Genomic DNA, 55178 nt, shown 5'->3' on the forward strand with positions numbered 1-55178 from the left:
CAGCGGCAGCGGCGACAGCGCCCGCGTCTCGTCAAAGCAGAAATGCCCGCCGAGCGAGGTGATCGCGGCGCAATCGCAGCCAGCGTCCGCCAGCCGCCCCAGCAGCCGCGCATAGCTGTGTGCCTGCGCAGCGCGATCGTCGGCGAGATTGTTGCGGATCAGTTCCGACACATCCGCATGCACGATGGTCAATTCCAGCGGCTCGCCCATAGCGGCGACGGCGGCGGTCAGCCGCTGATAATAGACCAGCGTGGCGGCCACGCCGATGCCGCCGATCAGCCCGATATGCAGAGGTTTCCCCATGTTCTCCTCCCCTCGTCAAAAGGGCGCGGACCGAGATCGATCCGCGCCCCTGAAACTTCCTCTTGGCTCAAATATCCCGGGGGAGTCCGCGCAGCGGACGGGGGCAGAGCCCCCGCTCTCCGGGATCGTCGCCCGGCCTTACGCCAGCGACAGCGAGGCGGCGCTTTCCGGCAGTTCCTCGTCAAAGCAGCGCTGGTAGAACTCGGCCACGGTCTGGCGCTCGAGCTCGTCGCATTTGTTGAGGAACGACAGGCGGAAGGCATAGCCCACGTCGCGGAAGATCTCGGCGTTGGCGGCCCATGCGATTACCGTCCGCGGCGACATCACGGTCGACAGCTCGCCGTTCATGAAGGCGCGGCGGGTGAAATCGGCCACGGTGACCATCTGGCGGATGGTCTTGCGGCCCTTCTCGTTGTTGTAATGCGGCGCCTTGCTCAGCACGATGTTCACCTCGGCGTCGATGCTGAGGTAGTTCAGCGTCGCCACAAGGCTCCAGCGGTCCATCTGGCCTTGGTTGATCTGCTGGGTGCCGTGGTAAAGGCCGGTGGTGTCGCCAAGGCCAACGGTGTTGGCGGTGGCGAAGATGCGGAAATATTTGTGCGGCGTGATCACCTGGTTCTGGTCCAGAAGGGTGAGCTTGCCGTCGGTCTCCAGCACGCGCTGGATCACGAACATCACGTCGGCGCGGCCCGCGTCATATTCGTCGAAGACGATGGCGGTGGGGTTGCGCAGCGCCCACGGAAGGATGCCTTCCTGGAACTGGGTGACCTGCTTGCCGTCCACCAGCTTGATCGCGTCCTTGCCGATGAGGTCGATCCGGGAGATGTGGCTGTCGAGGTTGACGCGCACGCAGGGCCAGTTGAGGCGGGCGGCGACCTGTTCGATGTGGGTCGACTTGCCGGTGCCGTGGTAGCCCTGAATCATCACGCGGCGGTTGTTGCGGAAACCCGCGAGGATCGCCAGCGTGGTGTCGGGGTCGAACTTATAGGTGCTGTCGACGTCGGGAACGCGGTCGCTGTTCTCGGGGAAGCCGTGCACCACCATGTCCGTGTCGATGCCGAACACCTCGCGGACCGAAATCTCCTCGGTGGGTTTCGCATTGATGTCGATCGTGCCATCCGCCATGGTTCTGCCCTTGTCCGGTCGTTAAGAAAACTTGCGCACCGTCGTGCCCCATATCGATGGCAAGGGCAAGGGGGCTGCGCGGGCTTTGCGCACCGCCATGAAAATGCCCTGCGATAGTGTTTGCGTGGGCGGCATTCGGCGCATTAGGCTGCCGAAGATAGCAAAAGCAGACAGGCATATTTCTTGGCGAGTTCTCCGCATCCTGACATCGAGGATCTGATTGCGCGCGTGGCGATGGCCGACCGGGCCGCCTTTGCGACGCTCTACGAGCGGACCTCGGCGAAACTCTTCGGCGTCTGTCTGCGTGTCTTGCAGGACAGGGCGCAAGCTGAAGAGGCGCTGCAGGACACCTACGTGAAGATCTGGACACATGCCGGCAAGTATCGGGTCAACGGCTATTCTCCGATGACTTGGCTGATCACCCTGGCGCGCAATGCTGCTGTCGACCGTCGCCGCCGCCGCGATGCGGGCAAGCCGGTCGAGCCCATCGAGATAGACGAACGTCTGGCCGATCCCGGTCCTGGTCCGGCCCAGCAGGCCGAGGCGCGGGGCGAGGCGCAGGCGCTGGCCCTATGCATGGGAGAGCTGCCGCCGGATCGCGCCGAGATGGTGCGCCGCGCCTATCTCGAAGGCGCAACCTATGCCGAGCTTTCCGAAGCCACCGGAGTGAAGCTCAACACCGTAAGAACATGGCTGCGCCGCAGCCTGATGAGCCTGAGGGAGTGCCTGAGCCGATGACCGGGCCGCAGCAACAGGATCTGCCGGGAGGCGCCGAAGCCTCTGCGGCGGAATACGTCCTCGGGCTTTTGCCCGAGGCCGAGCTGCGCGCGTTCGAAACTCAGCTGGCGCGGGACCCGGACCTGCAACAAGATGTGGCCACATGGCGCGAATATTTCGTTGCGCTCACCGATCCGATCACCGAAGAGACGCCGCGGGCGGAGATTTTCCGCCTGATCGAGGCGCGGCTCTATGGCGCGGCCAAGCCCGCGCCGCGCGGGCTCTGGCGACAGCTGATGCCCTATGTGCTGGGCGCGGTGGCCGCCGCGGCGATTGCATGGGCGGCGATGGTCTCGGGTCTGCTGACCATCGGCGAGCCCGAGCCGCATCTTTATGCCGATCTGGTGGCGGGCGAGCAGGGGCTTCAGCTTCTGGCGCATTACGCGCCCGACAGCGGCACCTTCATGGTGCGGCGCGACGCAGGCGATTACCCGGCGGACCGCAGCCTCGAGGTCTGGCTGCTGTCCGATGCCGAGCAGGCGCCGGTGTCGATCGGTCTGGTGGATCGCGAGGGGCTGACCGAGATCCCGCTCGCCTCCGAGATCGCGGTGCAGCTTGCCGGAGCCACCATCGCCCTGTCCGAAGAGCCCGCGGGCGGCTCTCCGACCGGGCTGCCAACCGGGCCGGTGATCGCGCTGGGGCAATTGGCGCCGCGCGGCTGACAGGGCAGCTTTCTGGGCGGCTCACAGCGGCGTTATCTTAACTTTTGAAACTCTTGCGCGCATTGCTGCGTGGCTTCTTCCGACCCCGACATTCAGGGGCTTGAGGAGGAGAAAAGAGATGACGAGTAAAATTTTTGCAGCCGCACTGATTGCCCTGCCGCTGGCGGGGGCTGCGGTCGCCGCCGAGAACCCGATGGTCGGCGGCGCCGCCATGTATCCCGACAAGACGATTGTCGAGAACGCGGTCAACTCGGCGGATCATGAAACGCTGGTGGCCGCGGTGAAACAGGCCGGACTGGTCGACACGCTTAATTCCGCGGGGCCGTTCACCGTCTTCGCGCCGACCGACGCGGCTTTCGACAAGATCTCGGACGAGAGCCTGTCGCAGCTGATGATGGATCAGCACAAAGAGCAACTGGCGAAGATCCTGACGTGCCATGTGGTCGCCACCAACGCTCTGTCCGACGCGATCGCCGGGATGATCGCCGATGACGGCGGCATGCATCCGGTGCCCACAGTGGGCGGCTGCACGCTGCAGGCCAAGATGGAGGGCGGCACGATCACCCTGACCGACGAGCAGGGCCGGACCGCCAATGTCACAATCGCGGATGTGCGCCAGTCCAACGGCGTCATCCACGTCATCGACCGGGTGCTTCTGCCGGCGATGTAAAGAGATCCCGTTCGGTTGCCAGCCCCACCGCGAAAGCGGGGCGGCCGGGCGGGGGCCGCGCTGCCGCGGAGCGGAATTGTGTGAGTATCTACGTTTCCGTATCCGCCTCCCCGGCGGCGCGTTGCTCCCGGCTTGACCCTGGTCAGGCCGGGAGCGCATGTTTCGGGGCAGGAGGAGAAGGAGGAGGAGACCTATGCGACGCAGGGGATTTCTGGCTGTGCTCGCCGCCGTCTTGGGCGTCGGGCAGGCGGGGCGCGCTGGCGCGGGCTTTGAGGTGTCGCGCAGCGCGGAGGCTTGGCGCGCGCGGCTCAGCGATGCGGAATACCGGGTCATGCGCGAGGCCGGGACCGAGCGGGCCTATAGCTCGCCGCTGAACAACGAACGGCGGGCGGGCACCTATCTGTGCAAGGGCTGCGATCTGCCGCTCTACAGTTCCACGACCAAATTCAACAGCGGCACCGGCTGGCCCAGCTTCTATGAGGCGCTGCCCGGAGCGATCGGCACCCAGCGCGACCGCTCGCTTTTCATGACGCGCACCGAATGCCACTGCAGTCGCTGCGGCTCGCATCTGGGCCATGTGTTCGATGACGGGCCGCCGCCGACGGGCAAGCGCCACTGCATCAACGGCATCGCGCTGCGCTTCCGCGCTGGTTGAAGGGATCGCGAGAGAGGAGTGGGCCTGCACGACCGGGGGAGGGGCATGCAGGCCCTTTGGTGGTACGTGTGTGCCCACGACAGGGAGCTCGGGCCACATGTGCCAGCGTCGCAATTCCGCTGACACCTGAAACGTGACACAACTCTAAGATTATTGTCAAATGAAACACACCAATAAGTTGTTAAAACTTTCCGCTACGGCAATCTGCATGTTCTGAAGGCGCCTAGACCAAAGAAAAACACCCCCCGAAGCAGGCTTCGAAGGGTGTTGTTCTGGGAAACTGCCGCGGCCTTACTTGAAGTTGCGGCTTTCCTTGATCTGGTCCCACGCCCAGACGACTTCCTGCAGCTGCTCTTCCTGAGAGCGGTCGCCGCCGTTCATGTCGGGGTGCAGCACTTTGATCAGCTTCTTGTACGCCTTGCGCACTTCGGCCTTGGTCTCGGCGGTCTCAACCTCGAGGATCTCCAGCGCGCGCTTCTCGGTCGGGGGCAGACGGCGGCCACCGCCCGGAGCCTTGCGGCCGGGGTTGCGGGTGGCGTTGTCGCCCAGCACCTGATGCGCGTCCTCAATGCCAAGCCGCGCCCATGCGCGTTGCTCGGGGTCGCGGTAATCCTTGGTCCTGCGCTCCCACACCTTGTCGGCGCTCTGCTGCGCGTTCATCTCGGCTTCGGTCTTGCCGTCGAAGAACGACCATTTCTGATTGTACTCGCGCACGTGGTCCTTGCAGAACCAGTAGAATTCATCAAGCACGTCCGGTGCCTTCGGAGCGCGGAACTTGCCCGGCTCCTGACAGCCCTCGTGTTCGCACACGCGGGTGGAGGTTTCCTGTTCGCCGGTCATGCCACGCCGGCCACGCGGGTTCTTCTTCTTGGCCGACTTAATCGACATGTCGAAACCGAAGGGGTCGGGTCTGCTCATGGTCTCACCTTTTCGACTCGGACGAGGGAGTTTAGACAATCCTGACCGAACTTGAAGAGGCAGGAGCCAAAAATGTCGCGAGCGAAACTGATCGAGAGCCGGTTGCAGGATGCGTTCGATCCGGCCGAGCTGGAGGTCCTGGACGAAAGCCAGAAACACGTGGGTCATAGTGGCTATCAAGAGGGCGGTGAAAGCCATTTCCACGTGCGGATGCGGGCTGCCGAACTCGGCGGAATGACGCGCATCCAGCGCCACCGCGCCGTGCATGCCGCGCTTGGCGAGGACCTCGTGGCGGCGATCCATGCGCTGTCGCTGGATCTGCAGGGCTGACGCGGCTTTAGCTGGCGCGGTCGGGGTCGCGGTCGTCGTTGCCGGGCACCGGCGTCAGCTTCTCGACTGCCGTAGCGGGGGGCGTGATGGGGGTCACCACCGGGCCGCCACTCCCAGCAACCGGCGCAGCATCTGGCGCAGCCTCGTGCTGAACGGCGACGCTTTGCGGCGCTGCCGGAACCGGGCGTGAGAACACCAGCACTGTGCGCCAGACGGTCTGGCTTGACGTCAGGCCGCTGCGCTCTTCGCTCGGCAGGGTGTCGGCGCGGATGTAGTCCCAGCCCTGCTCGGCCATCTCGTTGAGCAGCCGGCTCATGGCCGCGGCAAACTTCGCCTCGGCGCCCTTGATGGCCTTGGCTTTCTCACCCTTGGTGGGGGCCGGGATCACCTTGTATTCGTGGGTCTTCATCTCGGCTCGATCCCTCTGAACAAACGTTAACCAATGTCACTCAAGGGGTAAGGCGCGCGGGCCTGCAAGTAAAGGCCAGTGGGATTTGTTCGAGGCGGCGTTGGGGGCCGGGGGCTTGCCGCGGCGGCGGCAAAAAAATTGCCGGGAGCAGGTTGCCCTGCATCCCGGCGGCGTCATGAAACTCGGGTTGAAAAAGCCCGAAACGAATAATTTGATCCCGCAACCCCGATAAATGCTGGGAACGGAGAAGGCGGCTCACGGACCACCAACATCCAATCCAGCTAGAGCGGCCAAACGCCCTGACCAGAGGGAAAAGTCATTTGCAACTCAGGGCTGTAGCTGGCTCTCGCAGGCATCCTGTTAGCGCCGTTTCGGCAGGCGAACCGCCAGCACGATGCCGCCCAGCACTAGCCCCCAGACCGCCGCGCCAAGCCCCCAGAGGGTGATCCCCGATGCGGTGGCAAGGAAGGTCACTGCGGCGGCCTCGCGGCTTTCCTCGGCCTGCAGCGCGCCTTGCGCCGAGGCGGCAAAGACCGGCAGCAGCGCGACGCCCGCCAGCACCTGCAGCGTCATGGCGGGGGCAAGCGCGGCCACGGCGGTGACCGCCACCGCGAAGAGGCCGAAGATGGCATAGAACACGCCCGCCATCACCGCCGACCAGTAGCGCCGCGCGGGGTCGGGGTGGCTGTCGGCGTTCGAGCACATGCTGGCGGTGATCGCCGCGAGGCAGGTGGCGGGGTTGCCGAAAGGCGCAGTCAGCAGCGAGATGCCACCAACGCCCGCCAGCAGCGGACCCGGCGGCGGCGTGTAGCCAAAGCTGCGTAGCACCGCGACTGCCGGAATGTTCTGCGTGGCCATGGTGACGATGAAAAGCGGCAGGCCAAGGCCGAGCACCGCCTCGAGCGAGAACACCGGGGTGACCCAGACCGGATGGCTCAGCCACGGCCCGCTCATCGGCAGCGAGAAGTCATGCGCCCAAAGGGTCACGCCAAGCGCGGCCAGCACGGCGGCAGGCACGGCAAGGATGCGCTTGATGCGACCGACGAGGAACCAGCTGAGCAAGATCGGCAGCGCCACCTCGGGCGCATCCACCAGCGCGCGGAAGGGGGCCATACAGAGCCCCGCCAGAACACCGGCAAGCATCGCCTGCGCCAGCGCGGTGGGAACCGAGGTCACCAGCCGCGCCAGCGCGGGCCAGAGCCCGGCGAGCGCGATCAGCCCGCCCGCGACGACGAAGGCGGCCACGGCCCCCGGAAACCCGTCGGCCAGCGGCTGCGATGCCGCCAAAAGCGCCACGGCAGGCGTCGACCATGCGCAAGAGACCGGCTCGCGCCGCCACCACGCCAGCACGATGCCCGCGATGGCCATGGAGAGCGCGGCTGCGGCGAGGCCAGCGCCTGCCTGATCGGGGGTGGCTCCCACAGCCGACAGCCCCTGCAGCACGATGGGGAAGGAACTGAACACCCCGACGATCGCCACCATTGCTCCGGTCGTCACGTTCTGCAGGTCGGGTCCGGGTCGGCGCATGAGGGGATCCTTACGTTGGGGCGTCATTCGCCCATAGGCAGAGCGCCGAGGAAGTGCAAGTCGCGGCGGCTTGCAAGGGCATACGGTCATGTATTAGGTAACGTTATAACGTATCGAAATGAGGTTTGTGCATGGCACGTCAGCATTTAGGAAATCTCGGTGCCCCGGCCAATCGCCGCCGCGAGGGCGATCCGATGTCGGCCTTTGACCGTCTGCCGCCGGATCTGCGCGCGTGGCTCTGCACGGCGGCGCTGCCATGGTCGCCGCGTTCGGCGCTGCGGGCGTGGCGCAGAGCGCTGCAGGACACGGGCTGCGCCGAGGCGGCGGCGGCACGGCTCACCGCCATCGAGGCCGGGCAATTGGCACGGCAGGCACCGCGCGTATGGGGCGCCTTGTAGGGACAGGCTTGGGGAGCCCCTTGGGGTCTTGGGGCAGGGACAAAGAGATCGGGCGCGCCAAGCTGGCGCGCCCGCTTGCTTGCGCCGAAGGAAGGCTCAGGCCGCCGCCTCTGCCTTTTTCTCCCACGCGAATTTCTGCATCACCGCGTCCACCGGCGTCTCGGCGAGGTGGTTGGTGTAATTCGACATCACCTTCTGCGCCACGCCAAGGATCACTTCGAGGATGTGCTGGCGGGTGAAGCCTGCCTGCAGGAACGCCTCGACCTGCGCCGCGCTCAGATCGCCGCGCTGGCGCACCACTTGCAGCGTGAAGCTCCGCAGCGCTTCGAGCCGTGCATTGGGCAGGGGCGTCTCGTCGCGCAGCGCCTCGGTGATCGCGTCATCCACCTTCATCATCTTGGCGATGCCGGTGTGGGCGGGCACGCAGTAGTGGCACTCATGCTCGACGTTGATCGTCTGCCAGACCACGGTGATCTCATCCTTGTCGAAGCTGGTGGCCTCGCCAAAGAGCCGGTGCAGATGCTTGTAGCCGTCGAGCAGCGCCGGGGCCTCGGCCATCACCGCGTGCAGACCGGGCAGCCGGCCAAAGCTGCGGTTCGAATCCTCGAGCAGGGGGCGGCTGGCCTCGGGGGCGCTTTCGAGCGTGTGGATGGTGAAGTCGGTCATGGGGATCCTCCGATTCTTGAGCGATTGCTCAAATTCATGCGGAAGGCTTAGCTTTACCTGAGCGATCACTCAAGATATATTTTGAGCAATCACTCAAGTGAGCGGAAAGGAGCGCGCCCGCGCAATGGCAAGACAGGCACGGCATGACCGGCAAGAGGTGCTGGAGAAGGCGCTCGCGCTGTTCTGGGCAAAGGGGTATCACGCCACCTCCCTGAAGGATCTCGAAGCGGCGCTCGACATGCGACCGGGCTCGATCTACGCGGCTTTCGGGTCGAAAGAGGCGCTCTTTGCCGAGGCCTTGCGGCTGTATGCGCAAAGCTCGAAGGCGCAGTTTCAGGACATGATGGCGCGCGGCCCGACGCCGCTTGCCGCGCTGGCGGGGCATGTGCGCAGCCTCGGCTGTCCCGAGGCGCGGCAGGCTCCGTCGCGCGCTTGCATGCTGGTCAAAACGCTGCTGGAAACGCCCGACGATGATCCGGGGCTGCGGGCCGAGACCGAGGAACTGATGCGCCGCATGGAGGCAGCTTTCGCCGAGGTTTACCGTGATGCGCAGCGGGTGGGGCAACTGCCCGCCGGGGCCGATCCCGAGCGGCTGGCGAGCCGCCTGCAGGCCGAGATTTTTGGCCTGCGTGCCTATGCGCAGCGCACCGACTCGCAGGCGCGTGTGGCGCAGCTGGCCGAGGACATCGCCGGAGATATCGAGGCGTTGGCAACGGGCTGAACAATCGGGCAAAATGGCGGCGCCATCGGCGAAGCCTCGCCCATCTTGACGCTGGGTAATTGCTGCCGCGCAGAAAAGTGCCAAATAAGCGGTCAAAGACATGCAGTTTCCGGAGCCTCCTATGTCCGATGACACTCTTGATCGCCGCGCTTTCCTCGCATCCGCCCTCGGTGCAGGGGCCTTTTGCCTCCTGCCGGAACTGGCCCGCGCACAGGGCGGCGCCATCGCATCGGGCATCCCGCTGGGGCCGCCCGAGAGCTTCAGCTTCGAGCGGCTGAAGGAACTGGCGGGCAATCTGGCGAAAGAGAATTTCACCCCGATGGCAGTGCCCGACCGCGAGATCCTGCAGCAGATCGACTATGACGCCCACGGCGCGATCAGCTTCCGCAAGGAAAAGGCGCTTTGGGCCGATCAGGGCAACGCGCAGCCGGTGCGCTTCTTCTTTCCGGGCCGCTATTTCCCCGAGCCGGTGCATGTGTATGCGCTTGAAAACGGCACCGCGCGCGAGGTGCCATTCTCGCGCGATCTCTTCGACATTCCCGTCGGCAACCCGGCCAACCGGCTGGAAAAGACCGAAGGTTTTGCCGGTTTCGCGGTGCAGGATCCCAAAGAGCGGCTCGATTGGATGGCCTTTCTCGGCGCGTCCTACTGGCGCACGGCGGGCTATTCGGGGCAGTTCGGCCTGTCGGTGCGCGGGCTGGCCATGGATACGGCGATCCCCGATGGCCCCGAAGAATTCCCGCGCTTCACCCGCTTCTGGCTGGAGCAGGGCGAGGGCGGCGCGCTGACCACCTATGCGCTGCTTGAAAGCCCGCGCGCCACCGGCGCCTATCGCATCGCCTCGCGCCGCGACAACGGGGTAATCCAAGACGTCTCTGCCGAGGTTTTCCTGCGCGGCGATGTAGAGCGGCTGGGGCTGGCGCCGCTGACCTCGATGTATTGGTATGGCAAGCCTGACCGCCATATCGCCGCCGACTGGCGCCCCGAGGTACATGACAGCGACGGGCTGGAGATTCATTTGGGCAATGGCGAGCGTATTTGGCGCCCCTTGGGCAACCCGCCGCGGGTGATGGCCAACAGCTTTGGTACCACCGATCCCGCGGGCTTTGGCCTGATGCAGCGCGAGCGGGAGTTCGAGCAATATCAGGATGATGGCGTGTTCTACGAGCGCCGCGCCTCGGCATGGGTGGCGCCCAAGGCCGGATGGGGCGAGGGCGCGGTGACGCTCATTGAGTTGCCCACCGACGACGAGATCCACGACAATATCGTCGCCTTCTGGACCCCCTCCGAGGCGGCGGTGGCGGGCGGCTCGTTCAGCTTCGAGTACCAGCTGACATGGCTCGAGGATTGCCCGGTGCCGCCGCGCAGCGCGCGCTTCCGCGCCGTGCGGATCGGTCGCGGCGGCATTCCCGGCCAGCCGCGTCCGGCGGACACGGTCAAGATCGTCTGCGATTTCGAGCCCATGGGCATGGAGGGGATTGAGCGCGGCCCCGAAACCCTGCCGGTGGTCAGTGCCTCGCGCGGCGAGATCTCGGGCGAGGCGGCCTATCAGGTGGTCGATGCCGAGAACTGGCGCGCGATGTTCGACCTCGATTTCTCGGCGCTGGAAGAGGGCGACGACGAGCCCATCGACATGCGGGTCTATGTGGCGCATGAGGGCGAGGCGAAGACCGAGACGATGATCATGCAACTCTTCCCCAGCCAGTTGCGCGCGCTTCTCGCTGCAACCGGCTGAGGCGAGCTTGCGATGCGCCTGACCCGCGCTAGGTGACTGCGTAAGGAGGGCGAAGCGATGGATGCGTTTTGGATCACCGCGCAGGGCTCTGGCAGCGAGGGCGTGCCGGAGCGCGTGTTTCCTTACTGGAGCTTCACCAAGACCGTTCTGGCGATCTGCGCCCTGAGGCTGGCCGAGGATGGCGAGCTCGATCTCGACGCGCAAGTCAGCGACGCGCCCTGTACCCTGCGGCAGCTTCTGGATCACAGCGGCGGGCTGCCCGATTACGGCCCGCTGCCCGCCTACCGCCACGCGGTCGCGGCGGACGAAGAACCTTGGCCGACCGAGACGCTGTTTCGCCGCACCATGGCGCAGGGCGTGCGCTTCGCGCCGGGGCAGGGCTGGGCCTATTCCAACCTCGGCTACATGCTGGCCCGGCAGCACATCGAGACGGTTTCGGGGCAGCGGTTCGGGGCGCTCATCCGAGACATGATTGCCGCGCCGCTCGGGTTGCGGGGCTGCAGGCTGGCCGAAAGCCGCGAGGATTTTGCGCAGGTGCATTGGCCCGCCGCGCGGCGCTATCATCCGGGCTGGGTCTACCACGGTTGCCTCATCGGGACCGCCGAGGATGCCGCGCTGATCCTGCATGCGCTGTTCGACGGGCGGCTTGTGTCAGCGCATAGCCTGACGCAGATGCTCGACCGGCACGAGCTTGGCGGTGCGCTGGAGGGGCGACCATGGACGCTTTGCGGCTATGGCCTTGGGCTGATGACCGGAGAGGTGGGCGCGGCAGGGCGCGCTTCGGGGCATTCGGGGGCCGGACCGTTCAGCGTCAACGCCGTGTATCACTTCCCCGATCTGCCGCGCCCCGTCACCGTGGCGAGCTTCACCGATGGCCATGAAGAGGGCGTTGCCGAGTTTGACGCGCTGCGCATCGCGCTGCGCGAGGGCGGGGCCTGAAAGGCTCAAGGAGCGCACCAAAGAAAAAGGCCGCCCGATCGGGCGGCCCTTCTTGTCTCGAAGAGCGGGTCTGTCAGAGGCCCAGCTTCGCGGCGACGATCTCGTTCACCGCCTTGGGGTTGGCCTTGCCGCCGGTGGATTTCATCACCTGACCAACGAACCAGCCCGCGAGCTTGGGGTTCTGCTTGGCCTTTTCGACCTGCGCCGGGTTGGCCGCGATCACCTCGTCCACCGCGGTCTCGATCGCGCCGGTGTCGGTGACCTGCTTGAGGCCCTTTGCCTCGACGATCTGCGCCGGGTCGCCGCCTTCGGTGTAGAGGATCTCGAAGACGTCCTTGCCGATCTTGCCCGAGATGTCGCCCTTTTTGATCAGCGCGATGATCCCCGCAAGCTGCGCCGGCGAGACCGGGCTCTCGGTGATGTCATGGCCCTCTTTCTTGAGGCGGCCAAACAGCTCGTTGATCACCCAGTTGGCGGCCAGCTTGCCGTCGTTGCAGGCGGTGACCACCTCTTCGAAATAGGCCGAGTTCACCACTTCCGCGGTCAGCACGCCCGCGTCGTATTCCGACAGGCCGAAGTCCTTGACGAAACGAGCCTTCTTTTCGTCGGGCAGTTCCGGCAGCGAGGCGGCGATATCGTCCACCCAGCCCTGCTCGATCTCGAGCGGCAGCAGGTCGGGGTCGGGGAAGTAGCGGTAGTCATGCGCCTCTTCCTTCGAGCGCATCGAACGGGTCTCGCCCTTGTCCGGATCGTAAAGACGGGTCTCCTGATCCACCGAGCCGCCGTTTTCGAGGATCGCGATCTGGCGCTTCGCCTCGTAGTCGATGGCCTGCTGGATAAAGCGCATGGAGTTCATGTTCTTGATTTCGCAGCGCGTGCCGAGGTGGCTGAAGTCCTGCGTCTCCTGATACTTCTCGTACTGGCCGGGACGGCAGACCGAGACGTTCACGTCAGCGCGCAGGTTGCCGTTTTGCATGTTGCCGTCGCAGGTGCCGAGGTAGCGCAGGATCTGGCGCAGCTTCACCACATAGGCCGCCGCTTCCTCGGGGCCGCGGATGTCGGGGCGGCTGACGATCTCCATCAGCGCCACGCCGGTGCGGTTGAGGTCGACGAAGGACATCGACGGGTCCATGTCGTGGATCGACTTGCCCGCGTCCTGCTCGACATGGATGCGCTCGATGCGCACCTTGCGGGCGATGCCCGGCTCCATGTCGACGATGACTTCGCCTTCGCCCACCAGCGGGTGGTAGAGCTGCGAAATCTGATAGCCCTGCGGCAGGTCGGGGTAGAAGTAGTTCTTGCGGTCGAAGGCGGATTTCAGGTTGATCTCGGCCTTCAGACCCAGCCCGGTGCGCACGGCCTGCTCGATGCAATACTCGTTGATCACCGGCAGCATGCCGGGCATCGCCGCGTCCACGAAGGCCACGTTCGAGTTCGGCTCGGCACCGAATTGGGTGGAGGCGCCGGAGAACAGCTTTGCCTCGGTGGAAATCTGGGCGTGAATCTCCATCCCGATCACCAGCTCCCAATCGTATTTGGCGCCGGCAATGACCTTGGGTTTGGGGGGCTCGAAGCTCAGGTCAAGCATGGGGGGTCCTCGTCTCTCAGGTTGCGACGGGGATACGCCAGAGCGGGACAGGGGGCAAGGGTGCAGGCGCCGCCCGGTGCGGGCTGCAGGTGGATGCCGGTTTCGGTGAAGATCACGCTGCGCCCGCGCGCCACCTCATCGGCGAAATATTCGGCCAAAGCCGAACGGGCGCGGCTGGTGCCAAGCCGTAGGGCGGCGGCCGGATCGGCGCAGCCAGGCAGGCGGCGGGCGGCGGTCCAGATCTCGGGGTGCACTTCGCGCAGGTGGTCCTGCACGATCCAGTCGAAACAGCCGGTGATCCGGGCGCGCGCCGAGGCGGGCGGCGCGTCCCCGGAAAGCGCGAGGCCGCAGTAGGCGGCAAGCTTGTTGGCCATGTGCTGGCCCGGGCGCGCCTCGAGGATGTCGTGAAGCGCGGCGACGAAATACTCGGCCTCCACATGCGCAAAGCCCGCGGGCTGCTGTGCAAGCACATCCCACCACATCCACGCATAAGCGCCGCTGCCCCAATGCGCGGCGGTCAGCATGGCCATGCGCCGCGCCGCCCGGTCGAGCGCGGGCCAAGAGCCGAAACGGGCCGGAGACAGGTCGACCCCATAGGCGCGCAGATGCGCCGGGCAGTCTGGTTCGGCGGCGACGAGCGCCTCATATTCGGCGGCGAGCCGCGCCTCGGGGCAGGGCATGAGTTCGATCACGCGGCAGCGCGCCGCCGCCAGCGCCGCCGAGCCCAGCCTGCGCGGGTCATGCGGGCGCAGGGTCATGAGCGCGGCCTCTAGGTGCTCCAGCGCGGCGGCGGACCGTGCGGCATCGGGATCCGCCGTGCCCGGCGCCCCGCGGAAAAGCGCCGCGACCTCTAGCTGCGCGCTGGCGAGCAGCAGCGCGCGCCACGGCGCCTCGACCGTCGGGCCAAGGGCAGTGGCCCAGTCGCGCAGCACCTGATGCGCCGCCCCGCTGTCGCCAGAGCCGGTGGCGCGCCGGGCACAGGACATCCTGTCGGCAAAGGCCCCCTCGCAGAGCAGCCGCGCCACGGGCATGCCAGCGGGGGTGCGCTCGTGCCCGAGGTCGGCGGCGCGCAGCATCTCTGTGAGGTCGTCCCAGCGCTCCTGCCGGGCGAGGCGGCTGGCCTGCTGGCGGTAGGTGTCCCGCGCCTGCGTCTCGGGCGCGGGGCTGCGCAGGGGGAAATCAATCGCCAGCGGCGGAGTCGCGGCATTCTCCTCAGAGGCTGATTGGCCACCCGTCGTATCTGCCTCCCGCTGCGGCGCGCGCCCTGCCAAACTGCCCAGCCGTGCGAGCATCCGGGGCGGCGGGAGAGGGTGTTTGGGGCGAGAAGGATCATGGCGCATGACCCAAAAACTGCCGAGGGATTCGGGCGGAACGGCGGCGGACCTCCGCTGACGCAATGGCGAATTGTTCGAAATTTAAGGAGTGTTGCGGGGCCGCTGTAGACAAGAATCCTTCGGAGATTCAACCATTTCCCGGCGCGATCGGCGATCCGCCGCCCATAGTTGGCGCAAAGGGTTGTCGGAAATGTCCGGGATGGGCAAGTTTCGCCTCATGCTGAACCGTTTCATTCCAGCCCTTGCGGCGCTCATGATTGTGCCATCGATCGGATCGGTGGCGCAGGCCAACACGGGCCCTTCGTCCGTCGCTCAGGCCGCGCTCGCGGTCGCGGCGCCCACGATGCCCCGGGTCTCGCCCCATGCGATGCCCGACGCTCCGGAATCGCTGCAGGCGGTGTCTGTGTCGCGGCGCCCGCTGGCGCGTCGCGTGGCCATCCCGAAGGCCCGCTGGGGAACCTCCGGCGGGCGCAGCACCTGGTCGCTGGCGGTGCTTTCGTCGCTGCGCGGCCCGGCCAATGCGCTTCCCGACGTGGTGCCCGCGGATATCGACACGTGGTGCCCGGCCTATGAAAGCGGCTCGCGCGAGCAGCGCGAGGCATTCTGGCTGGGTCTCGTCTCGTCGCTGGTCAAGCACGAGAGCACCTTCCGTCCCACCGCAGTTGGCGGCGGCGGCAAGTGGATCGGCCTGATGCAAATCCTGCCGTCGACCGCGCGCCTCTATGGCTGTCAGGCCACCAATGTCGAGGCGCTGAAGAACCCGCGGGCCAACCTCGCGTGCGGGTTGCGCATCATGGCGCGCACCGTGGCGCGAGACGGCGTGGTCAGCCAGAACATGCGCGGCGTGGCCGCCGACTGGGGTCCGTTCCACTCGCGCAAGAAGCGCGAGGACATGATCGCATGGACCCGCGCACAATCCTATTGCACCGGCATGGGCCGCTCGCTGCGTCCGGTCGAGCGTCCGGTCAGCCTGCTGCCCGGCATCATGGCGTCGAACGAGCCGGGTCCGGCCACCAGCCCGCTGGAGCATTCGCGCTCGCTCGATGCAAGCTATGCACATGCGTTCTTCTCGACGCAGGGCCGCCTGCTGGAAGACGACAAGTGATCTGCTGAAGATCGTTTCAGAGTAAAAACGGGCGGAGCCAGAAATGGTTCCGCCCGTTTTACATTTGCAGCCCACCGCACTGTTGAGGTGCAGCTGGGCTTGACCGCGCGCAACGGGCGCACGCCACTGAGCGGGTATCCTTCTTCGGACCAGTCTAAGCGACAGGGCAAGAGGAGGAGACCCCATGTGCAACTTCATACGCAACGCGTTCGTGATGGCGGGCGCGGCATTTGCCAGCCTGACGATGGCTGCCGGTCCGGGGCAGAGCGCGGGCATGAGCCTTGGTGAGTTCGAATATATGAACAGCTGCGCCGCCTGCCATGGCGCCAAAGGCCAAGGTGACGGCCCGATTGCCAAATTTCTCGAGACGCAGACCTTGCCCGTTCTGACAACGCTGCAGCAGAACAATGGCGGCGTCTTCCCGGTGCAGCAGATCTACCAGATCATAGAGGGCAGCGAGGATGTGAGCGTCCACGGTGCGCGCGACATGCCGGTCTGGGGGCAGCGGTACCGGGCACGGGTGAACGACTCGGGCGAAGATTTCGATTTCGGTCCCGCCGAGACGGAGGCCTACGTTCGGACCCGCATCCTTGCGCTGATCGAGTATCTCTCGACCATGCAAGAGGAGTGAGGGGCGGGCGCTCGGCTGAGAGCGTGGCAACGCGTTACCGGCGGCAGAGCCCGCCGCCGGTGGTGTCTGAAGCGCTCAGCGCCCGCCGCCCACGTCGAGGATGCTGCGCGTGACATAGCCCGCGCGGTCCGACAGCAGCCACAGGATGCTCTCTGCGACTTCCGTGGCGGTGCCGGCGCGACCCAGCGGCGGGGTATGGCCGATGCGCGCAAGCCGGTCGGGCTCGCCGCCCTTGGCGTGGATGTCGGTCTCGATCAGGCCCGGACGCACGGCGTTCACCCGGATGCCCTCGGGGGCCAGCTCATCCGCCAGCCCCAGCGTGAACGTGTCGATGGCGCCCTTGCTGGCGGCATAGTCCATATATTGCCGCGCAGACCCCAGACGCGCGGCCACCGAGCTGACGTTGACGACGCCGCCGCCCGCGTGGGCGCGCATGTAGGCCACCGCCTGCCGCGCTACCTCGAAGGCCCCAAAGACATTCACCTCGAAGACCCGGCGTACCCGGTCCGGTGTCAGATCGGCGAGCGCCCCGGTGGGCGCGACGATCCCGGCGTTGTTGACCAGATCGAGCGGCCCAGGCGTCAGCGCGGTCAACTCGGCGAACAGCTTCGCCACCTGCGCAGGGTCCGAGACATCGGCGCCGACCACATGCGCCTCTGCACCTTGCGCGCGCACCTCCTCGGCGACGCGCTCGGCACCGGCCTTGTCGCGCCCATAGTGCACCACGACGCGCTCCCAGCCGCGGGCGGGAGCGAGGCGGCAGCAGGCCGCCCCGATGCCGGCGCTGCCGCCGGTGACCAGCAGCAGGCGGCTCATGACAGCAGCCGCGTGACCATTTCGGTCACGTCCCGCGACAGGCCCGGCTTGGCGGCGATGCGCTCGAGCTGCGCCTTCATCAGCCCGCGGCGCGTCTCGTCATAGCGCTTCCACGTCTGGAAGGCCGAGCACATGCGCGCCGTGGTCTGTGGGTTCTTCTCGTCGAGCTTGATCAGCCAGTCGGCGAGCAGTTGGTAGCCCGCGCCGTCGATGCGGTGGAACCCGGCGTGGTTCATCGCCAGCGCGCCCATCACCGCGCGGAAGCGGTTGGGGTTCTTCATGTCGAAGTCGGGATCCTCGGTCAGCGCCTTGGCGCGGTCGGCGGTCTCCGAGGGGCCAGAGGCCGCGACCTGCAGGCCGAACCATTTGTCCATCACCAGCCGGTCGCCGTTCCACTGGGCGCGGAACTTCGCAAGCGCGTCCTCGCCCGCGCCCGCCTGCACGAGGCAGGCCAGCGCCGAAAGCTGCAGCGTCATATTGTCGGCGGTCTCGAACTGCGCCTTGGCAGCCTCGCCACCGTCGAGGCGGGAGGTCAGTGCCAGCACGGCGGAGCCAAGCGCACGCTTGCCGGATTGCTCGGCGTCGGGCTGGTAGGGCTCGGTGACCTTGGCCTCTTCGGCAAGCTGCGGCAGCAGTTTCGACCAGCGCTCGGCGCGGGTTTTCTTCAGCGTCTCGGTGGCGGTCCAGATCGCATCGGGATCGGGGGTGACGCCGCGCTGGTGCAGCACCTGCGCCAGTTCGGACTGCGTCGGCAGCCCCAGCATCAGCGCGCGATAGGCCGGGTCGAGCGCGCTGTCGCGGATCACTGCTTCGAGCCCGTCGAGCCATGCGGTGTCGGGCTCTGCGCCCTCGGTGATCATCGCCACGAGGCATTCGCGCGCCAGATCGCGGCTCGCCTCCCAGCGGTTGAACGTGTCGGTGTCATGCGCCAGCAGGAAGGCGCGCTCTTCCTTGGAGGTCTCACGCTCCAGCACCACGGGGGCCGAAAAGCTGCGCAGGATCGAGGGCACGGGCTTGGCCGAAAGCCCCTCGAAGGTGAAGCTCTGCTCCGCCTCGGTCAGTTCCAGCACCTTGGTCGGTGCCACCTCGTCGCCATTGGGCGAGAGCAGGCCCACGGCCACCGGGATCACCTGCGGCGCCTTGTCGGGCTGGCCGGGGGTGGGGGGCGTGTGCTGCTTGAGGGTCAGCGTGTAGGTGCCATTCTCGAACGCCTCCGAGACCGCCACATGCGGCGTGCCTGCCTGTGAATACCAGCGCTTGAACTGAGTCAGATCGCGCCCGGTGGCATCCTCGAAGACCTTCAGCCAGTCCTCGATGGTGGCGGCATCCCCGTCGTGCCGCTCGAAGTAGAGATCGAGCGCCTTGGCATAGGCCTCGTCGCCGACCAGCGTCTTGAGCATGCCGATCACCTCGGCGCCCTTTTCGTAGACGGTGGCGGTGTAGAAGTTGTTGATCTCCTGAAAGCTCTCGGGGCGCACCGGGTGCGAGAGCGGGCCCTGATCCTCTGGGAACTGGCGGCCGCGCAGGTCGATCACGTCAGAGATGCGCTTGACCTCGGCGCTGCGCATATCGGAGGTGAACTGCGCGTCGCGGAACACCGTCAGACCTTCTTTCAGGCACAGTTGGAACCAGTCGCGGCAGGTGATGCGGTTGCCGGTCCAGTTGTGGAAATACTCATGCGCGATGATCGCCTCGATGCGCTCGAAGTTGGCGTCGGTGGAGGTTTCGGGCGAGGCGAGCACGGCGGAGGAGTTGAAGATGTTCAGCCCCTTGTTCTCCATCGCGCCCATGTTGAAATCATCCACGGCGACGATGTTGAAGATGTCGAGGTCATACTCGCGGCCATAGACCTCCTCGTCCCATTTCATCGACTTCTTCAGGGCCTCCATGCCGAAGGCGCATTTGCCCTCGTCGCCGGGGCGCACCCAGAGGTTCAGTTCGACCTCGCGGCCCGACATGGTGGTGAAGGCGCCGGGGTGGTTGACCAGATCACCGGCCACCAGCGCGAACAGATAGGCGGGCTTCGGCCACGGATCGTGCCATTCGGCCCAGTCGTCGCCCTGACCCTGCGGGTTGCCGTTCGACAGTTTGACCGTCTCATCGCCTTCGATGCGCACGGTGAAGACCGACATCACGTCGGGGCGGTCAGGGTAGAAGGTGATCTTGCGAAAGCCCTCGGCCTCGCATTGGGTGCAATACATGCCGTTCGACATATAGAGCCCTTCGAGGGCGAAATTCTCCACCGGGGCGATCTCGACCTCGGCTTCCCAGATGAACGCGCCCTCGGGCACGGCGCAGGTGAGGCCGGTCTCGGTGATCTCGGGGCTCACCGGCGCGCCGTCGATGGCAAAGGAGATCGGCTTGAGCTGCTCGCCATGCAGAAAGAAATCCTGCTGTGGCGCGTCGGGGTTGGGCGCAAAGCGGATGCGCGAGCGGACGCGGGTCGCCGAGGGCGCAAGCACGAAGGTCAGATGCACCTCTTCGGCGGTCCAGCCGAACGGGGTGTAATCCTTGAGGTAGATGGTCTGGGGGCTTGCGTCCTTCATGGGCGTCTCCTGGCCTATTGGGGTGGAGGGCTTTGGCCGCGCCGGAACCGGCGCGTCAGCGGGACGTTATGCCCATGAGAGAGGCGCGGCAACCGCCCGCCTCGCGGAAAGTCCGGATGGCACGCCGGATCTCGGTCGGCCCTGTTCCCTCGGGCCGACCGGGCCGCTCCGGAGGAACCACAGGAGGAAGACCATGTCCGCCCCCGATACCAATACCGAGACACAGGAACGTCAGCACCGTGGGCCGCTCTGGGGTATATGGGGCGCCTTGGCCGTCGTCGCGATCCTGCTGGTCTGGTGGCTGGCTTCTGCGCTCAGCGGCGAGGAACCCGATCCGGGGCAGGCGGCTGCACCGGCAGAGGCAGCAGAGCAAGCGGAAACGCCGCCCGCCAGCGACTGACCGAGGTTCGTGACGAGTGATCGCCGCCGTGGGTCCCACCCTTCGGCGGCTTTTTCATGCCTGTCGGTCTGGTGTTGGGCCGTGGCCGTGGCGTTCGCCGGTCACTCGCAGCGGGTGATGCCGTTGGCGTCAGTGGTGCAGGTCTGATTGCCGCGGCGCATGGTGCTGGGCGGGCGCTTGTTGCTGATCGTGCCGCCCCGGTCGACGGTGGGATCGCCGGGGACGATGAAATAGCCGCCGCCGGTGTTGTCGCGCACGATGCCGTTCTTGTCGGTGGTCTGCGGCGCCGTGCGGTGCTCGCGGGTGATGCCCAGATGATCGGTCGAAAAGGTCGACGGTCCGGGGCAGCGGGTGATGCCGTTCTTGTCGGCAACGCAGCCCTTGATCTGCGCGGCAAGCGGCGCAGGCAGGGCGGCGCCCGCGATCAGGGCGAGGGCAATCAGCGACGGCTTCACAATGCGGCTCCCGGTGATGGGCGGGCGCTCAGGCGCGCCCGTCCTCTTTATATAGGGACGTCGGCTCTCGGTACCATGGCGGGCGTCATTCCGCCGCGCGCATGGAACTGGTCGCGCCGGGGCTGCTGCCAGCCGCGTCGGGGTCGTCCCAGAGGATCAGCGGCGCCTTCACCTTGCGCGCCTCGCGCTGCAACGCCCAGTCCCGTGCGGCCCGACTGCCGCGCCCGAAGGAGGCGATCGCGAGCAGCCGCGCCAGCCAATGCGCGTAGGTCGAGAGCCACACCCGCAGCGCTAGCATGGCGGGGGTGAAGACCAGCGTCAGCACCGTCGCCACCGACAGGCCGAAGACCACCGCCGAGGCCAGCGGCTTCCACCACAGCGAGGTCGGCGCGTTGAGCGTGTAGCCGCCGCCGAAGAAGTCGAGGCTGAGGCCGATCATCATCGGGAAAAGGCCCGCGATGGTGGTGATCGTGGTCAGCAGCACCGGGCGGATGCGGTCCTCGGCGGTGCGCACGATGGCCTCGAGCCGGGGCATGTAGCGCGAATAGTCCTGAAAGGTGTCGATCAGCACGATGTTGTTGTTCACCACGATGCCCGCCAGCGCCACCACACCGGTGCCCGACATGATGATCGAGAAGGTCTGGTCGAGCACGATCATCCCAAGGAACACCCCGGCGGTCGACAGGATCACCGCCAGCAGCACCAGCACCGAATTGTAGAAGCTGTTGAACTGCGCCAGCAGGATGATGAACATCAGACCCAGTGCCGCGGCGAAGGCCTGCGTGAGGAAGGCTTGGCTTTCGGCTTCCTCTTCTTGATCCCCGGTCCATTCCCAACTGATGCCATCCGGCAACGGGGCGTCTTGCAGCCATTCGGTCAGCGTGGCGATGCGCTCGTTGGCGGTCACGGGCACAGAGGCGAGCGTGCCCGCCTGCGCCGCGTCGGTGATGGCGCTGGCCGCCACGCCCGCCTCGGTGCTGGTGATGTCATAGCCGGTGCCGCGCAGGCTCACCGCGCCGTCCGTGGCCTCGCGGCCATAGCCAAGCACCGCGCCATCAGAGGTGAATTTCACCAGCCCCTCGGCCACGCCCGCCTTCAGGTCGAAATGGCGCTTGCGGCCTTCGCGGTTGATCTCGGCAAGCTTCGGCACCGGCGTGCGGGTGATGAAATGCGACAGGGGGATCAGCCCCTCGGTGGTGCGCACCCGCAGGTTGTCGAGCGTCGAGAGCACCCGGTTCTCCTCGGGCAGGCGGACGCGGATGTCGATCTCTTCGTCTGAGCTGTCCACCGGCATGGTGTCGAGCGTCACGCCGCGCGTCACAAGCTGCACCATGGCACCCACGGTGGCCACATCGGCGCCGTAGCGTCCGGCCTCTTCCACGTCGACGTCGATCTGCCAGTCGATGCCGGGCAGGGGACGGGTGTCTTCGATGAGCCGCAGCCCGGCGGTGCCGTCGAACTGCTGCCGCGCGGTGCCCGCGGCCGCCAGCAGATCGTCCCAATTGTCGCCCTTGAGCCGCAAGTGCACCGGCTTGGCCGAGGCGGGGCCCATGGCGAGGTTGAGGATCTCGGTCTCGACGCCGGGGATGGTCGACAGGTCCTCGGTCAGTTCGGCCAGAACGATATCGCCGTCCAGCTCGGGCTGGTTGCGGCGATCTTCCCACGGCACCACCTCAAGCTGGATCTGCCCGATGGTGTCGGTGGGCGGCTGCGCGCCGCCGGTGTTCGACTCCAGCCCGCCGTCGCCAGCAAAGGAGAAGGCAGTCTCGATGCCGGGGTGCGCCAAAACGATCTGCTCGGCCCGTTTGACCAGCGCGTCCTTCTCGGCCAGCGAGAGGTTGCCGCGGGCGCGGACATAGACAATGGCCTGCTCCGGCTCGCTTTCGGTGAAGAACTCGGTGCCGTTGTTGTTCTGCCCGTAATAGCCGAAGACCGAGATCACGAAGAAGATCACCGCGCCGATGGTCACCAGCGGCATCACCGGGTTCCCGGTGACCAGCTGGATCACCCGGCCAAAAATCGTGCGGCGGTAGGTCTTGCGCACCTTGGTGCGCTTGCGCTCGATCTGCGCGGCGTCGAGCGTGATCGAAGCCATGACCGCCGAGATCAGAAAGATCACGATGCCCGGTGCCCGTGCGCCGCGTCCTTCGATGAGGGTGAAGCCAAGCAGCGAGGGGTTCAGCACCAGCAGCGCCCCCAGCAGCATGCCCCCCAGCGCCAAGGGCACCAGCGCCGCGCGCATGGGCCATGTCTTCACTAGCTTGCGCAGGCCAAGCGAGGCATTGTGCAGCAGGCGCGAGAACCGCCCCGAGACGCCGCCCATCACCGGCAGATAGACCAGAGCGACGATCAGTGAGGCCGAGAGCACAAAGATCAGCGTCACCGGCAGCATGCCCATGAATTCGCCCGCCACCCCCGGCCAGAACAGCATCGGCAGGAAGGCACAAAGCGTGGTGGCGGTGGAGCTGACCACCGGCCAGAACATCCGTTTGGCCGCCTCCACATAGGCGTGCATCGGCCCGACGCCTTCCGAGATGCGCTTGTCGGCGTATTCCACCACGACGATCGCGCCATCGACCAGCATGCCCACCGCAAGGATCAGCCCGAACATCACGATGTTCGAGATGGTGATGCCCATGACCGCCAGCAGCACGAAGCACAGCAGGAACGAGGTGGGGATGGCAAAGCCCACCAGCAGCGCCGCGCGGGTGCCGAGCGAGCCCAGCACCACGATCATCACCAGCGCGATGGCGGTCAGCACCGCGCCTTCAAGCTGGCTGACCATGGAATCCACGATCCGCGACTGGTCGTTGCTTTCCTCGACCACCACCGTGGCGCGCAGCTCTTGCGGCCAGCCGTCCTGCGCCTCGGCAACGGTCTCGCGCACCGCCGCCGCGGTGTCGATGAGGTTGTAGCCCTTGCGCTTGACCACCTGCAGCGCCACCGCCGTATCGCCGTTGAAGCGCGCGGTGCCGGTGCGGTCCTCGAAGGTAAGGCGAATGTCGGCAAGATCGCCCAGCGTCACCACCCGGTCGCCGTTCACCTTGATCGGCAGATCGAAAATGTCCTGCGGCTCGCGGAAGCTCGATGGGATTTTCACCGAGAAGGTGCCGCGCTCGCTGCGGACTTCACCCGCGGCGATGAGCTGATTGTTGTTCTGAACGGTCTGGATCAGCTCGTTGGCGGTGACGTTGTAGCTTTCCAGCTTCAGCGGGTCGATCACCACCTCCAGCATCTCGTCGCGGTTGCCCGCGATGCCCGCCTCCAGCACCGAGTCGAGCGCCTCGACCCGGTCCTGCAGATCCTTGGCGACACGCGCCATGGTGCGCTCGGGCAGGGGGCCGGTCAGCGAGACAATGATGATCGGAAACTCCGAGAAGTTGATCTCGGAGATCGTGTATTGCTCGGCTCCTTCGGGGAATTTCGCCTCGGCCTTGGTCATCGCGTCGCGCACTTCGGCCATGGTCTCGGTGCGGTTCCAGCCGAACTCGAACTCCATGGCGACACCGGCGTAGCCTTCGGAGGCGACGCCGCTGATCTTGTCGAGACCGTCGATGTCGGAAAGCTCGGTTTCCATCGGCTTGACCAGCAGCGTCTCGGAATCCTCTGCCGAGATGCCGGGGAAGGGCACCGAGACGAAAAGCGCGGGGATCTCGATGTCGGGCTCACCCTCTTTGGGCAGAGTGGCATAGGCAAAGGCCCCGGCGACGATCGACAGCACGATGAAGGCCAGCACCATGCGGGCGCGTTGCGCGGCCCAGTCGACGATGCCGGTCATTGGCTCATCTCCTCCGGGATGATCTCTTGATAGCTCGGAGCCACCGGCACGCCATCGGTGACATATTCCTGCCCCAGCGTGATCACGTCCACTTCATCGGGCAGCCCAGCCACCCAGACCCCCTCGGGCGTGTCGCGGAGGATGCTGACGGGCACGAATTGCGCGGTCAGCTCGGCGCTTACAATGCGCAGCCCCATGCGGCCATCGTCGTTCAGCGTGAGCGCGCTTTGCGGCAGCAGATGCGCCATGGCACCGGCGGCTTCGATCAGGATGCGCGCGGTCTGCCCGGCGCGCAGTTTCAGATCGGGGTTGGCCAAAGTCACCTCGACGCGGAAGGTGCGGGTGGTCTCATCGGCCTGACGCGACACAAAGGTCACCTCGCCCTGCCACATCTCGCCCGCGATCGGCGCCCCGGCGCGCGCGCCCAGCGTGACGCGGGTGATGTCGGCCTCGGGGGCGTAGCCCACCAGCCGGATCGGATCGAGCTTCAGCACATGCGCGCAGCTGGCGTTGCCGGTGGTGCTCATCAGCAGGCCAAGCTCGGCGGTGTCGCTTTCCAGCACGCCCGCGAAGGGCGCGGTGATGGTGAGATTGTCCACCGCCTTGCGGGCGCTGGCGACGGCGGCTTCGGCGCTCTGGATCGACGCTTCGAGGCTGTCGGTGCCGGCGCGTGCGGCTTCGAGCCCGGCCTCGGCGCTGCGGACGCTGGCCTCGGCGGCGCGCATCTTGGCCTCGGCAGAAGCGACGGTGGTGCGCGAGGAATAGCCGCCCTGCGACAGCTCGCGCGCGGCGGTGAGGTTGATCTCGGCCTCGGCCACGGCGGCCTGAGCCTGCGCCAGCACCGCCTCGGCCTCGGGCAGGGCGGCCTCGGTTTGCGGGCGCTGCGCGCGGGCCTCGGCAAGCCGGGCTTCGGCCTCGGTGAGCGCCGCGCCGGTGGTGCCGGGGTCGAGCTTGCACAGAACTTCGCCCGCGTCGACCATCGTGCCCTTGGGCAGCGGTTCGGAAATCACCCGGCCACCTGCCTCGGCCAGCACCTCGACCTCGCGCGAGGCCTGCGTCTCGCCGCGCAGCAGCACGGCATCGTCGATCTCCTGCGCTTTGGAGTGGCGCGCCATGACCGCCACCGCCCCGGGCTCGGGGGGCGTCGCCTGCGGCTCTTGCGGCGCATCGGTGGCTGCGGTGCTGTCGGAGGTTTGCGCAGCACTGCCTTCCGGCGCGCCGCCGCGCGCCCAGCCCATCAGCCGCTCGCGGTCGAGCACCACCGCGTAGAGCACGGCGGCAACCACAAGTGCGGTGAGAATAGAGATGAGTTTCATGCTGGGCTTCCCGTGTTCGCTGCCGCGCCAAGGCGTGGCAGGGCGGTTGCCCCAGTTGCGCGGGGCCGCGCGGAGATGTGACTGAACTGACCAGTTCAGAATACGGTATTTTGGAAACCGTTCAAGCGGCGTTCTGCCACGCCTGCCCAGTCTTCGGCGGAGCTGGGGATGTGGCAATGGCTGCGCGGGCTTGGCCTTGGCAGCCTGCGCCAGCCGCGTTAAGAGAGGGCAACATTCGAAAGACGAGGCAGCCCGTGAGCAATACCGACAGTTTCATCGATGAGGTGACCGAGGAGGTCCGTCGCGACCGGCTCTTCGCGCTGCTCAAGCGCTATGGCTGGGTTGGCGTCGTGGTGGTTCTGGCCATCGTCGGCGGCGCGGCATGGCGCGAATACAGCGCGGTGCAGCGGCAAGCGCAGGCGCAAGCCTTTGGGGACGCGCTGCGTAGCGCCATCGACACCGACGCACCGGCGGATCGCGCCGAGGCGCTGCAGGCGGTGACCGCACCAAGCCCGGAAGGCGCCGCCGTGACCGACATGCTGGCCGCCAGCGAGCTGGTCAACGCTGAGGACCCCGCAGCCGCCGCCGCGCTGCTGGAGCAGGCGGCCTCGGAAGAGGGGCTTCCCGAGATTTACCGCGAGATCGCAGCCTTCAAGGCGGTCAGCCGCACGGATTCGGGCCTGTCGGACGATGAGCGCCGCGTGCGTCTCGAAGCGCTGGCCGTGCCCGGCAAGCCGCTGCGTCTGCTGGCCGAGGAACAGCTTGCGCTGCTCGACATCAAGGCGGGCGACAGCGACGCGGCCCTCGAAAAACTGCAGCGTATCCTGCAGGATGCCGAGATCACCGCGGGCTTGCGCCAGCGCGCAACGCAGTTGATTGTGGCGCTCGGTGGCGAGCCCGATGCGGGCTGAACCGGACCGCGACGCGGCAGTGACAAAGTTTGACGGGAGCAGTGTTTTGCGCATCACCACGATTTCCGCGGCGCTTTTGGGGCTGACGGCGCTGAGCGCCTGCGAGCGTCCCGAAGCGGTGCTCACCGGCGAACGGCTGGGTGTCCATGAGGTGCTTGAGGGCGGCTCGGCAGAGGCCACGCCCACCAACCGCGCGGCCCCGGTCTCGGTCGGCGCGGCCACCGGCGGGCTTGCGGCGCAAAGCCCGGTCTCGCCCTTCGCGCGCAGCAACCACGCGGCGCTGTCGCTGCCGCTGCAGCAGGTTTTCGCCACGTCGATCGGGTCGGGCGATGGTAAGCGGGCGCGGCTCAACGTCGATCCCGTGGCCGCAGGCGGGCGCATCTTCACAATGGACTCGGGCCACACGGTCAGCGCCGTGGGAACCAACGGCAGCGTGCTGTGGCAAAAGAGCATGGTGCCGAGCCGCGATCAGGCGAAACAGGCGCAGGGCGGCGGTCTCGCGGTCGAGGGCAATCGGCTCTACGTGGCCTCGGGCTTTGGCAAGGTGAGCGCGCTTGATGTCGCCACCGGCGCCGAGGTCTGGACGCAGCAACTGGGCGGCACGGCCACCGGTGCGCCGACAGTGCGGGGCGGGCTGGTCTATCTGACCTCCGGCGATTCCGTCGGCTGGGCAATCGAGGCCGACACGGGCCGCGTGCGCTGGCGCATCGACTACCCCGAGGATTACAACAATGTCGCCGGGGCCCCGGCGCCTGCGCTCGACGGCGAGATCGTCGTTTTTGCCTTCGGATCGGGCGCGGTTCAGGCGGCCTTCCGCCAGGGCGGGCTGCGGCGTTGGAGCGCCGATGTGGCGGGCAGCCGCACCGGCAGCGCGCTGGCGACGATCACCGATATCACCGGCGATCCGCTGATCTCGAACGGCAAGGTCTATGTGGGCAACCACTCGGGCCGTGTTGTGGCGCTGAGCCTTGCCAGCGGCGAGCGGCTGTGGACGGCGCGCATGGGCGCGCTCGACCCGGTCTGGCCGGTGGGCGATTCCGTCTATCTGGTCTCGGATCAGAACCAGTTGGTGCGGCTTAACGCGGACACTGGCGCGCAAATCTGGGCGGTTGACCTGCCGGGCTACGAGCCGGTGCGGCGTCCGCAGAAGCGCCGCGACAGCGCCTTTGTGCACCACGGCCCGATCCTTGCGGGTGGGCGGCTGATCGTCGCCTCTTCGGACGGGGTGCTGCGGGCCTTTGATCCGGCCTCTGGCCAGCTTGTGGGCACCACGCCGATCGAAGGCGGCGCGACCACGCGCCCGATTGTTTCGGGCGGCACGCTCTATGTGGTCTCGGGCGACGGCACGCTGCATGGCTATCGCTGAGCGTCGACCGCATACGGCAAGAGATAAGAAAAGGGCGTTCCCAGCGATGGGGACGCCCTTTTTCTATAATGGCGGGTGGCCGCCGCAGTCTGGGTGTCAGCCCCGCGCGGGCCTCTGGCGGCAGCGCTCCAGCATCGGCAACAGTTCTTCGCGAAGCTCGGCACTGTCGGGGCTGTGGCGGTATTCGAAGGCGCTTTGTCCGGGCTGCAAATGCGCCGCCATCTGCTCTGCGCCCGTGGAATAGACCAGCACGTCGGCGCTCGTGATCTTGGCGCGCGCCGCCTCGCTTTCGTCGCCGCGCACCACCATGTCGAGCCGTGCCAGATGCGGGGCGTAGCGCAAAAGATTGGCTTTCATCATCGACACATAGGTGGGGAAATAGGAATAGCCCACCACCGCCGCAGTGGGCGGGATCGCCGCAAGCGCGACGCGCGTCGCCTCATTCGGCAGGACGGTCAGCCCCAGAACTTCGATGTCCGGAAACAGCGCGCGCGCCTGCGGCAGCAGGGTGCGCGGCGTCAGGACCAGATCGTAGCCCTGCGGCGGGTCTTCGGAAATATCGTCGAGGATCGCTGTCTCGATGCTGTCGCCAAGCGGCAGATGAGGGCGCACATCGGCGGCATAATCCCGCGTCGCGGCGGTGAAATTGCCCAGCATGAGCAGACGCAGCGGGCGCTCGCCGCTGGTGCGGTCCATGCCGATGCGGGTCGCCAGATCGTCGCGGCTGATGCCGCAGTCCCGCGCGAGGGCGATAAGCTCGCTGATCGCCTTTTCCAGCGCGTGGAATTTCTCGGGGTCGGCCACCGGTGCGTTGCGACTGACAAATGTGCCAGAGCCCACGCGCCCCTCCAGATGGCCCGCGCCTTGCAGCGCCGCGTAGACGTTGCTGACCGTCACCGGCGAGAGGCTGAGCTTGCGCGCCATGCTGCGCACCGAGGGCAGGCGGGCCCCAATGGGAAGCTGGCCGGAGGCGATGCCAAACTCCAGTGCACCGCGCAACTGCTGCGGAACGGGAACGCTGGACTCAAGATCGATGGCGGCGGCGATGCGGGTCAGCGCTTCGTCAAGTTGGGCCTGTTTACTGGTCATCGGAGTGCATTGGTCAAAGCGAGGAAAATGGGCAAGCGATGCATAGAGATATATTTTTTATTTTGAATGCGAAAGATCTGTAAAGCTGAAGTTTAACACGTCCGGTGTCGAAATATTGTCGCAATACCGGTCAGATGGGCCCGACAAAAGGCTTGGCGGCACAGGAATTGCAGGAAAAAGGGCGCCGCGAGGGCGCCCTCGAAACTATCTGCAGATTCGTAGCGGTCAGACCAGACCTTCGGCCTGCACCCATTCCCAGCCACGGTCGAGCGCCTTGCCGAGCCGCGCGAGGATCTTGTCGATGTCTTCCTCGGTGACGATCAGCGGCGGGCAGAGCGCGACTGTCTCATAGACCGCGCGCAGGATGAGGCCCTCTTCGGCGCAGAATTTCACCACCTGCGGGGCGACCTTGCCGCCGGGCTCGAAGCTCTGGCGCTTTGCCTTGTCCTTGGCCAGTTCGATGCCGCCGATCAGGCCGACGCCGCGCACTTCGCCCACCAGCGGGTGATCGGCAAACTTGCGCAGACCTTCCTGGAACTTGGCTTCGAGACGGGCGGCGTTGCCCATCAGGTCCTGCTCTTCGATGATCTTGAGGTTCTCAAGACCCACGGCGCAGGCGACGGGGTGGCCCGAGCCGGTGAAACCGTGGCCGAAGGTGCCCAGCTTGGCGGTGTGATCGGCGATGGTGTTGTAGACCTTGTCGTTCACGATGATCGCGGCGAGCGGCATGTAGGACGAGGTCAGCTGCTTCGAGGTGACCATGATGTCGGGGGTGAAGCCATACTTCTCGCAGCCGAAGGGGGTGCCGCAGCGACCGAAGCCGTTGATCACCTCGTCCGAGACCAGCAGGATGTCATACTTGTCGCAGAGCGCGCGGATGCCCGGCCAGTAGCCCTCGGGCGGGGTCATCACGCCGCCAGCGCCCATCACCGGCTCGCCGATGAAACCGGCGATGGTCTCGGGACCTTCCGCAAGGATGGTGTCCTCGGCCTCTTTCAGCAGGCGCGCGGTGAAGTCGGCCTCGGTCTCGCCTTCCTCGGCCCACTTCCAGTAGTGCGGGCAGGTGAGGTGGGTCACCGGGATTGCCGGCAGGTCGAAATCCTTGTGGTTCGCCGGCAGGCCGGTGAGCGAGCCCGAGGCGATGGTGATGCCGTGGTAGGCCTTGTTGCGGGCGAGGAACTTCTTCTTCTCGGGGCGGCCAAGGGCGTTGTTGTAGAACCAGACCATCTTGATGACGGTGTCGTTCGCCTCGGAGCCCGAGTTGGTGAAGAACACGCGGTCCATGCCCTCGGGGGTCATCTCGGCCAGCTTCTCGGCGAGGCGGATCGAGGGCTCATGCGCCTTGTGGGCGAAGGTATGGTAATAGGGCAGCTCGGCCATCTGCTTGGCCGCCGCTTCGGTCAGGCGCGGCTGCGAGAAGCCCACGGCGACCGACCACAGGCCCGCGAGCCCTTCGATGTATTCCTTGCCTTCGGAATCGTAGACGTGGACACCCTCGCCACGCGTGATGATCATCGGCCCCTGTTCCTCATGCAGACGCATGTTGGTGTAGGGGTGCATGCTGTGCGCGATGTCCGAGGCGTGCAGCGAGTTGGGGATCTTGTTCATGTCATATGTCTCCGAATTCCAGATGCGCGCCGTCAGGCCGCGCGCGGGTCCTTGCCGAGGAAACCGCCCATGAAGGCGGCGAGGGATGTGGGCAGATCGGGCGAGAGATACCCGCCTTCCTGTACGATCACCGTGGGGAGCCCCGCCGCGGCAATCCGGCGTCCGGCTTCGGCGAAACCATCGAAGCTGACCTTCATGCCGTCAAGGGGGTCATTTTCATGCGCGTCGAGCCCGAGGCTGAGCACCAGCGCGCCCGGCGCATAGGCCTTGATCCGCTCCAGCCCCTGATCGACCGCGGCAAGCCATGCCTCCGAGGTGGTGCTGCGCGGCAGCGGCAGGTTGAGGTTGAACCCCTGACCGGCTCCGGCGCCGGTTTCGTGGGCATAGCCGGTGTAGAACGGGTAGTAGTCATGGGTCTCGGCGTGGACCGAGACCATCAGCACATCGGCGCGGTCATAAAAGATCGCCTGCGTGCCATTGCCGTGGTGCACGTCGATATCCAGCACCGCCACATGTTCATGCGCGGTGCGCAGCTGTTGCGCGGCGATGGCGGTGACATTCATCAGGCAGTGACCGCCCGCCACATCGGCGGTGGTGTGGTGCCCGGGCGGACGGCACAACGCATAGGCGGCGGGGGCGCCGTCGATCACCGCGTTGGCCGCGGCCACGGCGCAATCTGCCGAGCGGCGCGTCGCCTCCCAGCTTTTCGCGCCGATCGGGGCAGAGGTGTCGGACATGTGCCAGCCCGCACGGGCGATGATCGTCTCGGGGTAGGTGGTCACTTCGCCGCGCGGAAAGACGTTAGGCACAACCTCGGGCCCGGCGTTCGGCAGCTTCTGCCATTCTTCCCAGCCGGTTTCGAGAAAGCGGACGAACTCGGGCGTATGCACCGCCTCATAGGCGGCGCGCGGCGCTTCGGGCGGGGTCTCGGCGGTCAGATCGAGGCGCGACAGCCCTTCGAGCAGCAGCTTGGCACGTTCGGCGCGCTCGGCGTTGCGCACGACGGTGCCATGGGTGAGGCGGAACTGCGGATCATGACCTTCGGTTTCGGGAGCGTAGAAACATCTCATGGGCAGTCGGGACCTCCGGTCTTGCAGTGGCATTCTGTCCCACGTGGTAGCGAGTCGAATGTGGATTGTCGACAATTCTACGGAGGTGCCACCCCGAAAGCACACCCGCTGCCTGCTTCGCGGGCAACGGCAAAGCTCTGGACGCTCAGACCTTTCCTTGGGGTGCGGGGAACTCTAGATTGGGCGCATGAGCCTCGCCGATGTGGTTGCTGAAGAACTCCCGCCGGAGATCAATCCGGTCCTGCCGCCGCCCGCCTTCACCGCGGAGCAGGCCGAGCGTCTTATTGCCTGCCCCTTGTGTGACACGCTGCATGAAGAGCGCGACATCGCCCCCGGCGAGACCGCGCGCTGCGTGCGCTGCCACGAGGTGCTGGAGGCGCCGCGCACCTCGGCGATGACGCGGATCATCATGCTGGCGCTGTCGGCGCTGGTGCTGATGGTGGCGGCGATCTTCTTTCCGTTCCTTGAACTTTCGGTGGCGGGGAGGGTGCAGCGCAGTTCGCTGCTCGACACGATCCTCGCCTTCTCGAACGGGATGACCGCGCCGCTGACCATCGTCATGGCGGCGCTGATCGTGATCCTGCCGTCGATCCGCTTTCTGTCGCTGGTCTACGTGATGGCGCCCATGGCCTTTGGCCACCGTCCGGCGCGCCATGCCGAGTTCTTTTTCCGTCTCGCCGATCACCTGCGGCCCTGGGCCATGGCCGAGGTGTTCATCGTCGGCGTCGCCGTGGCGCTTGTGAAAGTGGCGGGGCTGGCGCATCTGTCGATCGGACCGGCGTTCTGGGCCTTCGTGGCATTGGTCCTCGTGACCGTGCTCAAAGATACATTCATGTGCAGGGTAACCCTATGGAAGACGCTGGAAGCGCGCCGCGAGTCCTGACCGCGCGCGCCGCGGGCATGATCGCCTGCACCGAATGCGGCAAGGTCCATGTGCCGGGCCCCGAGCGCTGCGAGCGCTGCGGCTCGCATCTGTCGAGCCGCGACGATACCTCGCTGCAGCGGGTCTGGGCGTGGCTGGGCGCAGGGCTGGTGGTCTATGTGCCCGCCAATGTCTATCCCATGCTGAAGACCACCATGCTGGGCAAGACCACCAACAGCACGATCTTCGGCGGGGTGGTCGACCTTATCCACCATGGCAGCTACGGCATCGCGGGGATCGTGTTCTTTGCCTCGATCATGATCCCCGTCGCCAAGTTCATCGCCATCGCCTATCTGGCGCTGAGCGTGACGCATCGGGTGAAACTCTCTCCGGGCAAACGCCAGCATCTCTACGAGGTAGTGGAATTCGTCGGCCGCTGGTCGATGATCGACGTTTTTGTGGTGGCGATCCTGACGGCCCTTGTGCAGATGGATTTCGCCGCCGCCATCAACCCCGGGATTGCAGCCATCAGCTTTGCGCTTTCCGTTGCATTTACAATGCTTTCGGCGCAGAGCTTCGACCCAAGGCTGATCTGGGACGCGAGTGAAAGTGACAAAGAATGAGTGATCCGAAACCGGCGCAGATGTCGGTCGAGCCCAAGCGCCGGTCTGTCTGGCGCAACCTCTCGCTGGTCTGGCTGGTGCCGCTGGCGGCCATCGCGGTGACGCTGTTCATCGCGTGGCAGAGCTTTGCCGAACGCGGCGCGCTGATCGAGATCACCTTTGAGAACGCGGCGGGTATCACCGCCGAGGAAACAACCATCCGCTACCGCGACGTGATCATCGGCACGGTCGAGGAGGTGGAATTCGCGGGCGATCTGGCCACCGTCGAGATCAAGGCGCGCATTGATCGCAATGTCGTCGACTCGCTGCCCTCGGATGCCGAGTTCTGGGTGGTCCGCCCCGAGGTCTCCGCCTCGGGCATCTCGGGCCTGTCGACCGTGCTGTCGGGCGTCTACATCGAGGCGGGCTTCACTCCGCAAGAGGGCGCTGGCGGCACCACAAAGTTCCGCGGCCTCGACGAGACACCACTGGTGCGTCCGGGCGTGAAGGGCACGCGCATCACCATCCGCGCCGAGGACGGCACCCAGCTGTCGCCCGGTGCGCCGATCTTCTATCAGGGCATCGAAGTGGGCCGGATCGAAACGCCGCGTCTGCTCGAGCGCGGCAATGGCGTCGCCGTGGATGCCTTTATCGAGGCGCCCAACGATCGCCGCATCACCACCGCGACGCGCTTTTGGGACACCTCGGGGTTCTCGGTGAACTTCGGTCCCAGCGGGCTCAACCTGTCGGTGGGCTCGGTCGCGGCGCTGATCCGTGGCGGCCTCGCCTTCGACACGGTGGTGTCGGGCGGCAACCCGGTGCCCGCAGGCTATGCCTTCGACCTTTATGACGACGAGGAGTCGGCCCGCGACAGCCTGTTCTCCGAGACCATCTCCAACGCCGTGGAGCTCACCGCAGAGTTCGACGAGTCGGTGCGCGGACTCGAGGTCGGTTCGGCCGTCACCTACCGCGGCCTGCGCATTGGCCGGGTGACCGAGATCGGTGCCTTCATCGACGGCGAGGGCGAAGAACAATCGGTCCGCCTGCGCACAACGCTCTCGATCGACCCGCGCGCGCTGGGTCTGGATGAGGAAGCGCCGCAAGCGGAGACCATCGCCTTCTTGTCGAACGCGGTGAAGAACGGGCTGCGCGCACGGCTGGCCTCGCAGAACCTGTTCAGCCAGTCGCTGGTGGTCGAGCTTGCAGAGATCCCCGACGCCGCGCCCGCCACTTTCGGCATCTTCGCGCAGGACGCGCCGCTTATTCCGTCGGTGCCGTCGGATCTGCCCGATGTCACCGCCACTGCCGAGGGCCTGTTCCAACGCATCAACGATCTGCCGGTCGAAGACCTGATGGATCAGGCCATCGACACGCTGTCGTCGATCGAAAGCTTCGCCGCGAACCCGCGCCTGCGCGACGCGCCTGACGCTGTGATCGGCCTTGTCGAAGACGCGCGGGGCCTGCTTGGCAGCGATGAGACCCAAGCCATTCCGGGCGAGCTTCGCGGCGCCGTGGCCGATCTGCGCGGGGTGATCGAAGACATGCGCAACGCCGGGGCGATCACCCAGCTGGTGTCGGCGCTGGAAGCCGCCGAGGCCGCTGCCGAAGAGGTCACCTCGGTGGCCGGTTCGGTCGAGGAAAGCGCCGCCGGTGTGCCCGGTCTGATCGAAGACCTGCGCGCGCTGACGCAGAAGGCCACTGCGCTGGACCTCGAGAGCTTCGTGGCCGAGGCCGGGGAGTTCCTCGATGGTGCAGGCAAATTCGTCGATCAGGACAGCACGCGGCAGCTGCCGTCCGACCTTTCTGCGATGCTGCAGGAGGCGCAGGGCGCGCTGGCCGAATTGCGCGCTGGCGGGGTGGTCGAGAACACCAACGCCACGCTGGCCTCTGCTCGTGACGCCGCCGCGGCGGTGGAAGAGGCGGTCGCCACGCTGCCCGAGCTTTCGGCCCGCATCCAGCGGCTGGTGGCCGAGGCGGAGTCGGTGATCTCTGGCTATGATGGCCAGTCCGCCTTCAACCGCCAGACCGTCTCGGCGCTGCGCGAGGTGCAGAGCGCTGCAGAGGCGCTCAACAAGCTCGCCCGCTCGATCGAACGCAATCCCAACTCGCTGCTCTTCGGGCGCTGAGAGGAAAGATGACCATGACTATGAAATTCCTGCCGCTTCTCCTGCTCCCGCTGCTTGCCGCTTGCGGCACCGAGCCGCGCTATCGGATCGACAGCGCCGCGCCGGTGACCGCACAGCGCCTCGCCGTGTCGACGCTGGAGGTGCGCGAGGTCTCGCTGCCCGCGTATGCCGAGGCCTCGGAGATCCTGATCGAGGATGCCAGCGGCGCGCTCACCCAAGTGGAAAGCGCGCTCTGGGCCGACGATCCGCGCCGCGCCATGACCCAAAGCCTCGCTGAGCGGCTGGGCCTGATCAGCAGCGCCACCGTCGCCGCCGAGCCTTGGCCGCTGGAAGAGCCGTCGCAGGCGGCGGTGCATGTGCGCGTCTCCTCGATGGTGGCGCGGGCGAACGGCACCTTCGAGCTTTCGGGCCAATATGCGCTCTCGTCCTACGACCGGATCATCCGCGAGCGGGTGACGCGGTTCGACATCCGTACGCAGCTGCCCTCCACCGGGGCCGCAGGCATCGCGGCGGCGGCGGGCGCGGCCACCGATCAGCTTGCCGACCGGATCGCCAGCGACCTGTCGCGCTGAACTGGCACCAAGGCAAATCTCGCATATGCTCATTTGAAGCGCCGTGCCCGGCTCCGGGCGCGGCGTTTTTCGTTGCGGAGGCCGCGTCAGAACTCTCCTCAGGGCTGCAAAGACCCGCATCACACTGTGGCAAAGTTGCTTGGGTCTTGCGGAAACGCGCAGCGTGCGCTTCGAGATGAGCTTGAGAGAAAGTTAACAAATAGTTACCGAATTGACCCTAGGTAGAGATTTGGTGGGGCAAGCTGCCGAGAGGAACCATCGCGGCGCGGTCCGTGGTGTCAGCCACTCGGGCGAATGCCTCTCCCCGCGGGCCGGACTCGTCTCACCCCAACGCATAGCCCGAAGAAACGGGTTCCACAGGCTGGCCGCGCGACAGGCCGAGACAAGGGCAGAAGCAGCATGCAACGAGACAAGAGGAAGTACCTGCGGGAGGTTCCCGACACGTGGGTCGAAGTTCCGTCCGACTACACGAGCTCTGCGAAATGGTCGCCGCGGATCGGCGAGTTCTTCCCCAATTTCGCGGCCCAGTCGACCATGGGGCAACTGACCTTCCACCCGTATATCAGCGGCAGCTGGGCGATCTTTTTCAGCATCGCCGATCCGTTTTCGATGACCTGCACCAGGGAACTGGCCCGCATCGCGGCGATCCAGCCGAGCCTGCGCAACGCGGGCGTCAAGACCGTGGGTGTCGCGCGCAATACGGTGCCCGAGCTGCAGCGCTGGTGCGACAAGGTCGCAGAGCGCAGCGGCAAGGAGATCAGCTTTCCGATCCTCTCTGACCCTGACGGGATGCTGTCGAACACCTTCGGCATGATCCACCCGCAGGAGGATGCCGACACGACGATCCGCAAGACGATCATCATCAACCCGAATTTGCGGGTCAGCATGTTGTTCGAATATCCGCTCTATATCACCCGCTCCACCAAAGAGCTGCTGCGGACGCTGGAAAGCGCGCGCCGGTATTTCAGCGATCTGGATGCGCAGGGCGCGATGGCCTGATCGGCGCTACTCCGGTGGGGCGTCTGTGTGTTCGCGTGCCATTGCACGTCTCACGGGCTTGGGCTTATGTCCGGACATGAGTCTCTCAACGCTTTCCCTCCGGATGATCTTTACCACCGGCTGCCTGCTCATCGCGGGCGGCATCGGTGGCTGGCTGGCGCAGCTGGCGCATCTGCCAATGCCCTTCATGCTGGGCTCGCTGTTCACCTCGGGCCTAGCGGTGGCGCTGTTCCAGAAGAGCGCGCTGGCCGACTACGGCTTCCCGATGAAGTTCCGCACGGTGTTCATCGGCCTCATCGGGGTGATGATCGGCACGCAGGTGACGCCGCAGATCCTCGCGCTGCTGCCGGAATTGCCGCTGACCCTCGGCGCGCTGGCGGTGTTTGTGGTGCTCTGCCACAGCGGCAATTTCCTGATCTTCCGGCGGCTTGGCGGCTATGACCGCGCAACGGCCTTTTACGCGGGCACGCCCGGCGGGCTGATGGAAAGCCTCGTGCTGGGCGAGAAGGCGGGGGCCGATCTGCGGCTGCTGACCGCGCAGCAATTCCTGCGGATCATTCTGGTCATCTCGATCCTGCCCTCGGCGCTGTCACTTTGGGTTGGCCATCCGGTGGGCAGCGCGGCGGGACAGAGCGTGATGCCCTCGGGGCCGGTCACCCTGCGCGAACTGGCGCTGATCGTGATGGCGGCGCTGGCGGGGCTGCTGATCGCCTCGCGCATCAAATTGCCGGCGGGGCAGATCACCGGGCCGCTGCTGCTCTCGGCGGGGCTGACGCTGTCGGGCGTGGTGGACATGCATCTGCCGTTCTGGCTGATCGCTGCGGCGCAGGTGGTGGTGGGCAGTTCGCTCGGCGTGCGCTTCAGCGGCATGACGGCAGCGATGCTGCGCCGCTCGGCATGGCTGAGCCTTGTGTCGGTGCTGTGGATGCTTGCGCTGGGGGGCAGCTTTGCGCTGGCGCTGGCGGCGGTGACCGACATTCCGTTCCTGCACCTGATGATCTCTTACGCACCGGGCGGGGTGACCGAAATGTCGATCATCGCCCTGTCGCTGGCGGCGAACCCGGCGCTGGTCAGCCTGCACCATGTGGTGCGTATACTGCTGACCGTCGGCTTCATGGTGATCGCCGAGAAACGCGTGCCGCTGGGCCAGCCCGGAGAGTAAGGCCGCAGAGGTGAGCCGGGCAGGGCGCAAGAGCCTTCGAAGGCTCTTGCAAATCTCTTCGAAGAGATTTGTCCCTCAGGACGCCTCTTCGGCCTTTTCCGCCAGTTCCAGCCATTCCTCCTCGGCGGCGGCCAGCTTCTGCTGCCGCTCGTCCAGCGCCTCGGTGGCCTTTTTGAACTTCACCGGCTCGCGGGTGAACAGTTCGGGGTCCGCCAGCAGCCCTTCGAGCTTGCCGATCTCGGCGGTCAGCCGGTCGATCAGCCCGGGCAACTCTTCCAGCCGGTGCTTGTCCTTGAAGCTCATGCCCTTTGGCTGGGCTTTCGGTTTCGGCGCGGCGGGGCCGTCCTTGGCGGGCTTCGTGGTGGGCTTGTCCTTGGGCGCGGCCTCCGCCTCGGCTTCGGCCTTCTGCGCCTGATAGTCGCTCCAGCCGCCGGCGTAGGGGATGGCGAGGCCGTCGCCCTCCATGGCGATGGTGGTGCTGGCGACGCGGTCGAGGAAGTCGCGGTCGTGGCTGATCAGCAGCACCGTGCCGTCGTACTCGCCAAGCAGGTCCTGCAGCAGGTCCAGCGTTTCCACGTCGAGATCGTTGGTCGGTTCGTCGAGCACCAGCATGTTGCTTTCGCTGGCCATGATCTTGGCGAGCAGCAGACGCGCCTTCTCGCCGCCCGAGAGCGAGCGCACGGGTGCGCGGGCCTGCCGCTCGTCAAACAGGAACTCCTTGAGATAGCCCACCACGTGTTTGGGCTGGCCGCGCACCAGCACCTGATCGGCCTTGCCCGAAACCCGCATCTCGGGATCGCCGGTGAGGCTTTCCCACAGGCTCATATCCGGGTCGAGCCGCGCGCGGCTCTGGTCGAAGATGGCGGGCATCAGGTTGGTGCCCAGCTTGACGCTGCCCGCATCGGGCGCGATCTCGCCCATCAGCATGCGGATGAGGGTGGTCTTGCCCACGCCGTTCGGGCCGACGAAAGCCACCCGGTCGCCGCGCATCACGGTCAGCGAGAAATCCTTGACGATCTGCTTGTCGCCGAAGCCCTTGGTGAGCCCGACGGCTTCGATCACCTTCTTGCCGGAGGTCGGGCCGGAGGAAAGCTCCATCGCGGCGGTGCCCTGGCGGCGGATCTGCGAAGAGCGCTCGGCGCGCAGCGCCTGCAGCGCGCGCACCCTGCCCTGGTTGCGGGTGCGGCGGGCCGAGATGCCCTCGACCGCCCATTTCGCCTCGGCCTTGATCTTGCGGTCGAGCTTGTGGCGCGCCTCGTCCTCCTCGGCCCAGGTCTTGTCGCGCCACTCTTCGAAACCGGCGAAGCCCTGTTCCTGACGGCGCACCGCACCGCGGTCGATCCACAGCGTGGCGCGGGTGAGGTTCTCGAGGAAGCGCCGGTCGTGCGAGATGAGCACGAAGGCCTTGCGCGTGCGCTTGAGTTCCGCCTCGAGCCAGCCAATGGCGGTGATGTCGAGGTGGTTGGTCGGCTCGTCGAGCAGCATGACGTCCGGGTCTTCGGCCATCAGCTTGGCCAGCGCGGCGCGGCGGCGCTCGCCGCCCGACGCGGTGGCGACCGGGCGCTCGGGATCGAAGCCGAGCCCTTCGCCCGCCGCTTCGACCTTGTACATCTCTGCCGGGCCAAGCCCTTCGGCGGCATACTCGCCAAGCGTTTCAAAGCCCGAAAGGTCCGGCTCCTGCTCCATATAGCCCACCGAAATGCCCGGCGGCACGATGCGGTCGCCGGTGTCGGGCTCGACGAAGCCCGCCATGACTTTCATCAAGGTGGATTTGCCCGAGCCATTGCGCCCGACCAGCGCGACGCGGTCGCCGGGCTGGACGTTGAGCGAAAGGCCGGAGAAGACCGGCTCGCCCCCGAAGGTGAGCGAGATGTCGGAAAGCTGAAGAAGGGGTGCCTGTGCCATGCGCAGAGCGCTAGGGCCGCGCCGCGCAAAGGTCAAGTGGGCGCGTGTTTACCATGTCTTGAGACGTGGCGCGCTATGGAGGTGCGTATGGAGACGCTCTGTCAAACCCGGCTGGCGCTGCTTGGCAACCCGCTGCGCCTGCGGCTGGTCCGGCTGTTGATCCGGCACCTGCCGCATCCGCTGCCTGCGGGCGCTCTGGCCAGCGCACTCGGGGTGCCGGGCTCGACGCTTTCGGCGCATCTGGCGGCGCTTTGCGAGGCGGGGCTATTGGTGCAGCGGGTGCGCGGGCCGCTGCGGCTCTATCATGCGGTTCCGGCGGCGCTGGGGCAGGTGGTGGACTGGCTGACGGCGGATGTGGCGCTTGGACGACTGTCCGAGCTTGACGTGCCAACGCAGGGCTTAACAAGGGGACGAGATCGGGGCCGCCGCGGAACTGGCTTGCCGCGTGTTCTGTTTCTCTGCCGTGACGGGGCGCAACTGTCGCCACTGGCGGCGGCGCTGGCGCAGCGGCGGCTCTGGGGACAGGCGGTCTGGATCTCGGCGGGGGTGCAGCCTGCGGGGCGGGTCGATCCGCTGCTCGCGGCGGTGCTGCAGGCGCAAGGGATGCCGCCCGCCGAGTCGCCGCGCCCCATGCAGGCGTTCGCGCCCGCGCAGGTGGTGATCGCGCTCGACAGCGCCGCGGCCGAGGCTTTGCCGGGGCTGCTGCGCTCGGTCCCGCCGGTCTGCGCTTATTGGCCGCTGCCAGTGCCGCGTGGCGAGACCGGTGAAAGGGTGATCCCGCGCGCCATGGCGCTCGACGCCGCGCTGCGCGCGCTTGCGCTGCGGCTGGACGGGCTGCGGGCGGTGCCGCTGGCGCAACTGCCGCGCGGGGCGCTTCAGGCGGCTCTCGACAGCCTCAGTTCAGGTCTTCCAGAAGTCTGCCGTGCTGCCGTGTCTGTTCCACCACCTCGCCGAAGGTGGTCATCCCCCGCGCTTCGAGCATCGGCAGCATCCTGACCAGCACCTCGGCGGTGGCCTGCGCATCGCCAAGCGCGGTATGCCGCAACTCGGGCGGGATGGTCACGCCGAGCCGCTCGCAGAGCGCGTCCAGCGTATGCGTCTCGGTGGTGCCGAAAAGCACCGCCGACAGCAGCACGGTGTCGAGGATCGGATTGGTCCACTCCACCCCCATACGCGCCTGATGGCGGCGCAGAAAGGCCATGTCGAAAGGCGCATTATGCGCCACGATCACCGCGTTACGGGCGAAATGGTGAAACCGCCGCCCGGCCTCGAAGATATCGGGCTTGCCGCGCACCATGGCGTCGGTCACCCGGTGCACTTTGGTCGAAGAGGGCGGGATCGGCGCGCCGGGATCGACAAGCTGGTCGATCCGCTCGCCCGGTACGATGCGCCCGCCCACAACGCGCACCGCGCCGATCTGCACCACCTCGTCCTTATGCGGCAAAAGCCCGGTCGTCTCGGTGTCGAAGACCACATAGGTGAGGGCGCGCAGCGGCGTCTCCTCGATCGCCTCGGGCGCATGGGCGGTGAGCAGCGAGAAGTCGAAGACCAGCGGGCGCTCTGCCTCGGGGGCGATGCTGGCGTGGGCGCCCTCGATGATCAGCAGGTAGCCGCCACCGTCGAGCGGCTTCATCCGCCCGTCGTAGCTTTGCGCCTCGTCCACCGACCGCAGGGTGAGCGCGACCTCGCGGCCCGTGCGGTGCAGCTCGCGCACGGCGGCCTCGACGCCCGAGGCGAGGAAGTAATCGGTGATCGCCGCGTTGAGGCGCGGCACGTGGATCTGCGAGAGCACCTCGGCGGCCTGACCGTCGTAGAGCACAATCTGGCCCTTGGGGCTGACCATGATCGTGGCCACGGGGATCTCGGTGAGCAGGGCGGTGAGCCGCGCCTTGTCCGCCGCCAGTTGCGCGGTCTCATCCGCCACCCGCTGCGCGCTTTGCAGCGCCGTCTCGCCCAGCTTGGCCGAGACCGCCTGCGCGGCATGGGCCAGATCGCCCAGATAGCGCGCGCCATGGGTGTCGACCTGCTTGTCGATCCCGGCGTGGGCGCGGATGCGCATTTCGGCGGCGAGGCTCTCGACCGGCTTGGCGATATTCTCGTCGAACAGCAGCCAGATGCCGGTGCAGAGCGCGACAATGCCGAAGACCGCCAGCACCCCGGCGAAGAAGAACCCGTTGTCCGCGGTGGTCGCCAGCGCGCGTCCATAGCCGAGCCAGAGCGACAGCGCCACGATCCCCGCGCCGCCGACGGCGAGCAATGCGAAGAAGAGGAAGACGCGGAAGCGCAGGCTCAGCTTGCTCATGCGGCGCGCTCCGAGCAGACCGCCGACAGGATCGCGTCTTCGGCCCCGACCTCGCGCCAGCGCGGATCACCGCCATCGCCGCCCATCGGGTCGGCGCGGCGCTGACCGGGGCAATCGACCATGATTTCCACCACCTGCGTCGGGTGCCAGCGCGCGAAGAAGTAGAGATCGGCGAGATAAAGCCCCGGCGTCTGCGCGTTCTCGCGCCGCCCGGCGGCATCCACGGCGATGAAACGGTCGGTCATCGGCCAGGCGTAGGTCCAAGGCCGCCAAGCGGCGCTGGAGGCATGGGTTTCGACCACCTCGACGCCGCCCGGAAGCGCGCGCGCGGTGGCGTCATACCAGCCGTATTCGCTGGCGATGGAGGCGCCCAGCATGGCCAGTCCCGCACCCACCGGGATCGCCCAGCGGGGCAGACGGCCCCGGCTGGCCTTGCTCAGCAGCATCACCACGCCCGCACCGGCCACGCCCGCCACCAGCACCGCGATCAATTCGTAGAACATCTCTCCCCCCTCAGGTCCTTTCTCAGGCCCGCGTCAACTCAGCATGCCGCGCCCGTGGCCGATGGCCGATTGCATCGATTTGACCACCACGAAGGCGTCGCGCAGGTGGCTGCGCTCGAAATCCGACAGTGTGGTTGGCGCAAGATAATTGTCGGGCTTTTCGCCGCGTTTGACCAGACCCGCCTGATGTTCGAGCCGCGTTTCGGCAATCAAATCATAGGCATCCAGCAGATCCTGCCCGCCCGAGCCGGAGACCGCGCCAGCCGCGATCGCAGCCTCGATCCGGGCGCGTGTGCCGACCTCGGGCAGCCGCGCCTGCAGCGCGTAGACCCGCGCCAGATCGACCACGGGCACCACACCATTGTGCTTGAGATCGACGGTGTTCTTGTGCTCGCCCGAGCGGATCGTCGCAAACCCGCGCAGCAGCCCCAGAGGCGGCGTGTGCTTGAGCGAGTTGGAGATCATATGCGCGGTGAAGATCGAGTTCTTCGAGGCCGCCTCCAAAGTCTCTTCCTGCAGGTCCTCATAGAGCGATTTGGTGCCGCCGATGGGGCGCAGGTCGAACATCACCGAGGCGAGCATCTGCGCCTCGGGGTCGGGGGTGCCGATCCAGCCGCGGAAGTATTCGCGCCATTTCGACACCGTTTGCAGCCAGCGCGGGTTGGTCGCCATCATGTCACCGGGACAGTAGTAATATCCCGCCTTATCAAGGCCATCGCAGACGAACTTCGCCATCTCCGCGAAGTATTCCATGTCGCGTTCCGTGGCGCTGTCGTCAAGGATCATGCAGTTGTCCTGATCCGACACGCCGGTCTGTTCTTGCCGCCCCTGCGAGCCGCAGGCGAGCCACAGCCACGGCACGGGCGCGGTGCCGAGGTCTTCCTCGGCCAGCGCCAGAAGCCGCCGCGTTACCGTGTCGGCGATGTCGGTGATCAGCCGCGTGGTCACCTCGTGACGGTTGCCGCCCGCCACCAACTGCGCCAGCAGCTGCGGGATGCGCGCGGTGGTCTCGGCCATCTCTTCGGCGCTGCGGGCGCGCGAGATCGCGGCGACCAGTTCGGCGGAGCTGACCGCCTGAAACCGGGTGAGGTCGGTCTGGGTGACGATGCCCACCAGTTGCCCGGCCTCGGTGACCGGCACGTGGCCGATGCGCCGCTCGACCATCATGTGCAGCACATCCGAGCCGATGGCCGAAGGCGGCAGGGTGACCGGCTCATAGGTCATGATCTCGGAGACCGGGGTGTTGGTGTCGAGGCCACCGGCCACCACTTTGTTCGAGATGTCGCGGATGGTGACGATGCCGATCAGATCGCGCGCATTGGTCACGCAAAGCGACGAGACGCCTTCCTCGCGCATCAGCAGCGCGGCCTCTTGCGCGGGGGTCTCGGGCGGAACGGTCAGCGGCGCGCGGGCCATCAGCGACTCCACCCGGCTGTGCGCCAGATCGGTCTTTTGCGGGCGCGCGGCGCGCGAGCGGTCAAAGAAGCGCCGGGCGGCGGTGTGCTCGGCAATCAGCTCGCGGAAGGCATAGGTCGGCAGCAGCAGCAGCGTCGTGTCGTCGAGCGCGCTTGCGGTGGTGGCGGCGGTGCCATCCCGCATCAGCCCGCGCTCGCCAAAGGAGTTGCGCTGGCCAAGCAGCGAAACGGCGACGCCGTTCTCGTCACGGATTTCCACCTGTCCCGACAGCACGAGGTAGAGCCCTTCGAGCTGCACACCGGCGGCGTAGATCTCTTCGCCAGGCTTGTAGTGGCGGATCAGGAACTGCGGCACCAGCACGTCGAGCGCGTCGGGGTCCAGCGCGTCATAGGGGTGCACCGAGGTCAGGAAACGGCGCAGGTCGTCGGGCTGAAGGGGCATTTGCGGCTCCGCAGGTGCGTATCGTTAAGAAAAATCCCGCCCCGGCATAGCGCGGGGCGGGAGATTTGCATAGTGCATGGGCGCCGCAGCGCCCATGCCCCGACCGCTCAAGGATCAGTGATCTTGCGCCGCACCGGCACCGCGCGGCACGCGCACGCTTTCCACCAGCTCGGAGATTTCCTGCGGGATCGGCTTGGTCATTGCCGAGACCGTGAAGGCCACCGCGAAGTTCACCAGTGCTCCCACCGCGCCGAACGAGGTCGACTTGATGGTGCCAAGCAGCGGATCGGCGTCGGTGTAGCTGTTGGTGTCGGGGATGAAGAACCAGCCCTTGTGCAGGAAGATGTAGATCAGCGTGACCACCAGACCGGTGACCATACCCGCCACGGCGCCCTTGTTGTTCACCTTCGAGAAGATGCCCATCATCAGCGCCGGGAAGATCGAGGCTGCCGCAAGGCCGAAGGCCAGCGCCACGGTCTGCGCCGCGAAGCCAGGGGGATTCATGCCCAGCCAGGTTGCGACGGCGATGGCCACGGCCATGGCGACGCGGGCCGACATCAGTTCACCCTTTTCCGAAATGGCCGGGTTGATCTGACCCTTGATGAGGTCGTGGCTGACCGCCGAGGAAATGGCGAGCAGAAGACCGGCTGCGGTCGAAAGCGCCGCGGCAAGGCCGCCCGCTGCGACAAGGCCGATCACCCAGCCCGGCAGGTTGGCGATCTCGGGGTTGGCGAGCACGAGGATGTCACGGTTGAAGTTGGTCAGCTCGTTGCCGGTCCAGCCTTCTGCCGCGGCGCGCTCTTCCATCGCCGGGTTCTCGTCGTTGTAGTACTGGATACGGCCATCGCCGTTCTTGTCTTCCCAGCCCAGAAGGCCGGTCTGCTGCCATGTCTGCATCCAGTCGTAGGCGGGATCGCTCTCGATGGTTTCCACCGACACCGCCTGACCGGCAGCGCCTTCAGGCCAGAACTGCTGGGTGATGTTGAGGCGTGCCATGGCGCCCACGGCCGGGGCCGTCAGGTAGAGCAGGGCGATGAACACCAGGGCCCAGCCCGCCGACCAGCGTGCGTCCGCCACCTTGGGAACGGTGAAGAAGCGCATGATGACGTGGGGCAGGCCGGCGGTGCCGATCATCAGGCTCAGGGTGAAGAGCACCATGTTGAACGTGTCGCCATTGTGCGCGGTGTATTCGCCAAAGCCGAGATCGGTGACGATCTGGTCAAGCGTCTGCAGCAGCGGCGTGCCGGTGGCCTGCTCGGTGCCAAAGAGGCCAAGCGCGGGGATCGGGTTGCCGGTCAGTTGCAGCGAGATGAAGATCGCCGGGATTGTATAGGCGAGGATCAGCACGCAGTATTGTGCCACCTGCGTGTAGGTCACGCCCTTCATGCCGCCAAACACGGCGTAAGCGAACACGATCACCGCGCCGATCAGCAGGCCGGTGGTGCTATCCACCTCGAGGAAGCGGCCAAAGGCCACGCCAACGCCGGTCATCTGGCCAATCACATAGGTGGTCGAGGCGATGATCAGGCAGATCACGGCCACCAGACGCGCGGTGGGCGAGTAGAACCGGTCGCCGATGAACTCGGAGACGGTGAATTTGCCGAACTTGCGCAGATAGGGCGCGAGCAGCAGCGCCAGCAGCACGTAGCCGCCGGTCCAGCCCATCAGGTAGGTCGAGTTGTCATAGCCGGTGAAGGCGATGAGGCCCGCCATCGAGATGAAAGAGGCCGCCGACATCCAGTCCGCCGCCGTCGCCATGCCGTTGGTGACCGGGTGCACGCCGCGTCCGGCGGCGTAGAATTCCGATGTGGAGCCCGCGCGGGCCCAGATCGCGATGCCGATGTAGAGCGCGAAGGACGCGCCCACGAACAGCAGGTTGATGGTAAACTGATCCATGGCGCCTTACTCCTCGTCCACGCCGTATTCACGGTCGAGCTTGTTCATCCGCCAGGCGTAGAAGAAAATCAGTGCCAGGAAGACGATGATGCTGCCCTGCTGGGCGAACCAGAACCCGAGGTCCGAGCCGCCGACCGAGATGCCCGAGAGCATCGGGCGCAGCAGAATGCCGAAGCCGAAGCTGCAGACCGCCCAGATGATCAGGCTGATGAAGATGAGACGCAGGTTGGCCGACCAGTAGGCCTTGCCGGCCTCTTCGGCGCCATGCGTATGGTGCGTTGATTGATCCGCCATGGCGGTTCCTCCTCCTGAAAATGCGGCCGCCCCTCCTTTGAGCGGCCTCCGACGGCTCAGCCCGTCGCTTTTTCGACGATCGCGCCGAGCCCGGCGGCGATCTCCTCGATCTTGCCCATTGCGTCGATGCGGCTCAGGGCGCCTTTGCCTTCGTAGTAGCCGATCAGCGGCGCGGTCTGGGCGTGATAGGCCTCGAGACGCGAGGCCACCGTTTCCGCCTTGTCATCGGCACGGCGCTTCATCTCTGTCCCGCCGCAGCTGTCGCAGACGCCCGCCTCCTTGGGCGTCTTGAACGTGTCGTGATAGCCCTCGCCGCAGGCGGCGCAGGTGTAGCGGCCCGAGATTCGGTCCACCATGGCAGCATCATCCACCTCAAGGCTGATCGCCGCATTGATCTTCTGCCCGCTTTCGGCCAGCAGCGCATCCAGCGCCTCGGCCTGCACGGTGGTGCGCGGGAAGCCGTCGAGGATCACGCCGCTGGCGCAGTCGGGCGCCTTAATACGGTCGCGCAGGATGGCGATGACGATCTCATCGCTCACCAGCCCGCCGGCGTCCATCACCGCCTTGGCGGCTTTGCCGGCCTCGGTGCCCTGCGCCACGGCGGCGCGCAGCAGATCGCCAGTCGAGAGCTGAACCAGCCCGTATGTCTCTTCGAGCTTGCGGGCTTGGGTGCCTTTCCCGGCCCCCGGAGGGCCGAGAAGAATAAGCACGGGGGCGCGGGTCAAGGTCTGTCCGTCCATCTCGCTCACCCTTTGTTGGCGCGGTTTTCGATGAGGTCATCGACGACCGAGGGATCGGCGAGGGTGGAGGTGTCGCCAAGCGCGCCATAGTCGTTCTCGGCGATCTTGCGCAGGATGCGGCGCATGATCTTGCCCGAGCGGGTCTTTGGCAGGCCGGGGGCCCATTGGATGAGGTCGGGGCTGGCGATCGGGCCGATCTCGGTGCGCACCCAGGTGCGGAGTTCTTTCTTGAGCTCCTCGCTGGGCTCGATGCCGTTCATCAGAGTGATGTAGCAATAGATGCCCTGACCCTTCACCGCATGCGGGTAGCCGACCACGGCGGCCTCGGCGACCTTGGCGTGGGCCACAAGCGCGCTTTCCACCTCGGCGGTGCCCATGCGGTGGCCCGAGACGTTGATCACATCGTCGACCCGTCCGGTGATCCAATAGTCGCCATCCTCATCGGCGCGGCAGCCGTCGCCCGAGAAGTAATAGCCTTTGTACTGCTGGAAATAGGTCTGCTCAAAACGCTCGTGGTCGCCCCAGACGGTGCGCATCTGGCCCGGCCAGCTGTCCTTGATCGCCAGCACGCCCTCGGTCGGACGCTCGGAGATCTCGACGCCCGAGGTGGGCTCGAGCACCACCGGCTGCACGCCGAAGAAAGGCTTCATCGCCGCGCCCGGCTTGGTGGCATGCGCACCGGGCAGCGGGGTCATCAGGTGGCCGCCGGTTTCGGTCTGCCACCAGGTGTCAACGATCGGGCAGCGGCCCTGACCGACCTTGTCGTTGTACCAGTTCCAGGCCTCGGGGTTGATCGGCTCGCCCACGGTGCCCAGCAGCTTGAGCGAGGATAGATCGCATTTGGTTACGAAATCGTCACCTTGGCCCATGAGCGCGCGGATCGCGGTGGGGGCGGTGTAGAACTGATTTACTTTGTGTTTTTCACAAACCTGCCAGAACCGGCTGGCGTCGGGATAGGTCGGCACGCCCTCGAACATCAGCGTCGTGGCGCCATTGGCCAAGGGCCCGTAAACAATGTAGGAATGCCCGGTGACCCAGCCCACGTCGGCGGTGCACCAATAGACGTCGCCCTCGTGGTAATCGAACACGATCTCATGGGTGAGGGCGGCGTAAACCAAATATCCACCACTTGTGTGCACAACCCCCTTGGGCTTGCCGGTCGAGCCCGAGGTGTAAAGGATGAAAAGGGGATCTTCGGCATTCATCGGCCGCGGCGGACAGTCGGGGCCGGCGGTTTCCATCAGCGCTTTCACGTCTACATCGCGCCCGTCGATCCAGCTGGTCTGGTCGCCGGTGTGTTTGACGACGAGGCAGCGCACCTTGTCCGAGCAGTGCAGGAGGGCTGCGTCGGTGTTGGATTTCAGCGCGGTGCGGCGGCCGCCGCGCGGCGCGGTGTCCGAGGTGATGACGATCTTGGCGCCGCAATCGTTGATGCGGTTGGCCAGCGCGTCGGGCGAAAAGCCGGCGAAGACGATGGAATGGATGGCGCCGATGCGCGCGCAGGCCAGCATGGCATAGGCGGCCTCGGGGATCATCGGCAGGTAGATGACGACGCGGTCGCCGCGCATGACACCCTGCGAGAGCAGGACGTTGGCCATGCGGTTCACCTTGTCGTAAAGCTCGGCATAGGTGATGTGCTGGGCCGGGTCCGAAGGCTCGTCGGGCTCGAAGATGATGGCAGTCTGGTTGGCGCGCTCGGGCAGGTGGCGGTCGATGCAGTTGTGCGCGACGTTCAGCACGCCGTCCTCGAACCACTTGATGTCGACCTTGCCGAAGTCAAAGCAGGTGTTCTTGATCTTCGTCGGCCGCGCCATCCACTCCAGACGCTGCGCCGCCGCGGCCCAGAACCCATCCGGGTCCGAAACCGATTGCGCGTACATCTCGTCGTATTGCTCGGCGCCGATCAGAGCGTTCTCGGCGAACTCCTCGGACGGGGCATAGGTCCCGGTGGGCGCAGTCTGGGCGTCGTCTTTCATGAGGTCCTCCCTAGGTCCATTCTCTTCCATGTCGCCGTGCGACACTGTCCATCCCTGACAAGGATCATACCCCAGATCGAAAATATTTGAATAAGGCACAGTAAACTAAGATTTTTTTTGTAAATCATTTGCCCTGCAGTGCAGCATTTTGTAAAAATCTTTGCCCGTAGGCCGGAAACATATTGCATTCCAACGAACTGACGCAACGTCGCAAGGGCGCGCTTGCGGCGGCTCAGAGAGCAGCAATCCCCAACCGTGGGTGTGACAATCTGATGCAGTGTGCCATGGTATACCATGTTTGCGCCTAAGCTGCGGGCTCACCGCGAAGGCGCATGCCGTCCAGCGACTCGCCCCTCAAGGTGACGTTAGGGCAGGGAGGGTTGCGCCGTGAAGCGCTTTGGCTAAGCATAAGCGGCAAGGCGGCCCGAAGTTCCGCCACAACGGGAGGAAATCATGAAACATCTTACGACCACGCTCAGCGTGGCCGCACTCACCGCGGCATTTGCAACCGAGGCCATGGCGACGGAATGGAACGTCTCGCTCTGGGGCAAGCGCCGCGAGTTCACCGAGCACGTGCATAAGATCGCCGAGCTGGTCGAGGAGAAGACCGGCGGCGAGTTCACCATGAACATCTCTTACGGCGGCCTCAGCAAGAACACCGAGAACCTCGACGGCATCTCGATCGGTGCGTTCGAGATGGCGCAGTTCTGCGCCGGCTATCACCCCGACAAGAACCGCGCGATCACCGTGCTGGAACTGCCGTTCCTCGGGGTCGAGACGCTGGAGCAGGAGCGGGCGGTGAGCCGCGCCGTCTACGCGCATCCGGCGGTCGCCGAAGAGATGGCGCAATGGAACGCCAAGCTGCTGATGACCACGCCGATGCCGCAGTACAACATCGTGGGCACCGGCGATGCGCGGGACACGCTCGAAAGCTTCGACGGCATGCGCGTGCGCGCCACCGGCGGCATTGGCCGCGCGTTTGAATCTGTCGGCGCCGTGCCCACCTCGGTGACCGCGACCGAGGCCTATCAGGCGATGGAAGCGGGCGTGGTCGATACCGTCAGCTTCGCGCAGCACGCGCATCTCAGCTTTGGCACGATCAACGAGGCCGACTGGTGGACCGCCAATCTCAACCCCGGCACGGTGAACTGCCCGGTGGTGGTGAACATCGACGCCTATGACATGCTGTCGGACGAAGAGCGCGAGGCGCTCGACAGTTCGGTCGAGGAAGCGCTCGACTATTACATCGAGACCTACGGCAAGCTGCTGGCCAAATGGGACGGCGTGCTCGATGAGAAGGGTGTCGAGAAAGTCGTCTACTCCGACGAGGAACTGGCGAAATTCGCTGAAGTTGCCAAGCCCATCCACACCGCATGGATCGAAGAGATGAGCGGGCAGGGCCTGCCGGCGCAGGAGCTTTACGATCTGGTGACCTCGACGCTGGCCGAGGCCAAGGCCGGAAACTGATCGCGGCGAGGACCGCTTTGGGCCGCCCCGCGTGACGGGGCGGCTTTTTTGAACGCAGAGGTCCCAAGGGGCCTTGAACGCAGCGGTCCTGAGGGGCCGAGAAAGGGACAGGGGGACAGATGGCCGGAGCATCCGCGGTGCTTTCCGACGACTCGCTGCTGTCGCGCCTCGACCGGGGGCTCGAGCATCTGGAGCGGGGCTTTGCCTTCGTGTCCGGGCTCGGGGCCTTCGCGCTGATGGTGCTGGCGGTGGTCTCGGTCGTGGGGCGCAACTTCTTCAACATGCCGCTGCGCGGCTATGTCGATTGGATCGAGATGGCGATGCCGTTGATCGCGATCCTCGGCATCTCTTACGTGCAGCGACAGGGCGGGCACATCCGCATGGACATCCTCGTCGGGCAGTTGAAGGGCCGTCCGCTGTGGCTGGCCGAGATGATCACCACGCTGGCGATCCTGCTGCTTATGGTGGCGCTGGTCTGGGGGTCTTGGGCGCATTTCGACCGCAGTTTCGATCTGACCAAGCCGATGTGGTCGCGTGACAGCACTATTGATCTGGGCCTGCCGCTCTGGCCGGCCAAGCTGATCGTGCCGGTGGCGTTTTCGGTCATGTGCCTGCGGCTGGTGCTGCAGTTCTGGGGCTATCTGCGGGCGTTTATTCTTGGGCTCGACAACCCGGTGGCCGTGCCGCTGGTGCAGAGCGTCGCCGAACAGGCCGCGGCCGAGGCAGAACATATTCAGGGGCATGACGCATGAGTTCCATCGAGATCGGACTTTGGGTCACCGCTGGCCTCTTTTTGTTGGTGGTGCTGGGCATGCGCGTGGCCTTTGCCGCGGGGCTTGCCGGGCTCGTCGGCCTGTGGTGGGTGTTCTGGTCGAAGAAAGGCTATGACCCCGAACAAATCGGCTGGGCCGTCACCGTTGCCATCAAGACCGCCGGTCAAGTGCCGCACGGCAAGGTGGCCAGTCAGGCGCTCAGCCTCATCCCCACCTTCATCCTCATCGGGTATCTGGCCTATTACGCCGGGCTGACCAAGGCGCTCTTCGAGGCGGCGAAACGCTGGCTGGCGTGGGTGCCCGGAGGACTGGCGGTCTCGACCGTCTTCGCCACCGCAGGTTTTGCCGCCGTTTCGGGCGCAAGCGTGGCAACAGCGGCGGTCTTTGCCCGCATCGCCATCCCCGAGATGCTGAAGATCGGCTACGACAAGCGCTTTGCGGCGGGGGTCGTGGCGGCGGGCGGCACGCTGGCCAGCCTCATCCCGCCCTCGGCGATCCTCGTGATCTACGCGATCATCGTCGAACAGGACGTGGGCAAGCTCTTGCTGGCGGGCTTCGTGCCGGGGGTCTTCTCGGCGGTGATCTACGCCATGCTGATCATCGGGCTGGCGCTGGCGCTGCCGAACTTCGGCCCGCCGGTGCGCGGCTTCACGTGGCGCCAGCGCTTCGCCTCGCTGCCGCCGGCGCTGCCGATCGTGGCGGTGGTCGTGATCATCATCTTCTTCGTCTACAACCCCTTCGGCGACGCTTGGGGCACGCCGACAGAGGGCGGCGCGGTGGGCGCGTTCATCGTCTTTCTGATGGCCCTGCTGCGCGGCATGCGCTGGCGAGAGCTGAAGGATGCGCTGATCGAGACCGCGAAGCTGGCGATCATGATCTTCACCATTATCTGGGGTGTGCTGATCTATGTGCGCTTTCTGGGGTTCGCCGATCTTCCGGGTGCCTTCGCCGACTGGATCACCTCGCTGCACTATCCGCCGCTGATGATCCTCGTTTGCATCCTGCTCGCCTATGCGGTGCTGGGGATGTTCATGGACGCCATCGGCATGCTGCTGCTGACCCTGCCGGTGGTCTACCCGGCGGTGATGGCGCTGAACGGGGGCGAGGGGGTCTCGGCCGCCGAGAGCGCCTTTGGCATGTCGTCTGAAATGTGCGCCATCTGGTTTGGCATTCTCGTGGTGAAGATGGCCGAGTTCTGCCTGATCACCCCGCCCATCGGGCTCAACTGCTTCGTGGTCGCGGGCGTGCGGCCCGAACTGTCGGTGCAGGATGTGTTCCGCGGCGTGACGCCGTTCTTCATCGCGGACGCGGTGACCATCGCGCTGCTGGTGGCCTTCCCGGCGATCGTGCTCTGGCTGCCCAGCTTCGCCTGATCGGCCAAGCTGACCAAAGAACGCTAACCAAAGAGCCGCCCGGCGATTGCACCGGGCGGCTCTCGCGCAACCGTGAGGCCGCGCGGAACCTTTTTCCACATTGCGGGTTCTTGACATGAGACGGAACGGCGAGGCGCAGGGCGCGGGACCGGACCGGACGATCATGTAGCAAGACGGATCACGCGGAGTTTGCTCCGCGGGGCCGGAGCCCTCGGGCACCGGGCTGGCAAGATGTGCCTGCCGTTACGAGAAAAGGAGATCACGTCATGGAATTTGCAGGTATCGGCGGCTTCATCGTTTTGGTTCTGGATATCTGGGCCATCGTCTCGGTGCTCGGCTCCAGCGCCAGCACTGGCGCCAAGGTGCTTTGGACGCTGCTCATCATCATCCTGCCGGTGCTGGGCTTCATCATCTGGCTGATCGCGGGCCCGAAATCGAGCCGCGCCACGGTTTGATCATCGACTGAACTTTAGGAGGAAACTTCAATGCTTTACTGGGCACTTCTCTTCTTCGTCGTCGCCATCGTGGCCGCACTCTTCGGCTTTGGCGGCATCGCTTCCGCCTCGGCGGGCATCGCACAGGTGCTGTTCTTCATCTTCCTTGTGCTTTTCGTGGTGACGCTGATCATGCGGTTCGTACGCAAGACCTGATCGCAGATGGGCGGCGCATCCCGCCGCCCACGCTTTTCTCTCATCGCATCAGGTCTTTGCCGCAAGGCTTTGCCACAAAAAGAAAACCCCGCCAAACAGGGCGGGGTTTTCAATGATCGCAGGGCCGATGATCAGGGGCCGGTGGGCGGCGCCGGGACCGAGCTCTGGATCAGGCCTTAAGGGTTTCCGTCGACGAGAAGAACATCGCCTGGCTGACCGCCGAACGAACCTGCTCTTCCGAGTAAGGCTTGGAGATCAGGAAAGCCGGTTCCGGGCGCTCGCCGGTAAGCAGACGCTCGGGGAAGGCGGTGATGAAGATCACCGGGCGATCCCCCAGCGCACCAAGAATGTCGTTCACCGCGTCGATGCCCGAGGAATTGTCGGCCAGCTGGATGTCGGCCAGAACCAGATCGGGGGTCTCTTGCTGCGCCAATTCCACTGCGGCGGCGCGGGTGCGTGCAACGCCGGTGACGCGGTGGCCCAGATCGGCGACGATGCTTTCGAGATCCATGGCGATGATCGCCTCGTCCTCGATGATCAGCACGCGGCCAGTGACCGCATCTGCCATTTCCTGACGCGCAAGGTTCACCAGTTCGGTCACCTCGGCCTCGGAGATCTGCATGATCTCGCCAACCTCGGGGAGCGTAAACTCTTCGATCGTGTGCAGAAGCAGCGCCTCGCGGCTGTTCGCGGTCAGCTTCGAGAGGCGGGACTGCGCTTTGGCAAGCGGGCCGGTCGCCTCATCGGTGACGGGCGCGCCGGTGCTTGCCCAGATGCCGTGGAACACGTGGAACAGGCCGACCTTCGGCGAGGATGCGGAGGAAATGCCTTCGCGGTCCGCAAGGATCGCTTCCAGGGTCGCCGCTGCATAATTGTCGCCTGTGGTCTGACTGCCGGTCAGCGCGCGCGCGTAACGACGGAGATAGGGAAGGACCGCGCCGATGGTCTGGCCCAAATCGCCCTGTGTCATGAATACGTCCTTTTTTTCGCTTTTCTCGGGAACCAAACGCCGGACCTCGGCATTGGTTCCCTGATACGGCAAAGATAGATGCAGAAATTCCCCTCTGCAAAGGCAAGGATCGAACGGCGGCAATGACACAATCGCGGCGCAATACCAAAGAGGCAGAGGTCATCGACGAAAATCTTCGGCGGGTCTATCAGGACATGCTTGAAGAGAAAGTTCCCGACCGGTTCCTCGACCTGATCGCGCAGCTGCGCGCGCAGGACGATAACGGTGGCACCCAAGGCGGGGACAATGCATGAGTTCCGAT

General features: G+C 66.0%; 53 protein-coding genes (2 of these 53 running past the window's edge). 28 read left to right on the forward strand and 25 right to left on the reverse strand.

Translation table 11 applies throughout. The annotated features are described in order from the left end of the window. Window positions 1-291, reverse strand: partial view of an aspartate/glutamate racemase family protein gene (locus tag AYJ57_RS12685; protein ID WP_066107068.1) — the start only. Its footprint begins 393 nt before the window's first position; the window shows 291 of its 684 coding nt (coding positions 1-291); its start codon is at window positions 289-291; its stop codon lies beyond the left edge, outside the window. Window positions 292-441: 150 nt separating this feature from the next. Then, window positions 442-1428, reverse strand: coding sequence for a cobaltochelatase subunit CobS (cobS, locus tag AYJ57_RS12690; protein WP_066105820.1), 987 nt, complete (start codon window positions 1426-1428; stop codon window positions 442-444). A gap of 234 nt (window positions 1429-1662) precedes the next feature. Here cobS and AYJ57_RS12695 point away from each other — a divergent pair, with 234 nt between their 5' ends. From AYJ57_RS12695 to msrB, 4 genes are all read left to right on the forward strand, one after another. Next, window positions 1663-2166: a sigma-70 family RNA polymerase sigma factor gene (locus AYJ57_RS12695; protein WP_066107070.1), complete on the forward strand. Its 504-nt coding sequence runs from the start codon at window positions 1663-1665 to the stop codon at window positions 2164-2166. Beyond that, complete coding sequence (locus AYJ57_RS12700; RefSeq protein WP_237220153.1) at window positions 2151-2867, forward strand: anti-sigma factor; 717 nt, start codon at window positions 2151-2153, stop codon at window positions 2865-2867. The genes AYJ57_RS12695 and AYJ57_RS12700 overlap by 16 nt, the downstream gene beginning before the upstream one ends. 118 nt (window positions 2868-2985) lie before the next feature. Then, complete coding sequence (locus AYJ57_RS12705; protein ID WP_066105826.1) at window positions 2986-3537, forward strand: fasciclin domain-containing protein; 552 nt, start codon at window positions 2986-2988, stop codon at window positions 3535-3537. A 193-nt stretch (window positions 3538-3730) separates the two neighbouring features. Then, the gene (gene msrB / locus AYJ57_RS12710) at window positions 3731-4192 is read left to right on the forward strand and encodes a peptide-methionine (R)-S-oxide reductase MsrB (RefSeq protein WP_066105829.1); all 462 of its coding nucleotides are present in this window, start codon (window positions 3731-3733) and stop codon (window positions 4190-4192) included. Window positions 4193-4483: 291 nt separating this feature from the next. Here msrB and AYJ57_RS12715 read toward each other — a convergent pair whose 3' ends face one another. After that, window positions 4484-5110 (reverse strand): DnaJ domain-containing protein, encoded by a 627-nt coding sequence (locus AYJ57_RS12715; protein ID WP_066105832.1) that lies wholly within the window; start codon window positions 5108-5110, stop codon window positions 4484-4486. A gap of 72 nt (window positions 5111-5182) precedes the next feature. Between AYJ57_RS12715 and AYJ57_RS12720 the strand changes: the two genes are divergently transcribed. Then, a complete protein-coding gene (locus tag AYJ57_RS12720; protein WP_066105835.1) occupies window positions 5183-5440 on the forward strand; it encodes a BolA family protein in 258 nt (85 codons plus the stop codon). 7 nt (window positions 5441-5447) lie between these two features. On the opposite strand, the gene AYJ57_RS12725 is transcribed toward AYJ57_RS12720, so the two are convergent. Both AYJ57_RS12725 and AYJ57_RS12730 read right to left on the reverse strand, forming a co-directional pair. After that, complete coding sequence (locus tag AYJ57_RS12725) at window positions 5448-5849, reverse strand: DUF4177 domain-containing protein (RefSeq protein ID WP_066105838.1); 402 nt, start codon at window positions 5847-5849, stop codon at window positions 5448-5450. A 360-nt stretch (window positions 5850-6209) separates the two neighbouring features. Continuing rightward, window positions 6210-7376, reverse strand: a complete 1167-nt coding sequence (locus AYJ57_RS12730; protein WP_066105841.1) for a benzoate/H(+) symporter BenE family transporter — start codon at window positions 7374-7376, stop codon at window positions 6210-6212. Between the two features lie 131 nt (window positions 7377-7507). On the opposite strand from AYJ57_RS12730, the gene AYJ57_RS12735 reads away from it, so the two are divergent. Continuing rightward, a complete protein-coding gene (locus tag AYJ57_RS12735) occupies window positions 7508-7774 on the forward strand; it encodes a DUF6525 family protein (RefSeq protein WP_066105843.1) in 267 nt (88 codons plus the stop codon). 96 nt (window positions 7775-7870) lie between these two features. Here the strand turns inward: AYJ57_RS12735 and AYJ57_RS12740 are convergent, their stop codons facing one another. After that, complete coding sequence (locus AYJ57_RS12740; protein ID WP_066105846.1) at window positions 7871-8440, reverse strand: carboxymuconolactone decarboxylase family protein; 570 nt, start codon at window positions 8438-8440, stop codon at window positions 7871-7873. A 124-nt stretch (window positions 8441-8564) separates the two neighbouring features. Between AYJ57_RS12740 and AYJ57_RS12745 the strand changes: the two genes are divergently transcribed. The 3 genes from AYJ57_RS12745 (at window position 8565) to AYJ57_RS12755 (ending at window position 11835) form a co-directional block, all read left to right on the forward strand. Continuing rightward, complete coding sequence (locus tag AYJ57_RS12745; RefSeq protein WP_066105848.1) at window positions 8565-9161, forward strand: TetR/AcrR family transcriptional regulator; 597 nt, start codon at window positions 8565-8567, stop codon at window positions 9159-9161. 121 nt (window positions 9162-9282) lie between these two features. Then, entirely contained in the window at window positions 9283-10896 is a 1614-nt protein-coding gene (locus AYJ57_RS12750) for a glucan biosynthesis protein (protein ID WP_066105851.1), read from the forward strand. A gap of 57 nt (window positions 10897-10953) precedes the next feature. Next, complete coding sequence (locus AYJ57_RS12755) at window positions 10954-11835, forward strand: serine hydrolase domain-containing protein (RefSeq protein WP_066105854.1); 882 nt, start codon at window positions 10954-10956, stop codon at window positions 11833-11835. A 73-nt stretch (window positions 11836-11908) separates the two neighbouring features. On the opposite strand, the gene gatB is transcribed toward AYJ57_RS12755, so the two are convergent. Further along, on the reverse strand, window positions 11909-13423 hold the full coding sequence (gatB, locus tag AYJ57_RS12760) for an Asp-tRNA(Asn)/Glu-tRNA(Gln) amidotransferase subunit GatB (protein WP_066105856.1): 1515 nt from the start codon (window positions 13421-13423) through the stop codon (window positions 11909-11911). Further along, complete coding sequence (locus AYJ57_RS12765) at window positions 13411-14715, reverse strand: hypothetical protein (protein WP_083191238.1); 1305 nt, start codon at window positions 14713-14715, stop codon at window positions 13411-13413. The genes gatB and AYJ57_RS12765 overlap by 13 nt, the downstream gene beginning before the upstream one ends. A 241-nt stretch (window positions 14716-14956) precedes the next feature. Between AYJ57_RS12765 and AYJ57_RS12770 the strand changes: the two genes are divergently transcribed. Both AYJ57_RS12770 and AYJ57_RS12775 read left to right on the forward strand, forming a co-directional pair. Next, window positions 14957-15862, forward strand: coding sequence for a lytic transglycosylase domain-containing protein (locus AYJ57_RS12770; protein WP_237220154.1), 906 nt, complete (start codon window positions 14957-14959; stop codon window positions 15860-15862). 184 nt (window positions 15863-16046) lie between these two features. After that, complete coding sequence (locus AYJ57_RS12775) at window positions 16047-16493, forward strand: c-type cytochrome (RefSeq protein ID WP_083191239.1); 447 nt, start codon at window positions 16047-16049, stop codon at window positions 16491-16493. Between the two features lie 75 nt (window positions 16494-16568). Here AYJ57_RS12775 and AYJ57_RS12780 read toward each other — a convergent pair whose 3' ends face one another. Further along, window positions 16569-17309 (reverse strand): SDR family oxidoreductase, encoded by a 741-nt coding sequence (locus tag AYJ57_RS12780; protein ID WP_066105859.1) that lies wholly within the window; start codon window positions 17307-17309, stop codon window positions 16569-16571. Then, window positions 17306-19855, reverse strand: a complete 2550-nt coding sequence (pepN, locus tag AYJ57_RS12785) for an aminopeptidase N (protein WP_066105864.1) — start codon at window positions 19853-19855, stop codon at window positions 17306-17308. The genes AYJ57_RS12780 and pepN overlap by 4 nt, the downstream gene beginning before the upstream one ends. 193 nt (window positions 19856-20048) lie before the next feature. On the opposite strand from pepN, the gene AYJ57_RS12790 reads away from it, so the two are divergent. Next, window positions 20049-20255 carry a hypothetical protein gene (locus tag AYJ57_RS12790; RefSeq protein WP_066105867.1) on the forward strand — a complete coding sequence of 69 codons (207 nt, stop codon included), beginning with the start codon at window positions 20049-20051 and terminating at the stop codon, window positions 20253-20255. A gap of 101 nt (window positions 20256-20356) precedes the next feature. On the opposite strand, the gene AYJ57_RS12795 is transcribed toward AYJ57_RS12790, so the two are convergent. The 3 genes from AYJ57_RS12795 to AYJ57_RS12805 all read right to left on the reverse strand — a co-directional run bounded on the left by AYJ57_RS12795 (window position 20357) and on the right by AYJ57_RS12805 (window position 25804). Further along, a complete protein-coding gene (locus tag AYJ57_RS12795; protein ID WP_066105870.1) occupies window positions 20357-20710 on the reverse strand; it encodes a hypothetical protein in 354 nt (117 codons plus the stop codon). Between the two features lie 85 nt (window positions 20711-20795). Next, window positions 20796-24488, reverse strand: coding sequence for an efflux RND transporter permease subunit (locus tag AYJ57_RS12800; protein ID WP_066105874.1), 3693 nt, complete (start codon window positions 24486-24488; stop codon window positions 20796-20798). Then, on the reverse strand, window positions 24485-25804 hold the full coding sequence (locus AYJ57_RS12805) for an efflux RND transporter periplasmic adaptor subunit (RefSeq protein WP_066105876.1): 1320 nt from the start codon (window positions 25802-25804) through the stop codon (window positions 24485-24487). The genes AYJ57_RS12800 and AYJ57_RS12805 overlap by 4 nt, the downstream gene beginning before the upstream one ends. A 254-nt stretch (window positions 25805-26058) precedes the next feature. Here AYJ57_RS12805 and AYJ57_RS12810 point away from each other — a divergent pair, with 254 nt between their 5' ends. Beyond that, the gene (locus AYJ57_RS12810) at window positions 26059-26715 is read left to right on the forward strand and encodes a tetratricopeptide repeat protein (RefSeq protein ID WP_066105879.1); all 657 of its coding nucleotides are present in this window, start codon (window positions 26059-26061) and stop codon (window positions 26713-26715) included. Window positions 26716-26761: 46 nt separating this feature from the next. Continuing rightward, a complete protein-coding gene (locus AYJ57_RS12815; protein ID WP_066105882.1) occupies window positions 26762-28081 on the forward strand; it encodes an outer membrane protein assembly factor BamB family protein in 1320 nt (439 codons plus the stop codon). Between the two features lie 96 nt (window positions 28082-28177). Here the strand turns inward: AYJ57_RS12815 and AYJ57_RS12820 are convergent, their stop codons facing one another. The 3 genes from AYJ57_RS12820 to AYJ57_RS12830 form a co-directional block, all read right to left on the reverse strand. Next, entirely contained in the window at window positions 28178-29170 is a 993-nt protein-coding gene (locus AYJ57_RS12820; RefSeq protein WP_066105885.1) for a GntR family transcriptional regulator, read from the reverse strand. Between the two features lie 225 nt (window positions 29171-29395). Next, complete coding sequence (locus tag AYJ57_RS12825; protein ID WP_066105888.1) at window positions 29396-30778, reverse strand: aspartate aminotransferase family protein; 1383 nt, start codon at window positions 30776-30778, stop codon at window positions 29396-29398. 32 nt (window positions 30779-30810) lie between these two features. Next, window positions 30811-31848 carry a histone deacetylase family protein gene (locus tag AYJ57_RS12830; protein WP_066105890.1) on the reverse strand — a complete coding sequence of 346 codons (1038 nt, stop codon included), beginning with the start codon at window positions 31846-31848 and terminating at the stop codon, window positions 30811-30813. 187 nt (window positions 31849-32035) lie between these two features. Here AYJ57_RS12830 and AYJ57_RS12835 point away from each other — a divergent pair, with 187 nt between their 5' ends. The 6 genes from AYJ57_RS12835 to AYJ57_RS12860 all read left to right on the forward strand — a co-directional run bounded on the left by AYJ57_RS12835 (window position 32036) and on the right by AYJ57_RS12860 (window position 38171). Next, window positions 32036-32731, forward strand: a complete 696-nt coding sequence (locus tag AYJ57_RS12835) for a paraquat-inducible protein A (protein ID WP_083191240.1) — start codon at window positions 32036-32038, stop codon at window positions 32729-32731. Then, window positions 32698-33333 (forward strand): paraquat-inducible protein A, encoded by a 636-nt coding sequence (locus AYJ57_RS12840; RefSeq protein WP_066105893.1) that lies wholly within the window; start codon window positions 32698-32700, stop codon window positions 33331-33333. Before AYJ57_RS12835 ends, AYJ57_RS12840 begins: the two co-directional genes overlap by 34 nt. Then, on the forward strand, window positions 33330-35438 hold the full coding sequence (locus AYJ57_RS12845; protein WP_066105896.1) for an MlaD family protein: 2109 nt from the start codon (window positions 33330-33332) through the stop codon (window positions 35436-35438). The genes AYJ57_RS12840 and AYJ57_RS12845 overlap by 4 nt, the downstream gene beginning before the upstream one ends. 14 nt (window positions 35439-35452) lie before the next feature. Continuing rightward, complete coding sequence (locus AYJ57_RS12850; RefSeq protein ID WP_066105899.1) at window positions 35453-36010, forward strand: PqiC family protein; 558 nt, start codon at window positions 35453-35455, stop codon at window positions 36008-36010. Between the two features lie 399 nt (window positions 36011-36409). After that, a complete protein-coding gene (locus AYJ57_RS12855) occupies window positions 36410-37009 on the forward strand; it encodes a redoxin domain-containing protein (protein WP_066105902.1) in 600 nt (199 codons plus the stop codon). 76 nt (window positions 37010-37085) lie between these two features. Beyond that, window positions 37086-38171, forward strand: coding sequence for an AbrB family transcriptional regulator (locus AYJ57_RS12860; RefSeq protein ID WP_066105905.1), 1086 nt, complete (start codon window positions 37086-37088; stop codon window positions 38169-38171). Between the two features lie 75 nt (window positions 38172-38246). On the opposite strand, the gene AYJ57_RS12865 is transcribed toward AYJ57_RS12860, so the two are convergent. Continuing rightward, a complete protein-coding gene (locus AYJ57_RS12865) occupies window positions 38247-40076 on the reverse strand; it encodes an ABC-F family ATP-binding cassette domain-containing protein (protein ID WP_066105908.1) in 1830 nt (609 codons plus the stop codon). A gap of 87 nt (window positions 40077-40163) precedes the next feature. Here AYJ57_RS12865 and AYJ57_RS12870 point away from each other — a divergent pair, with 87 nt between their 5' ends. Next, window positions 40164-41072 carry a helix-turn-helix domain-containing protein gene (locus AYJ57_RS12870; RefSeq protein ID WP_066105912.1) on the forward strand — a complete coding sequence of 303 codons (909 nt, stop codon included), beginning with the start codon at window positions 40164-40166 and terminating at the stop codon, window positions 41070-41072. On the opposite strand, the gene AYJ57_RS12875 is transcribed toward AYJ57_RS12870, so the two are convergent. The 7 genes from AYJ57_RS12875 to acs all read right to left on the reverse strand — a co-directional run bounded on the left by AYJ57_RS12875 (window position 40972) and on the right by acs (window position 49644). Then, window positions 40972-42378 (reverse strand): 3'-5' exonuclease, encoded by a 1407-nt coding sequence (locus AYJ57_RS12875; protein ID WP_066105915.1) that lies wholly within the window; start codon window positions 42376-42378, stop codon window positions 40972-40974. The genes AYJ57_RS12870 and AYJ57_RS12875 overlap by 101 nt on opposite strands. Next, window positions 42375-42881, reverse strand: coding sequence for a hypothetical protein (locus AYJ57_RS12880; RefSeq protein ID WP_066105917.1), 507 nt, complete (start codon window positions 42879-42881; stop codon window positions 42375-42377). The genes AYJ57_RS12875 and AYJ57_RS12880 overlap by 4 nt, the downstream gene beginning before the upstream one ends. 33 nt (window positions 42882-42914) lie before the next feature. Further along, window positions 42915-44738: a DUF294 nucleotidyltransferase-like domain-containing protein gene (locus tag AYJ57_RS12885; RefSeq protein WP_066105920.1), complete on the reverse strand. Its 1824-nt coding sequence runs from the start codon at window positions 44736-44738 to the stop codon at window positions 42915-42917. Window positions 44739-44852: 114 nt separating this feature from the next. Then, entirely contained in the window at window positions 44853-46634 is a 1782-nt protein-coding gene (locus AYJ57_RS12890; protein ID WP_066105921.1) for a sodium:solute symporter family protein, read from the reverse strand. Window positions 46635-46640: 6 nt separating this feature from the next. Beyond that, window positions 46641-46928 carry a DUF4212 domain-containing protein gene (locus AYJ57_RS12895; RefSeq protein ID WP_066105923.1) on the reverse strand — a complete coding sequence of 96 codons (288 nt, stop codon included), beginning with the start codon at window positions 46926-46928 and terminating at the stop codon, window positions 46641-46643. Window positions 46929-46984: 56 nt separating this feature from the next. Next, on the reverse strand, window positions 46985-47668 hold the full coding sequence (locus AYJ57_RS12900; protein WP_066105926.1) for an adenylate kinase: 684 nt from the start codon (window positions 47666-47668) through the stop codon (window positions 46985-46987). 5 nt (window positions 47669-47673) lie between these two features. Then, window positions 47674-49644: an acetate--CoA ligase gene (gene acs, locus AYJ57_RS12905; protein WP_066105928.1), complete on the reverse strand. Its 1971-nt coding sequence runs from the start codon at window positions 49642-49644 to the stop codon at window positions 47674-47676. A 453-nt stretch (window positions 49645-50097) separates the two neighbouring features. Between acs and AYJ57_RS12910 the strand changes: the two genes are divergently transcribed. From AYJ57_RS12910 to AYJ57_RS25485, 5 genes are all read left to right on the forward strand, one after another. After that, window positions 50098-51111: a C4-dicarboxylate TRAP transporter substrate-binding protein gene (locus AYJ57_RS12910; RefSeq protein ID WP_066105931.1), complete on the forward strand. Its 1014-nt coding sequence runs from the start codon at window positions 50098-50100 to the stop codon at window positions 51109-51111. Window positions 51112-51230: 119 nt separating this feature from the next. After that, window positions 51231-51863: a TRAP transporter small permease subunit gene (locus tag AYJ57_RS12915; RefSeq protein ID WP_066105934.1), complete on the forward strand. Its 633-nt coding sequence runs from the start codon at window positions 51231-51233 to the stop codon at window positions 51861-51863. Beyond that, entirely contained in the window at window positions 51860-53257 is a 1398-nt protein-coding gene (locus AYJ57_RS12920) for a TRAP transporter large permease (RefSeq protein ID WP_066105936.1), read from the forward strand. The genes AYJ57_RS12915 and AYJ57_RS12920 overlap by 4 nt, the downstream gene beginning before the upstream one ends. A gap of 266 nt (window positions 53258-53523) precedes the next feature. Next, window positions 53524-53712: a PLDc N-terminal domain-containing protein gene (locus tag AYJ57_RS12925; RefSeq protein WP_066105939.1), complete on the forward strand. Its 189-nt coding sequence runs from the start codon at window positions 53524-53526 to the stop codon at window positions 53710-53712. 30 nt (window positions 53713-53742) lie between these two features. Next, window positions 53743-53907 carry a DUF1328 domain-containing protein gene (locus tag AYJ57_RS25485; RefSeq protein ID WP_083191243.1) on the forward strand — a complete coding sequence of 55 codons (165 nt, stop codon included), beginning with the start codon at window positions 53743-53745 and terminating at the stop codon, window positions 53905-53907. A 169-nt stretch (window positions 53908-54076) separates the two neighbouring features. Here AYJ57_RS25485 and AYJ57_RS12930 read toward each other — a convergent pair whose 3' ends face one another. Continuing rightward, complete coding sequence (locus AYJ57_RS12930; RefSeq protein WP_066105941.1) at window positions 54077-54877, reverse strand: response regulator; 801 nt, start codon at window positions 54875-54877, stop codon at window positions 54077-54079. A gap of 122 nt (window positions 54878-54999) precedes the next feature. On the opposite strand from AYJ57_RS12930, the gene AYJ57_RS26210 reads away from it, so the two are divergent. Continuing rightward, window positions 55000-55170: a NepR family anti-sigma factor gene (locus tag AYJ57_RS26210; RefSeq protein ID WP_164184169.1), complete on the forward strand. Its 171-nt coding sequence runs from the start codon at window positions 55000-55002 to the stop codon at window positions 55168-55170. Next, window positions 55167-55178: the 5' portion of an RNA polymerase sigma factor gene (locus tag AYJ57_RS12935; RefSeq protein ID WP_066105943.1), read on the forward strand. 549 nt of this gene lie beyond the right edge of the window; only the first 12 of its 561 coding nucleotides appear in the window; its start codon is at window positions 55167-55169; its stop codon lies beyond the right edge, outside the window. Before AYJ57_RS26210 ends, AYJ57_RS12935 begins: the two co-directional genes overlap by 4 nt.

This window comes from Salipiger sp. CCB-MM3 (genome assembly GCF_001687105.1).
In the GTDB taxonomy this organism is placed as follows: domain Bacteria; phylum Pseudomonadota; class Alphaproteobacteria; order Rhodobacterales; family Rhodobacteraceae; genus Salipiger.

Excerpts from the sequence above, each read along its gene's own strand:
- cobS (WP_066105820.1), bottom strand. The coding sequence starts at position 1,428 with ATGGCGGATGGCACGATCGACATCAATGCGAAACCCACCGAGGAGATT.
- AYJ57_RS12695 (WP_066107070.1), top strand. The coding sequence starts at position 1,663 with ATGGCCGACCGGGCCGCCTTTGCGACGCTCTACGAGCGGACCTCGGCG.
- AYJ57_RS12705 (WP_066105826.1), top strand. The coding sequence starts at position 2,986 with ATGACGAGTAAAATTTTTGCAGCCGCACTGATTGCCCTGCCGCTGGCG.
- msrB (WP_066105829.1), top strand. The coding sequence starts at position 3,731 with ATGCGACGCAGGGGATTTCTGGCTGTGCTCGCCGCCGTCTTGGGCGTC.
- AYJ57_RS12715 (WP_066105832.1), bottom strand. The coding sequence starts at position 5,110 with ATGAGCAGACCCGACCCCTTCGGTTTCGACATGTCGATTAAGTCGGCC.
- AYJ57_RS12720 (WP_066105835.1), top strand. The coding sequence starts at position 5,183 with ATGTCGCGAGCGAAACTGATCGAGAGCCGGTTGCAGGATGCGTTCGAT.
- AYJ57_RS12725 (WP_066105838.1), bottom strand. The coding sequence starts at position 5,849 with ATGAAGACCCACGAATACAAGGTGATCCCGGCCCCCACCAAGGGTGAG.
- AYJ57_RS12730 (WP_066105841.1), bottom strand. The coding sequence starts at position 7,376 with ATGCGCCGACCCGGACCCGACCTGCAGAACGTGACGACCGGAGCAATG.
- AYJ57_RS12735 (WP_066105843.1), top strand. The coding sequence starts at position 7,508 with ATGGCACGTCAGCATTTAGGAAATCTCGGTGCCCCGGCCAATCGCCGC.
- AYJ57_RS12740 (WP_066105846.1), bottom strand. The coding sequence starts at position 8,440 with ATGACCGACTTCACCATCCACACGCTCGAAAGCGCCCCCGAGGCCAGC.
- AYJ57_RS12745 (WP_066105848.1), top strand. The coding sequence starts at position 8,565 with ATGGCAAGACAGGCACGGCATGACCGGCAAGAGGTGCTGGAGAAGGCG.
- AYJ57_RS12750 (WP_066105851.1), top strand. The coding sequence starts at position 9,283 with ATGTCCGATGACACTCTTGATCGCCGCGCTTTCCTCGCATCCGCCCTC.
- AYJ57_RS12755 (WP_066105854.1), top strand. The coding sequence starts at position 10,954 with ATGGATGCGTTTTGGATCACCGCGCAGGGCTCTGGCAGCGAGGGCGTG.
- gatB (WP_066105856.1), bottom strand. The coding sequence starts at position 13,423 with ATGCTTGACCTGAGCTTCGAGCCCCCCAAACCCAAGGTCATTGCCGGC.
- AYJ57_RS12765 (WP_083191238.1), bottom strand. The coding sequence starts at position 14,715 with ATGCTCGCACGGCTGGGCAGTTTGGCAGGGCGCGCGCCGCAGCGGGAG.
- AYJ57_RS12770 (WP_237220154.1), top strand. The coding sequence starts at position 14,957 with ATGGGCAAGTTTCGCCTCATGCTGAACCGTTTCATTCCAGCCCTTGCG.
- AYJ57_RS12775 (WP_083191239.1), top strand. The coding sequence starts at position 16,047 with ATGTGCAACTTCATACGCAACGCGTTCGTGATGGCGGGCGCGGCATTT.
- AYJ57_RS12780 (WP_066105859.1), bottom strand. The coding sequence starts at position 17,309 with ATGAGCCGCCTGCTGCTGGTCACCGGCGGCAGCGCCGGCATCGGGGCG.
- pepN (WP_066105864.1), bottom strand. The coding sequence starts at position 19,855 with ATGAAGGACGCAAGCCCCCAGACCATCTACCTCAAGGATTACACCCCG.
- AYJ57_RS12790 (WP_066105867.1), top strand. The coding sequence starts at position 20,049 with ATGTCCGCCCCCGATACCAATACCGAGACACAGGAACGTCAGCACCGT.
- AYJ57_RS12800 (WP_066105874.1), bottom strand. The coding sequence starts at position 24,488 with ATGACCGGCATCGTCGACTGGGCCGCGCAACGCGCCCGCATGGTGCTG.
- AYJ57_RS12805 (WP_066105876.1), bottom strand. The coding sequence starts at position 25,804 with ATGAAACTCATCTCTATTCTCACCGCACTTGTGGTTGCCGCCGTGCTC.
- AYJ57_RS12820 (WP_066105885.1), bottom strand. The coding sequence starts at position 29,170 with ATGACCAGTAAACAGGCCCAACTTGACGAAGCGCTGACCCGCATCGCC.
- AYJ57_RS12825 (WP_066105888.1), bottom strand. The coding sequence starts at position 30,778 with ATGAACAAGATCCCCAACTCGCTGCACGCCTCGGACATCGCGCACAGC.
- AYJ57_RS12830 (WP_066105890.1), bottom strand. The coding sequence starts at position 31,848 with ATGAGATGTTTCTACGCTCCCGAAACCGAAGGTCATGATCCGCAGTTC.
- AYJ57_RS12835 (WP_083191240.1), top strand. The coding sequence starts at position 32,036 with ATGAGCCTCGCCGATGTGGTTGCTGAAGAACTCCCGCCGGAGATCAAT.
- AYJ57_RS12840 (WP_066105893.1), top strand. The coding sequence starts at position 32,698 with ATGGAAGACGCTGGAAGCGCGCCGCGAGTCCTGACCGCGCGCGCCGCG.
- AYJ57_RS12845 (WP_066105896.1), top strand. The coding sequence starts at position 33,330 with ATGAGTGATCCGAAACCGGCGCAGATGTCGGTCGAGCCCAAGCGCCGG.
- AYJ57_RS12850 (WP_066105899.1), top strand. The coding sequence starts at position 35,453 with ATGACTATGAAATTCCTGCCGCTTCTCCTGCTCCCGCTGCTTGCCGCT.
- AYJ57_RS12855 (WP_066105902.1), top strand. The coding sequence starts at position 36,410 with ATGCAACGAGACAAGAGGAAGTACCTGCGGGAGGTTCCCGACACGTGG.
- AYJ57_RS12860 (WP_066105905.1), top strand. The coding sequence starts at position 37,086 with ATGAGTCTCTCAACGCTTTCCCTCCGGATGATCTTTACCACCGGCTGC.
- AYJ57_RS12865 (WP_066105908.1), bottom strand. The coding sequence starts at position 40,076 with ATGGCACAGGCACCCCTTCTTCAGCTTTCCGACATCTCGCTCACCTTC.
- AYJ57_RS12870 (WP_066105912.1), top strand. The coding sequence starts at position 40,164 with ATGGAGACGCTCTGTCAAACCCGGCTGGCGCTGCTTGGCAACCCGCTG.
- AYJ57_RS12875 (WP_066105915.1), bottom strand. The coding sequence starts at position 42,378 with ATGAGCAAGCTGAGCCTGCGCTTCCGCGTCTTCCTCTTCTTCGCATTG.
- AYJ57_RS12880 (WP_066105917.1), bottom strand. The coding sequence starts at position 42,881 with ATGTTCTACGAATTGATCGCGGTGCTGGTGGCGGGCGTGGCCGGTGCG.
- AYJ57_RS12885 (WP_066105920.1), bottom strand. The coding sequence starts at position 44,738 with ATGCCCCTTCAGCCCGACGACCTGCGCCGTTTCCTGACCTCGGTGCAC.
- AYJ57_RS12890 (WP_066105921.1), bottom strand. The coding sequence starts at position 46,634 with ATGGATCAGTTTACCATCAACCTGCTGTTCGTGGGCGCGTCCTTCGCG.
- AYJ57_RS12895 (WP_066105923.1), bottom strand. The coding sequence starts at position 46,928 with ATGGCGGATCAATCAACGCACCATACGCATGGCGCCGAAGAGGCCGGC.
- AYJ57_RS12900 (WP_066105926.1), bottom strand. The coding sequence starts at position 47,668 with ATGGACGGACAGACCTTGACCCGCGCCCCCGTGCTTATTCTTCTCGGC.
- acs (WP_066105928.1), bottom strand. The coding sequence starts at position 49,644 with ATGAAAGACGACGCCCAGACTGCGCCCACCGGGACCTATGCCCCGTCC.
- AYJ57_RS12910 (WP_066105931.1), top strand. The coding sequence starts at position 50,098 with ATGAAACATCTTACGACCACGCTCAGCGTGGCCGCACTCACCGCGGCA.
- AYJ57_RS12915 (WP_066105934.1), top strand. The coding sequence starts at position 51,231 with ATGGCCGGAGCATCCGCGGTGCTTTCCGACGACTCGCTGCTGTCGCGC.
- AYJ57_RS12920 (WP_066105936.1), top strand. The coding sequence starts at position 51,860 with ATGAGTTCCATCGAGATCGGACTTTGGGTCACCGCTGGCCTCTTTTTG.
- AYJ57_RS12925 (WP_066105939.1), top strand. The coding sequence starts at position 53,524 with ATGGAATTTGCAGGTATCGGCGGCTTCATCGTTTTGGTTCTGGATATC.
- AYJ57_RS25485 (WP_083191243.1), top strand. The coding sequence starts at position 53,743 with ATGCTTTACTGGGCACTTCTCTTCTTCGTCGTCGCCATCGTGGCCGCA.
- AYJ57_RS12930 (WP_066105941.1), bottom strand. The coding sequence starts at position 54,877 with ATGACACAGGGCGATTTGGGCCAGACCATCGGCGCGGTCCTTCCCTAT.
- AYJ57_RS26210 (WP_164184169.1), top strand. The coding sequence starts at position 55,000 with ATGACACAATCGCGGCGCAATACCAAAGAGGCAGAGGTCATCGACGAA.